General features: G+C 32.8%; 50 protein-coding genes and 1 other RNA gene (1 of these 51 running past the window's edge). 27 read left to right on the top strand and 24 right to left on the bottom strand.

The genetic code is table 11. The features are described from left to right. The 12 genes from DZ60_RS0110720 to hisG all read right to left on the bottom strand — a co-directional run. Positions 1 to 1623: the 5' portion of an OmpA family protein gene (locus DZ60_RS0110720; RefSeq protein ID WP_025742075.1), read on the bottom strand. It extends 438 nt beyond the left edge of the window; only the first 1623 of its 2061 coding nucleotides appear in the window; it begins with the start codon at positions 1621 to 1623; its stop codon lies beyond the left edge, outside the window. Further along, positions 1624 to 2541, bottom strand: a complete 918-nt coding sequence (locus DZ60_RS0110715; protein ID WP_025742074.1) for a PorP/SprF family type IX secretion system membrane protein — start codon at positions 2539 to 2541, stop codon at positions 1624 to 1626. It lies immediately after the preceding gene. Between the two features lie 4 nt (positions 2542 to 2545). Beyond that, complete coding sequence (locus DZ60_RS0110710; RefSeq protein WP_025742073.1) at positions 2546 to 5251, bottom strand: gliding motility-associated C-terminal domain-containing protein; 2706 nt, start codon at positions 5249 to 5251, stop codon at positions 2546 to 2548. Between the two features lie 207 nt (positions 5252 to 5458). Next, on the bottom strand, positions 5459 to 6088 hold the full coding sequence (gene hisIE, locus DZ60_RS0110705; RefSeq protein WP_262482382.1) for a bifunctional phosphoribosyl-AMP cyclohydrolase/phosphoribosyl-ATP diphosphatase HisIE: 630 nt from the start codon (positions 6086 to 6088) through the stop codon (positions 5459 to 5461). A gap of 257 nt (positions 6089 to 6345) precedes the next feature. Continuing rightward, on the bottom strand, positions 6346 to 7101 hold the full coding sequence (gene hisF / locus DZ60_RS0110700; RefSeq protein WP_025742071.1) for an imidazole glycerol phosphate synthase subunit HisF: 756 nt from the start codon (positions 7099 to 7101) through the stop codon (positions 6346 to 6348). After that, positions 7095 to 7613 (bottom strand): DinB family protein, encoded by a 519-nt coding sequence (locus DZ60_RS0110695; RefSeq protein ID WP_025742070.1) that lies wholly within the window; start codon positions 7611 to 7613, stop codon positions 7095 to 7097. The genes hisF and DZ60_RS0110695 overlap by 7 nt, the downstream gene beginning before the upstream one ends. Before the next feature lie 6 nt (positions 7614 to 7619). Continuing rightward, a complete protein-coding gene (gene hisA, locus DZ60_RS0110690) occupies positions 7620 to 8375 on the bottom strand; it encodes a 1-(5-phosphoribosyl)-5-[(5-phosphoribosylamino)methylideneamino]imidazole-4-carboxamide isomerase (RefSeq protein WP_025742069.1) in 756 nt (251 codons plus the stop codon). A gap of 54 nt (positions 8376 to 8429) precedes the next feature. Beyond that, the gene (gene hisH, locus DZ60_RS0110685; protein ID WP_025742068.1) at positions 8430 to 9011 is read right to left on the bottom strand and encodes an imidazole glycerol phosphate synthase subunit HisH; all 582 of its coding nucleotides are present in this window, start codon (positions 9009 to 9011) and stop codon (positions 8430 to 8432) included. Positions 9012 to 9094: 83 nt separating this feature from the next. Then, the gene (gene hisB, locus DZ60_RS0110680; protein ID WP_025742067.1) at positions 9095 to 10231 is read right to left on the bottom strand and encodes a bifunctional histidinol-phosphatase/imidazoleglycerol-phosphate dehydratase HisB; all 1137 of its coding nucleotides are present in this window, start codon (positions 10229 to 10231) and stop codon (positions 9095 to 9097) included. A 111-nt stretch (positions 10232 to 10342) separates the two neighbouring features. Beyond that, the gene (gene hisC / locus DZ60_RS0110675; protein WP_025742066.1) at positions 10343 to 11392 is read right to left on the bottom strand and encodes a histidinol-phosphate transaminase; all 1050 of its coding nucleotides are present in this window, start codon (positions 11390 to 11392) and stop codon (positions 10343 to 10345) included. An 11-nt stretch (positions 11393 to 11403) separates the two neighbouring features. Further along, a complete protein-coding gene (gene hisD, locus DZ60_RS0110670) occupies positions 11404 to 12687 on the bottom strand; it encodes a histidinol dehydrogenase (RefSeq protein ID WP_025742065.1) in 1284 nt (427 codons plus the stop codon). A gap of 22 nt (positions 12688 to 12709) precedes the next feature. Further along, entirely contained in the window at positions 12710 to 13567 is an 858-nt protein-coding gene (gene hisG, locus DZ60_RS0110665; RefSeq protein ID WP_025742064.1) for an ATP phosphoribosyltransferase, read from the bottom strand. Positions 13568 to 13920: 353 nt separating this feature from the next. On the opposite strand from hisG, the gene DZ60_RS0110660 reads away from it, so the two are divergent. The 3 genes from DZ60_RS0110660 (at position 13921) to DZ60_RS0110650 (ending at position 16213) form a co-directional block, all read left to right on the top strand. Next, positions 13921 to 14844 (top strand): OmpA family protein, encoded by a 924-nt coding sequence (locus DZ60_RS0110660; protein WP_025742063.1) that lies wholly within the window; start codon positions 13921 to 13923, stop codon positions 14842 to 14844. Positions 14845 to 14857: 13 nt separating this feature from the next. Further along, positions 14858 to 15400, top strand: coding sequence for a hypothetical protein (locus DZ60_RS0110655; protein WP_025742062.1), 543 nt, complete (start codon positions 14858 to 14860; stop codon positions 15398 to 15400). A gap of 324 nt (positions 15401 to 15724) precedes the next feature. Next, positions 15725 to 16213 (top strand): hypothetical protein, encoded by a 489-nt coding sequence (locus DZ60_RS0110650; protein WP_025742061.1) that lies wholly within the window; start codon positions 15725 to 15727, stop codon positions 16211 to 16213. Between the two features lie 33 nt (positions 16214 to 16246). On the opposite strand, the gene bshA is transcribed toward DZ60_RS0110650, so the two are convergent. Continuing rightward, positions 16247 to 17374 carry an N-acetyl-alpha-D-glucosaminyl L-malate synthase BshA gene (gene bshA / locus DZ60_RS0110645; RefSeq protein ID WP_025742060.1) on the bottom strand — a complete coding sequence of 376 codons (1128 nt, stop codon included), beginning with the start codon at positions 17372 to 17374 and terminating at the stop codon, positions 16247 to 16249. Positions 17375 to 17716: 342 nt separating this feature from the next. Between bshA and DZ60_RS0110640 the strand changes: the two genes are divergently transcribed. Next, on the top strand, positions 17717 to 19006 hold the full coding sequence (locus DZ60_RS0110640) for a hypothetical protein (protein ID WP_025742059.1): 1290 nt from the start codon (positions 17717 to 17719) through the stop codon (positions 19004 to 19006). Between the two features lie 26 nt (positions 19007 to 19032). Here DZ60_RS0110640 and rnpB read toward each other — a convergent pair. After that, positions 19033 to 19348, bottom strand: an RNA gene (gene rnpB / locus DZ60_RS24220) — RNase P RNA component class A. A gap of 128 nt (positions 19349 to 19476) precedes the next feature. Here rnpB and DZ60_RS0110635 point away from each other — a divergent pair. The 4 genes from DZ60_RS0110635 (at position 19477) to DZ60_RS0110625 (ending at position 24077) form a co-directional block, all read left to right on the top strand. Then, the gene (locus DZ60_RS0110635) at positions 19477 to 21264 is read left to right on the top strand and encodes a DNA polymerase III subunit gamma/tau (RefSeq protein ID WP_025742058.1); all 1788 of its coding nucleotides are present in this window, start codon (positions 19477 to 19479) and stop codon (positions 21262 to 21264) included. 839 nt (positions 21265 to 22103) lie between these two features. After that, positions 22104 to 22295 (top strand): hypothetical protein, encoded by a 192-nt coding sequence (locus DZ60_RS24880; protein WP_152537413.1) that lies wholly within the window; start codon positions 22104 to 22106, stop codon positions 22293 to 22295. Positions 22296 to 22581: 286 nt separating this feature from the next. After that, a complete protein-coding gene (gene miaE, locus DZ60_RS0110630) occupies positions 22582 to 23163 on the top strand; it encodes a tRNA-(ms[2]io[6]A)-hydroxylase (protein ID WP_025742057.1) in 582 nt (193 codons plus the stop codon). A 542-nt stretch (positions 23164 to 23705) separates the two neighbouring features. Further along, positions 23706 to 24077, top strand: a complete 372-nt coding sequence (locus tag DZ60_RS0110625) for a hypothetical protein (RefSeq protein WP_025742056.1) — start codon at positions 23706 to 23708, stop codon at positions 24075 to 24077. Between the two features lie 154 nt (positions 24078 to 24231). Here the strand turns inward: DZ60_RS0110625 and DZ60_RS0110620 are convergent, their stop codons facing one another. Both DZ60_RS0110620 and DZ60_RS0110615 read right to left on the bottom strand, forming a co-directional pair. Next, a complete protein-coding gene (locus DZ60_RS0110620) occupies positions 24232 to 24822 on the bottom strand; it encodes an outer membrane beta-barrel protein (protein WP_152537412.1) in 591 nt (196 codons plus the stop codon). Positions 24823 to 24934: 112 nt separating this feature from the next. Further along, on the bottom strand, positions 24935 to 25282 hold the full coding sequence (locus tag DZ60_RS0110615) for a 4Fe-4S dicluster domain-containing protein (protein WP_025742054.1): 348 nt from the start codon (positions 25280 to 25282) through the stop codon (positions 24935 to 24937). 65 nt (positions 25283 to 25347) lie between these two features. Here DZ60_RS0110615 and DZ60_RS0110610 point away from each other — a divergent pair, with 65 nt between their 5' ends. The 6 genes from DZ60_RS0110610 to DZ60_RS0110585 all read left to right on the top strand — a co-directional run bounded on the left by DZ60_RS0110610 (position 25348) and on the right by DZ60_RS0110585 (position 30936). Next, positions 25348 to 26409 (top strand): acyl-CoA reductase, encoded by a 1062-nt coding sequence (locus DZ60_RS0110610; RefSeq protein WP_025742053.1) that lies wholly within the window; start codon positions 25348 to 25350, stop codon positions 26407 to 26409. Positions 26410 to 26626: 217 nt separating this feature from the next. After that, a complete protein-coding gene (gene serC, locus DZ60_RS0110605) occupies positions 26627 to 27694 on the top strand; it encodes a 3-phosphoserine/phosphohydroxythreonine transaminase (RefSeq protein WP_025742052.1) in 1068 nt (355 codons plus the stop codon). A 105-nt stretch (positions 27695 to 27799) separates the two neighbouring features. Then, on the top strand, positions 27800 to 28750 hold the full coding sequence (locus tag DZ60_RS0110600) for a D-2-hydroxyacid dehydrogenase (RefSeq protein WP_025742051.1): 951 nt from the start codon (positions 27800 to 27802) through the stop codon (positions 28748 to 28750). Between the two features lie 177 nt (positions 28751 to 28927). Further along, positions 28928 to 29563 (top strand): DUF937 domain-containing protein, encoded by a 636-nt coding sequence (locus tag DZ60_RS0110595; protein WP_025742050.1) that lies wholly within the window; start codon positions 28928 to 28930, stop codon positions 29561 to 29563. 72 nt (positions 29564 to 29635) lie between these two features. Continuing rightward, positions 29636 to 30058 carry a DUF6146 family protein gene (locus DZ60_RS0110590; RefSeq protein ID WP_025742049.1) on the top strand — a complete coding sequence of 141 codons (423 nt, stop codon included), beginning with the start codon at positions 29636 to 29638 and terminating at the stop codon, positions 30056 to 30058. Positions 30059 to 30417: 359 nt separating this feature from the next. Continuing rightward, entirely contained in the window at positions 30418 to 30936 is a 519-nt protein-coding gene (locus tag DZ60_RS0110585) for a DUF6787 family protein (RefSeq protein WP_025742048.1), read from the top strand. Here DZ60_RS0110585 and DZ60_RS0110580 read toward each other — a convergent pair. From DZ60_RS0110580 to msrA, 3 genes are all read right to left on the bottom strand, one after another. Beyond that, positions 30933 to 31232 (bottom strand): hypothetical protein, encoded by a 300-nt coding sequence (locus tag DZ60_RS0110580; RefSeq protein ID WP_034229418.1) that lies wholly within the window; start codon positions 31230 to 31232, stop codon positions 30933 to 30935. The genes DZ60_RS0110585 and DZ60_RS0110580 overlap by 4 nt on opposite strands. A gap of 62 nt (positions 31233 to 31294) precedes the next feature. Next, positions 31295 to 31891 (bottom strand): GTP cyclohydrolase I FolE, encoded by a 597-nt coding sequence (gene folE, locus DZ60_RS0110575; protein ID WP_025742046.1) that lies wholly within the window; start codon positions 31889 to 31891, stop codon positions 31295 to 31297. An 11-nt stretch (positions 31892 to 31902) separates the two neighbouring features. Further along, positions 31903 to 32460, bottom strand: a complete 558-nt coding sequence (msrA, locus tag DZ60_RS0110570; protein WP_025742045.1) for a peptide-methionine (S)-S-oxide reductase MsrA — start codon at positions 32458 to 32460, stop codon at positions 31903 to 31905. 340 nt (positions 32461 to 32800) lie between these two features. On the opposite strand from msrA, the gene DZ60_RS0110565 reads away from it, so the two are divergent. The 3 genes from DZ60_RS0110565 to DZ60_RS0110555 are packed head-to-tail and all read left to right on the top strand — an operon-like array spanning position 32801 to position 34665. Then, positions 32801 to 33463: an ABC transporter ATP-binding protein gene (locus DZ60_RS0110565; protein WP_025742044.1), complete on the top strand. Its 663-nt coding sequence runs from the start codon at positions 32801 to 32803 to the stop codon at positions 33461 to 33463. A gap of 9 nt (positions 33464 to 33472) precedes the next feature. Then, positions 33473 to 33880 (top strand): GNAT family N-acetyltransferase, encoded by a 408-nt coding sequence (locus DZ60_RS0110560; protein ID WP_025742043.1) that lies wholly within the window; start codon positions 33473 to 33475, stop codon positions 33878 to 33880. An 8-nt stretch (positions 33881 to 33888) separates the two neighbouring features. Continuing rightward, positions 33889 to 34665, top strand: a complete 777-nt coding sequence (locus DZ60_RS0110555) for a TIGR02757 family protein (RefSeq protein ID WP_025742042.1) — start codon at positions 33889 to 33891, stop codon at positions 34663 to 34665. A 151-nt stretch (positions 34666 to 34816) separates the two neighbouring features. Here DZ60_RS0110555 and DZ60_RS0110550 read toward each other — a convergent pair whose 3' ends face one another. Then, positions 34817 to 35134, bottom strand: a complete 318-nt coding sequence (locus tag DZ60_RS0110550) for a hypothetical protein (protein ID WP_025742041.1) — start codon at positions 35132 to 35134, stop codon at positions 34817 to 34819. Positions 35135 to 35474: 340 nt separating this feature from the next. Between DZ60_RS0110550 and DZ60_RS0110545 the strand changes: the two genes are divergently transcribed. Continuing rightward, positions 35475 to 37055, top strand: coding sequence for a PhoX family protein (locus DZ60_RS0110545; RefSeq protein ID WP_025742040.1), 1581 nt, complete (start codon positions 35475 to 35477; stop codon positions 37053 to 37055). Positions 37056 to 37057: 2 nt separating this feature from the next. Continuing rightward, the gene (locus tag DZ60_RS0110540; protein ID WP_025742039.1) at positions 37058 to 38857 is read left to right on the top strand and encodes a cytochrome-c peroxidase; all 1800 of its coding nucleotides are present in this window, start codon (positions 37058 to 37060) and stop codon (positions 38855 to 38857) included. A 123-nt stretch (positions 38858 to 38980) separates the two neighbouring features. Here the strand turns inward: DZ60_RS0110540 and DZ60_RS0110535 are convergent, their stop codons facing one another. Both DZ60_RS0110535 and DZ60_RS0110530 read right to left on the bottom strand, forming a co-directional pair. After that, positions 38981 to 40000, bottom strand: coding sequence for a threonine aldolase family protein (locus DZ60_RS0110535; protein WP_025742038.1), 1020 nt, complete (start codon positions 39998 to 40000; stop codon positions 38981 to 38983). A gap of 46 nt (positions 40001 to 40046) precedes the next feature. Continuing rightward, complete coding sequence (locus DZ60_RS0110530) at positions 40047 to 41264, bottom strand: lanthionine synthetase C family protein (RefSeq protein WP_025742037.1); 1218 nt, start codon at positions 41262 to 41264, stop codon at positions 40047 to 40049. A gap of 277 nt (positions 41265 to 41541) precedes the next feature. Here DZ60_RS0110530 and prfB point away from each other — a divergent pair, with 277 nt between their 5' ends. Both prfB and arsC read left to right on the top strand, forming a co-directional pair. After that, positions 41542 to 42639 carry a peptide chain release factor 2 gene (gene prfB / locus DZ60_RS0110525; RefSeq protein WP_025742036.1) on the top strand — a complete coding sequence of 366 codons (1098 nt, stop codon included), beginning with the start codon at positions 41542 to 41544 and terminating at the stop codon, positions 42637 to 42639. A 98-nt stretch (positions 42640 to 42737) separates the two neighbouring features. After that, complete coding sequence (gene arsC, locus DZ60_RS0110520) at positions 42738 to 43079, top strand: arsenate reductase (glutaredoxin) (protein WP_025742035.1); 342 nt, start codon at positions 42738 to 42740, stop codon at positions 43077 to 43079. A gap of 144 nt (positions 43080 to 43223) precedes the next feature. Here arsC and DZ60_RS0110515 read toward each other — a convergent pair whose 3' ends face one another. Further along, positions 43224 to 43784 (bottom strand): conjugal transfer protein TraO, encoded by a 561-nt coding sequence (locus tag DZ60_RS0110515; protein ID WP_025742034.1) that lies wholly within the window; start codon positions 43782 to 43784, stop codon positions 43224 to 43226. 335 nt (positions 43785 to 44119) lie between these two features. On the opposite strand from DZ60_RS0110515, the gene DZ60_RS0110510 reads away from it, so the two are divergent. Beyond that, entirely contained in the window at positions 44120 to 46588 is a 2469-nt protein-coding gene (locus tag DZ60_RS0110510; protein WP_025742033.1) for a TonB-dependent receptor domain-containing protein, read from the top strand. Between the two features lie 258 nt (positions 46589 to 46846). On the opposite strand, the gene DZ60_RS25450 is transcribed toward DZ60_RS0110510, so the two are convergent. After that, positions 46847 to 47023 (bottom strand): hypothetical protein, encoded by a 177-nt coding sequence (locus DZ60_RS25450; protein ID WP_162831961.1) that lies wholly within the window; start codon positions 47021 to 47023, stop codon positions 46847 to 46849. 190 nt (positions 47024 to 47213) lie between these two features. On the opposite strand from DZ60_RS25450, the gene fumC reads away from it, so the two are divergent. The 5 genes from fumC (at position 47214) to DZ60_RS0110480 (ending at position 57546) form a co-directional block, all read left to right on the top strand. Then, on the top strand, positions 47214 to 48611 hold the full coding sequence (gene fumC, locus DZ60_RS0110500; protein WP_025742032.1) for a class II fumarate hydratase: 1398 nt from the start codon (positions 47214 to 47216) through the stop codon (positions 48609 to 48611). Between the two features lie 749 nt (positions 48612 to 49360). After that, positions 49361 to 51202: a BspA family leucine-rich repeat surface protein gene (locus DZ60_RS24215; RefSeq protein ID WP_081740469.1), complete on the top strand. Its 1842-nt coding sequence runs from the start codon at positions 49361 to 49363 to the stop codon at positions 51200 to 51202. Positions 51203 to 51290: 88 nt separating this feature from the next. Beyond that, positions 51291 to 53126 (top strand): BspA family leucine-rich repeat surface protein, encoded by a 1836-nt coding sequence (locus DZ60_RS24210; protein ID WP_025742030.1) that lies wholly within the window; start codon positions 51291 to 51293, stop codon positions 53124 to 53126. Positions 53127 to 53355: 229 nt separating this feature from the next. Then, positions 53356 to 53778, top strand: a complete 423-nt coding sequence (locus DZ60_RS24205) for a DUF2147 domain-containing protein (RefSeq protein ID WP_025742029.1) — start codon at positions 53356 to 53358, stop codon at positions 53776 to 53778. Between the two features lie 576 nt (positions 53779 to 54354). Continuing rightward, positions 54355 to 57546, top strand: a complete 3192-nt coding sequence (locus DZ60_RS0110480) for an AsmA family protein (protein WP_025742028.1) — start codon at positions 54355 to 54357, stop codon at positions 57544 to 57546. Positions 57547 to 57671 lie beyond the last annotated feature (125 nt).

The raw sequence follows: 57671 nt of genomic DNA, 5'->3' as shown, positions 1-57671 counted from the left end.
TTTTTTGGTACTTGTATTGATTGTCGTAATCTTAGTACTATCTGCAGATTTGTTATTTGTAACGGCTATGCGATCATCGACTTTCTTCTTTTCTAAATAAACAACATACACCTCTTCCTCATTTTCATTTACCAACAAAGGTTTTGTTCTTGTTCTATACCCCTCTGCAGACGCTTTGAAATTATACCTACCAGGAAAAACCTTAAGATCAAAACTCGCTATAGAATCTAACTGGCTCTCGTATACAATTTCGTTATCATTATTAAATAAAACTGCATCTGAATTAGGAATGTACGATTCTGTAGCGTAATCTTTCACTTCAAAACGAGCTCTATATTCCTTTGGAAAAATTTCTCCGATCTGAGAAAAGAAATAAATATCATCACTTTTATCTTTTCTATTTGAAGCAAAAAAACCATCTTTCTCATTATGATACACCAAAGAAAAATCATCATAACTAGAATTAATAGGTACACCAAGATTAATTGGATCAGAAAGCTTTCCTTCTTTTAATTCTGAAACAAAAATATCCATCATACCAAGCCCTAAATGACCATTTGACGAAAAAAACAAGTGTCCTTTTTCTGAAATAAAGGGGAATTGTTCTCTGTTTTCTGTATTAATTTTTGAACCAAGATTTTTAGGTGCTCCGTAGGTGCCATCTTCATTAACATCGGCAACATAAATATCAAAGCCACCATAACCACCTGGCATATTAGAACTAAAATACAACTTTGTTCCATCTGCACTCAAAGACGGGTGTTCAGTAGAATAATTTATATTGTTAAAAGGCAATTTCTCTGGTGCTCCCCATTCACCATCGACTTTACTAGCCTTATATATGTGAATTGGATTATTATTAATACTATCAAATCTGTTTTTCTTTTTTTCAGAATTACTTTTTGATAAATATATTGTATTACCATCTGCAGAAAAACAAAAATTACCTTCATGCAATTTTGAATTAATTGCATTAGAGAATGTTTCTAATTCAGAAATAGGTTTATTGTTTTTATCTACCACTACCTTATATATATCTAAAAAAGGACGGTGTGTCCATTTATAATTTTTGTTAAGAACTCCGTGCGGATACTTATCGGTCACAAAATAAACAGTACTGTCGATTTTAACAGCTCCGAACTCGGATGCATCAGAATTAAAAAGAGTATGTTCGACTCGATAATCATTTTCTTTAAGTCTAAAATTCTCAATAACTCCAACAGCATCTTGTTTATTAAAATCTAACCCATTTCCTTTTTTATACTTTGCCAAATAAATGACAGATTTATCATATTCTCCCAATGCAGATAACACTTGAGCAGCCATAAAATTATATGAGTTATCATATTCTTTATCTCTTTCATAAAACTTACCCGAGGTAAGTCTTTTTAGATACTTGTACGCTTTTCTAAACTGAAATGTATTGTAGTAAGACGTTGAGATATTCTCTAAAATATGCTTAGAGTACCCTTCTTGATTCAGTTCTTGTTCATATTGTACAACAGCATTAATATAATCCCCTTTTTCAAAAAAACGATCTGCTCTACTTTTTTTCTGTGCAAAAGCGAATTGACTAATCAATAATGTTATTGCAAATACTATAAATATTTTAGTCTTTATCATCTAGAAAAATCTTGGTGAAGCGTATTTATTACTTAGGTTAAGTAAATCAAAATTAAACAGCATTACAACTTCATGGCTACCATTATTATAACCGCTAAGCTCACTAACACTAAAATCATAGGAGTACCCAATCTTAAGATTTGGAGTTATATTAAAACCTGCCAAAGCTATAAAAGAGTCTGCATATCTATAAGAAACCCCTAACTCGAACCTATCATATATCAATGAGTTAACAGACAAATCAAATGTCAAGGGAGAATCCACAACTTGCTTTATTACCATTGATGGTTTTAAACGTACTTCATCTAAAAAATCAAACACATACCCTGCAATGGCATATAAATGTGTCTTTGTTTGTGCAACCCCTATACCGTCTATTTCTGTCTCACTTGGCAATAAGTTAGGCGAAGAAATTCCTGCATAAAAATCACTAGTATACAAATATAAACCCGCCCCAACATTTAATTGGGTTGTCGACGTATTATCTGCAAATGCGGGATCAGATGCTACATCAGATGAAGAGGAATCTAGTCTAAAACTATTAATACCCGTTTTTATACCAAATGAAATATTGGTTTGATCAGAAATTTTTGCTGCATATGCAAAATCAACATTAACATAATCATTATTAACAGCAATTGCATCCCCTATTTGATCATTAACATAGTTAAGACTTATTTCAATTTTTTCACTCAACGGGATGTTTGCAAATACATTTGCTGTCTGAGGAGATCCCTCAATACCAGTCCATTGTTTTCTATAGAGCAAACCAGTAGAGATCAACCCTTGTTGACCCGTAACATAACCAGGGTTAACAGTACTCATATTATACATATATTGTGAGTATTGAGGCTCTTGCTGGGCATGAATTATCGTGCAGAATACTACAGAAATTAAAAAAAATAACTTGAAATTCATTGATTTATCGGCTTAGGTAAAAACTTCCTTGTATTGGTAGGTTATTCTCAAAGTTCGGATTAAAAATATAGAAATAAGTACCCGAAGGAAGATCGTCTCCAAGTCTCAAGGACACATTACTCTCTCCTCTAAACTCCTCTGTATTAATATTTGCATCATATACAAGACTACCATATCTATTGTATATTTTAAGGTCAAAATCCGGGAATGCTTCTGGAATATTAAAAAGATCGTCAATCTGTAGTGCAAAACTATCGTTCTGATTATCTCCATTTGGTGAAACACCATCCTGAAAATCCATTGTACACAAATCCCCATTAGAAAACCGCTCTCCGGTATTCAATATCTTAATCAAAACTTCAACCCGTTCTGATTCGCAATTATTAGCATCGACTGATGCTATGTAATAAATCTGATTATTAAGTAGTATCGGGTTATCAATTATTGGGTTTTCACTTTCTAATTGATCATACCAATTATAATTTAACACATCTACTTCTATATCTTCTAATCGCTTTGCATCAAGGATACAAAATTCTTGTTCTGGCAAGACAGGCGAAGGTATATCAACAATCTGAACAGCAACTAACAAAGAAGATTCATCACAAGGCAGTGCATTTGACACTACATACCTGAAAGTATAAATTTCATTAGTCAATGTTTCAAATTCTAAAACTCCTTCTTCATTTAAAGCGCCAGTATCATCAGTATCCTCAAAAAAACCTGTTCTTACTGTGTCTCTATCTAGAAGTGAATACAAGTTCACACGACCATCTATTTTACAAAAAGTCTCATTTACATCTTCCCCTATTTCTATCGGGTCGACAATGCTTACGGTTACTGTGGCATCATCAATAGAAGTACAACCAGAATTACCAGGAACAGTATACGTATAGGTTCCTGAACCAATTATCGGCAAAAGCTCATCTGTTGCATCAAAAACTCCTAAATGATCCGTTGATTCATATGCAAAAGGACCTGTCCATAAACCTGTAGTGTCTGGATCACCTCCCAAAAGATCAAAAAGAGTTACTGTTAAATCATCAGAACATAATGTAACACTTGCATCTTCTCCAGCATAAACCTCCTTATTAATAGTAAAAGTCAAATCTGCACTATCGACACAACCATTTACCGTACTAGTTGAATACGTAAAAGTAAAGGTCTGCTCTGTATCACTATCAGGAAAAATAAATACATTATCAATTATAGCACCCCCAGAATCTGTCCACACACCCGTGGTTGCAATAGGAAATGCACCATTTGGCAATAACAAACTCCTAAGATCTACCTGACCATCTATTTCACATAAATTAATCCCCTCTGTATCTATTCCTGCAGAATCAAAACCAACAACCTCAATTGTTACAAGCCCTGTTTCTACTGCACACGGATGTTCGCAATAGAAAAAATCACCTGGAGAATCAAACGGATTACATAATATCTCACCTTCCTGACAGTTAATTTTGGGACTTACAGCATACTCAAAAACATATGTACCTGGGATTTGATAGAAAGTATTTATTGCTCCCAAATGGAAATCATCAGGAATTACATTAGGAGGTATCGGATAATAGCTTTCGAGAGTTTGTAGACCCAGATCAGAAGGCCCGCTAACCAATCGCCAGTTCACATATTTTTCATCAGTATATACAAAATCAGTTATTCCTTCTGTAGTAAACTCAAGCAAGCTAAATAAATTGAAATCCCCTGGAGATTCATTCGCGCAAATAATTGGTGGTGCAACTGTCTGACTAAATGGTCTTAACTGTTCATAAAAAGAAATATTAACACTTGTAGTATCATTTAAGCAAACTCCTGACCTTTGTTCGACCGAATAGAAAAACTCAAACGACTCACAACCAAACCTAAGATTATTTCCACCATCAATAACATTATCATATAATTCTTTTATATTGATATTTGAGTCAGAGGCATTTGACAATTGCCCTGTTGGATCAAGTTCATATAACCAAATCCCCTCACTATCTTCTCCTTGTAAATATAAATCATCTCGTAAATCTATATCTGTATCATAAAGTCCCGCTTGTATATCATTTTCACAAATATCAGTTCCTGATCCACCTCCCGCAGATACTTGTCTAACCATCGCTATTCTTACCGTAGTTTCTCTACTAGCATCACAAGGGCCTAATCCAGGAACAGTATAGGTAAACTCAAACACTTCCTGATCTACTCTAGGAAGTCCTTCCTGATATGGGATACTTGCATAAAATGTAGATTCTAATCCATCTTTTTCTTCTCCGAATCCCAGAAAATTAGGGCTTGAACCGTTATAGCTCCATGTACCATTTTGATGAGGGGGTGGTATTTGATCATCTTGCAGAAATGCCGTAAACAAATCAAAACCTTCTGCATCACATCCTGACGCATTCACATTAAGAGTACCTGTTCTCGGCAATGCCACTCCCGAAAATGCACCAAGGTTTAGTGTGGCCGTCCTAACTGGGTCTGTACCACAAACAGCAGTATTTAATAATTCAAAACTATAATCATTAGCTGTGGCTATGGTAGTTGAATTTTGCAATGCCCACAAAGACATGTCTCCTGTACTTTCGTCAAAAGCAATGGCATAGTTTGGTGCAATTTCCCAAACCCCATCGGCAACCGTAGTCCCTGTAAGGTCATAAATATTAATAATCCCATCTGGGTTACCACTAACATCACCGTCGCCATCAACAGTTTCCATATAGCACTCATTAATATCAATATGACCTAGATTACATTGAGAGTGTGTTAGTTGACAAAAAAATAAAAGAACCGGTAAAAAGAGTAATTTTATGTCTATATGTTTCAAAATTGGTTTATTTAAAGGAGCAAATATAGAATATTTTGTTAATAAATCAATGTTTTGTCGATGAAATCAGCTTTTAACCGATAGTTTAGATAAACATTATTAAGTTCTTGACTTTAAAACTCCTACAATATCTTCTAATTTAAAACCTTTTGCCTGTAATAGAATTAGGTAATGAAATAAAAGATCAGCACTTTCATTCAAAAACAACTCATCATTATCGTCTTTTGCCTCTATTACAACTTCTACAGCTTCTTCCCCCACTTTTTGAGCAATCTTATTAATACCTTTCCTGAATAGAGAAGCTACATAAGATTTTTCATCAACTTGATTTTCTTTTCTGTTGGTTATAACAGTTTCTAATTCTGACAAAAAACCAAAAGTTGTTTTATTATCCTCGTCCCAGCATGTATCCGAACCTTTATGACATGTAGGACCTACAGGATTAACAGTAACCAGAAGGGTATCTTGGTCGCAATCATTCTTGATATCTACAAGATTCAAAAAATTACCACTTTCTTCTCCCTTGGTCCAAATTCTATTTTTCGTTCTACTAAAAAAAGTAACTTTCTTAGTTTCTAAAGTTTTTGAATATGCTTCTTCATTCATGTACCCTAACATAAGTACATTCTTTGTGGATACATCCTGAATTATTGCAGGGACCAATCCGTCACTATTCTTATTAAAATCTATTTTCATATTTACTTTATAATTTTGTTTAGATCCACTTATAAATCTATTTTTTCAATTTATTACCTCGTTTCCTTTAGCAACGTAAAAAAGTACTATTTTTTAGAGTTTGAATATCTCTAATTACATTATTTTAAGATTAAACCTTCTAAGAGGAAAATAAACTAAATTATCATTTATTGTTAGTGTTATTTTAGTACAAAATGTTACCTATACATCTTCGATTTCAAAAAATTACAATTGAATTTCATTAAAAAATCAATATATGTTAAGTTCTCATCACTACTTTATGTCTTAATTTATAATCGTACAAGAATATCATTATTTCTCAACTCTTGCTTTAATGCCTTAATTTCGATCTCCTTAAAATGAAATACACTCGCCGCAAGTGCTGCGTCAGATTGCCCATCTCTGAAAGTATCGACAAAATGCTGAATATTACCTGCACCACCAGAAGCAATTATAGGAATAGTAAGCGTTGTACTTAGCCTGTTAAGTGCCTCATTAGCAAAACCATCCTTAGTACCATCATGATCCATTGAAGTAAAAAGAATTTCTCCTGCACCACGTTCTTCAACTTCCTTAGCCCAATCAAACAAATTGAGTTCTGTAGGCACCTTTCCGCCTACCAAATGAACTATCCATTCACCATCAATTTGTTTAGCGTCGATTGCAACCGTAATACACTGAGAACCAAATTTACCCGCCAAATCATTAATCAATTGAGGGTTTTTGACAGCCGACGAATTTACAGAAACTTTATCAGCTCCATTTTGCAAGAGAATATCTACATCTTCGATTGATGATATGCCACCCCCGACTGTAAAAGGAATATTTACTTTTTCTGCCACATTAAGTACTAAATTAGCAAGTGTTTTGCGACGCTCTTCTGTCGCTGAGATATCAAGAAACACTAACTCATCAGCTCCAGCTTCTGAATAGATTTGCGCCAATTCTACGGGATCACCTGCATCTCTTAGGTCAACAAAATTAACTCCCTTTACTGTTCTACCATTTTTGATATCCAAACACGGTATAATCCTTTTTGTTAACATTCTTTATTTTTTTTATTCAAATTTATCCCATCATAAAAACCTAGACTTTTATGATTTTTTAATTGCTTCGTCCAAAATGCGATTTGCCCCGTATGATAGGAATAATGCTCTGTAACATGAATTGCTATTCCTATACCTGAAAAGGTAAACCCTTGCACCTCTCTCTTTCTTAATAGTTCTGAGGCTGCACAACTTTTCAAAACTCTTTTTGCCGTTTCAACCGTATCAATGAGTTTGTCTAATAAATCTTTTTTAGAAAACCCTTCTGTAGCATCAAACTCTTGATCACGTACTCTTGTATCTTCTGAATTTCCTAGTGAAGAGATTGCATATTGTCGTATATTTCCACAAAGATGCAGTACCAAATTACCAACACTATTAGATAAATCATTACTTCGCTTCCAAATATCATCATCCGACAAATGGTCAAAACTTAGTGTAACCATGCGAGTACTCTCATCTAATCGATATATAATCTGTTCTATAAATTCTTCGACAATCTCCTTTTCCATTTCTAATTATTTTTCGAGAATGTACTTTTCTAATTGCTTAAGACTAATTCTGTTTTCATAAATAGCCTTACCTATAATAGTGCCTTCACAACCTATTTCGGCTAGTTTAGGCAATTCATCAAATGTTGAAATACCACCTGAAGCTATTAATTTTATCTCTCGTGTTATATTATTGTCGTCTGCAATAACTTTGCCTTGCGCAATTATTTTCTTATATAAATCGAATGAAGGCCCCTGTAACATCCCATCTTTACTAATATCTGTACAAATGACATAAGAAATTCCTTTTTCCAAATACTCTTTTATAAATGGAATCAATTCTTTATCACTCTCTTCTTGCCAGCCACTAACAGCAATTTTCTCATTATTTGCATCTGCTCCCAAAATAATCTTGTCAGCTCCAAAATTCTGTAACCATGAACCGAATGTATCTGGATCTTTAACAGCAATACTACCTCCTGTAATTTGATGGGCTCCATTATCAAAAGCAATTTTAAGATCTTCATCTGTTTTAAGACCTCCTCCAAAATCAATTTTCAGACTTGTCTTAGATGCTATTTGATCTAAAACCTTATGGTTTACAATATGTTTTGATTTTGCACCATCTAAGTCTACCAAATGTAAATATTCGATACCATGTGCTTCGAACTGTTTTGCTACTTCTAAAGGACTCTCATTGTATATTTTCTTTGTATCATAATCTCCTTTAGACAGTCTAACACACTTACCATCTATGATATCTATTGCTGGTATTATTCTCATTACTTCTCTTTGTATTGTATAATTAGTGTCATTTAATATACTTGGGTATATTTTTTATATTTCTAAAAAGTTCCTTAGAATTCGTTCCCCAGTTAGACTACTCTTTTCTGGGTGAAATTGTGTGCCATAAAAATTATCTTTATGCAAAGCAGTGGTATATTGCAGTCCATAGGTAGATGTCGCAATAGTATCTTTTGTTATGGGAGCATAAAAACTATGCACTAGATAGATATACTCATTTTGAGTCACTCCTTCAAAAAGTGGTGAATCAAGTCCTTCGATTTGGTTCCATCCTATTTGTGGTACTTTTACACCATGATTAAAACGTACAACATTGACATCAAAAATACCTAAACCTTTGGTATCGCCTTCTTCTGTATAGTTACACATAAGTTGCATGCCTAGGCATATTCCTAAAACCGGTTGTTTAAGTTTAGGAATTAACATATCTAACCCCGAATTTTTAAGTTTTTTCATCGCACTACTCGCCTCTCCTACTCCAGGAAATATTACTTTGTCAGCATTTTTAATTTCTTCTGGATCATCGCTTAAAACCGCTTCATACCCTAATCTTTGAATAGCAAATTTTATTGATTGGATATTACCTGCACCATAATTAACAATTACTATTTTCATAATTTCATCATTCTGGTTCAGAACTAAATATCTAGAATCGAACCTTATATTTTGTATTTATTTCAAAAATCGAAAAGAAAAAGTTAAAGCATTCCTTTTGTGCTTGGCAAAATCATTTTCTCAGGATCTCGTTTTACCGCTACTTTTATCGCCTTTGCGAATGCTTTAAATATTGCTTCAATTTTATGATGTTCATTGTCTCCTTCTGCCTTTACATTAAGATTTGCTTTGGCCCCATCTGTAAAAGATTTAAAGAAATGGAGAAACATTTCTGTAGGCATTTTCCCTATCATTTCTCTTTTAAATTCTGCCTCCCAAACTAACCAATTACGACCACCAAAATCAATTGCTACTTGGGCAAGGCAGTCATCCATTGGCAAACAGAACCCATAACGTTCTATTCCTAATTTACCTCCTAATGCTTCACTAAACACTTCTCCTAATGCAATTGCAGTATCCTCTATCGTATGATGTTCATCTACCTCAAGGTCGCCTTTCACACTTATTTCTAAATCCATTTGTCCGTGACGAGAAATTTGATCTAGCATATGATCAAAAAAGTCTATCCCCGTATTTATAGTACTCTTACCTGTTCCATCTAGATTAAGTTTAATATAAATATCCGTTTCATTTGTTTTTCTAGAGATTTCAGCAACACGATCTTCTAATTTTAAGAACTCATAAATTTTCTGCCAATCATTATTTTCTAGTGCTATATACGTATCAAGTTCATCTCTTTTTATTGTTATCTCATCTGTTCCCAAATTAGTATCATCATTAATAAAGATGCCCTTAGCTCCCAAATTTTTTGCTAGCTCCATATCTGTTAAACGATCACCTATTACAAAAGAATTAGCTAAATCATATTCTTCAGAAAAATATCCTGTTAATAATCCTGTTCCGGGTTTTCTTGTGTCAGCATTCTCATGAGGAAAGGTTCTATCAAGAAATACCTTATCAAAAACAACACCTTCGTTTTCGAAAGATTTTAGAATAAAATTATGAACAGGCCAAAAAGTGTCTTCTGGAAAAACATCTGTACCCAGACCATCTTGATTAGTAATCATAACTAATTCGTAATCTAGTTCTTGTGCTATTTTCCCTAAATATGTGAATGCTTTCGGGTAAAAAATCATTTTCTCGAATGCATCTATTTGTTCGTCAACCGTTTCTTTAATAATCGTTCCATCACGATCTATGAATAATACTTTCTTTTTCATCTTATTATTTACTCTCGATAGTACGAGAATTTTTAATTAAACTCTTTGTATTAGCACTACTTAATTAATAATAAATCCACAATCAATAAACTAAGCAACACTAAAAAAAGACTACAATTTCTTCAATGTTTCTATCAATACTTTATTCTCTTCTTTGGTACCTATAGTAAAACGCAAGGTATTCTCACATAATGGTTGTGTACCTCTATTACGAATAACAATACCTTTTTCTAACAACTCTCGATATCGTAGATCTGCATTATCTACTTTTACCAAAATAAAATTAGCATCGCTTGGATATACTTTTAATACAAAAGGAATATCTTTTAATACAGCTGCCAAAAGATTTCTTTCCAAAAGTATATCTGACACTTCTTTTGTTACTTGATCATTATTTAACACTCTAGTCAATGCCCTCTTTTGCGTTAGTTCATTAACGTTATAAGGCGGTTTTATTCTATTAAGAATCTCTATAATCTCTTTTGAGGCATAGCATAACCCTAATCGAATACCTGCTAATCCATACGCCTTGGACAACGTTTGTGTAATAATCAAATTTGGAAACTCATCTAGTCTTTTTATCCAGCTTTCTTTATCAGAAAAGTCTATATATGCTTCATCAATTACCACCAATCCCTTGAAATTTTCTAAAATAGTCACAATGCGATCTTCAGAAAAAGAGTTTCCGGTTGGATTATTAGGAGAACATAAAAAGATAATTTTAGTATTACCATCAGTACTCTCAAGAATTTTAGAAACATCAGGTTCAAAAGTATGATCTAAAAAAACTTGACGTTCTTCTACGTTATTTATATTAGCTAGTACCTTGTACATGCCATAGGTCGGAGGCAATGTTATAATATTATCTACTTTGGGTTCGCAAAAAGCTCTAAAAAGTAAATCCAGAACTTCATCACTTCCGTTCCCTAATAAGATTTGATTTAACAGCACCTCTTTTTGCTGCACTAAAACTGCTTTAAGAGAACGTTGTTGTGGATCTGGATATCTATTGACTCCGTTATCAAACGGGTTTTCATTTGCATCGAGAAAAATCATTTTTGACCCATCAGAAACATACTCATCTCTAGCAGAAGAATAGGGTGTTAAACTTCTTACATTCTCACGAACCAAATTATTAAAATCGAAGGTTAAATTATTCATTTTCTTTGCACTTATTTTAAACTCTCCAATCGCAAGGTCACAGCATTCTTATGAGCCTGAAGACCCTCTGCTTCTGCCATCAACTCTATTGCCGGTCCTATATTTTGAATCCCTTTCTTTGAAATTTTCTGAAATGTCATTGATTTCATAAAACTATCTAAATTAACCCCACTATATTGCTTTGCATATCCATTTGTAGGTAGTGTATGGTTTGTTCCTGATGCGTAGTCTCCTGCACTCTCTGGAGTATAATCTCCAATAAACACAGAACCCGCATTCGCAATATTATCTATATAAAAATCTTCATCTTGGGCACAAACAATAAAATGTTCGGGACCATATTCATTGATCAATTCTATAGCCTGATCACTATTTTCTACATAAATTAATTTCGAATTCGCAATTGCTGCTTCTGCAATTTTTTTTCTAGGTAAGATGGTTAGTTGTTTTTCTACTTCTTTTTCTACTGCATCCAACATTGATTTAGAAGTTGACACCAAAATCACCTGACTATCAACCCCATGCTCTGCCTGACTCAATAAATCTGAAGCCACAAAAGATGGGTTAGCACTATCATCAGTAACTACTAATAATTCACTTGGACCTGCTGGCATATCAATAGAAACCCCAAACTTAGTTGCTAATTGTTTTGCCACAGTAACAAACTGATTACCGGGACCAAATATTTTATACACTTGAGGTATCGATTTTGTACCGAACGTCATTCCTGCAATTGCCTGAATCCCTCCCACTTTACAGATAGTGGTCACCCCACATAAATCTGCAGCATACAAAATAGCTGGATTGATCTTACCCTCATTATCAGGAGGAGAACACAACACTATTTCTTTACAACCTGCTAAATTTGCAGGAACAGTTAACATCAAAATTGTAGAAAATAAAGGTGCTGTTCCACCTGGTATATACAACCCAATTTTTTGAATCGGTCTTTTCTCTTGCCAACACCTAACTCCATCAACTGTTTCTACCGAAACTTTATCTGTCTTTTGCGCTGCATGAAATGATTCAATATTTTGTTTTGCCAACATAATGGCTTGTTTAAGGTCTTCGTTTATTGAAGTAACAGCTTCATTTATCTCCTCTTTAGTTACTAAAATATCTACCAAATTGACCTTATCAAACTTCTCAGTATACTTCTTTACAGCTATATCACCGCTAGCGCTAACTTCGTTAAAAATATTCAATACGATTTGTTCGATATCTGCCACGGTTTGAGTTGGTCTTCTTAAAACCTCTGACCACTCACCTTTATTCGGATTATATATTTTTTTCATAATTCCTAAATCCTTTCTTCACTTACATAACCATTTTCTCGATTGGGCAAACCAAAATACCTTCAGCTCCTTGTGCTTTTAGCTCATCTAGAATATCCCAAAACCTATTTTTTTCTACTACTGTATGAATAGAGCTCCAACCATCCTGAGCCAACGGAAGTACTGTTGGACTTCGCATTCCTGGCAATATCTTAACTATATTTTCTATTTTGTCATTGGGCGCATTCAGCAAAACGTACTTCGAATTTCTAGCTTTGAGAACAGAATTAATTCTAAATCTCAACTTTTCTAGTAGTTTTTTGTTGTCTTCAGATATTTTTGGTGAAACAGCGAGTACGGCCTCAGAAGTTAGCATTACTTCTACTTCTTTAAGGTTGTTTTTAAATAATGTACTACCACTCGAAACAATATCACAAATAGCATCAGCCAACCCTATATTTGGTGCAATTTCTACAGATCCTGATATTTGGTGTAATTCAGCTGAAATTCCTTTTTTTGACAAATAGTCTTTAACAGTATTAGGGTAAGACGTTGCAATTCTTTTTCCATCAAGATCTTGAATAGAATTATACTCAAAATTCTTGGGTACTGCCAGCGATACTTTGCACTTAGAGAAATTAAGTCGTTCTACGATAGATATGTCTTTACCTTTTTCTATTAACACATTTTCCCCAATAATTGCGATATCAACTACTCCATCTCTTAGATATTGAGGAATGTCTCCGTTACGCAAAAACATTACCTCCATGGGGAAATTACGAGTCTCCGCCTTCAATTGATCCTTTCCGTTATCAATTGATATACCACAATCTTTTAATATTCTGACCGAATCCTCATTGAGACGACCACTTTTCTGAATAGCTATTTTAATTTTTGACATTGTTTCGTTTTATTATGTCTGACCAATTCAAATCCAAGTTATATTGAAATAAAAAAACCCGTCTGAACTGCTCAAACGGGTTTTTATTAGTTATTATATTATGTTATACACATACCAAACCTACCACGCCTGAGCGAATATGTAAGAATGATGATGATGTATTATTATTGTATTCATTTGTTTCTATAATTATTTCGCGAATTTATAAAAAATAATTTTTTCTGAAACGCATTTCAACTTATTTTTTTGCGATTAGTCTTATTTTGACACATAAATAATAGAATTTAAAGCACTTAATAGGTAGATATTAAACATTTTTATAACTTTAAGTTACTAACACTAATCATTATTCTATGAAAAACTTAATCTCATTTCTTATTTTTTTATTATTTGCCTGGTTAGGAATATGGTGGTATTATTCCTGTGATTGGTGTAAAAAAGAGGTCAATAAAGACTCTATTATAGTTCAGGATAAAACAGATCCCGAAGCCGAAGCCTTAGCAAAAAAAGCATATGATGATAGTATCATGGCTGTAAAACTTGCCAACGGATTGTTCGCTAAGGATCATCTAGGTGAGGACGTTTTTAGGTATCCTGACAACTTAAGAATTAATAATGCAGATGGAAACGTGTTTATCCCAGAGGCTATATCTGATTTCAGTACAAAGGTTGCTGAGTATTTAGGAACACATCAGGACCAAGAAATTCTTATTCTTGGCTATGAAAACGCGCCTGAAACTAAAAACCCGGATAGCCTGGGAATCTCTAGAGCTGAGTACATTAAAAATATTCTGGTTAATGCCGGTATCAATGCTGATCGTATTGTAACCAAAAGTACCTTAGAAGAGTATTCATATGACACTGAAGGTATCTATTATGGAGGTATAGGTCTTAAATTTAACATTTTAGACGAATCTAGGTTAGTAGAAGTAGAAAAAAGCATCGCCAATAGAACGCTCTATTCTAATTTCGGAGAAAAAACCTTTAAGCCGGATGCAACTTTATCTAACTACTCTCTTGAGTTAAAAAATTATCTCCAAAAATATCCTGAAAAATCAGTCCGAATTATTGGGCATACTGATGATGTTGGCTCTACCGAATCTAACCTTTGGTATGGGCAAGAAAGAGCTAATAACGTGAAGACCTATTTAATCTCTCAGGGGATTGATAAGACAAGGTTGCAAGCCACATCTCAAGGCGAATCAAATCCAGTAGTTCCTAATACGACTGAAGAAAATAAAGCAAAAAACAGAAGAATAGAAATAAAAGTAAACTAAATAAATAACTATTATGTTAGATTTTTTAAACGAAGTAAATTGGTGGTGTCTATTATTATTACTTGCCCTTGCATTTCTTTTAGGGTGGTTTTTATCAAGATGGGCACTAAAAAATAAATATAAAGCAGAGTTGGATGAATGCGAAAGAAAAAATGCTATTCTAAAAAGTGCAAATTACGAAAAAGCAAATTCTACTTTTTCAAATAAAACCAAAGAAGAGGCATCTAATCCAGATGATCAATCAATTAAAGCCATTAAGACAAGAGAACATGGTGGCGTTCCTGCAACTAATGATGTCAATACGCCAAGTCCCACCCTAAATTTCGAAAGTTTTGGAAAAGCTGATGAATCGCAGAAAGATGACTTAAAACTTATTAGCGGTGTAGGTCCTTTTATAGAAAAGAAGCTTAATAGTATTGGTATTTACACATTTGATCAAATTAGTAAATTCAACAAAGAAGATATTGATACAGTAACAGAACTTATTCAGTTCTTCCCTGGAAGAATTGAACGAGATAACTGGAAAGATCAAGCCGAAAAACTTAAAAATAAATAGTAAATCACACTAACCATTTACTATTTTTATTAGCCTCTGTAATACTATTACAGAGGCTTTTTTTACGATCTGTAAACAATTATAAAATGAACAAAAGACTAACCTTATATATTAAGTAATAGATTCTCAGGATACAGTTAGAAATTTTATTTAAAAGAATTATTCAAATATTATCATGCAAAAAGCATTGCATTTTTTTCAAATTTTGAACTTAGAATATTACCCGCAACTAAGCAATATTAACAAAAATTTAAGAGCCTCACTTACATAACAAAACATTTGTGACGTTATATTCGAGAATTCAATATTAAACCTATTTTTACTATGACAAAACGTATTTTAATTATTGTAATTTTAATTGTTAGCTCTTTTACTACAATGCAGTCCCAAGAAATAGCTAAAAATGCTATAGGATTGAGACTTGGAGATAATGATGGATTTGGCGCAGAAGTTTCTTACCAAAGAGGATTAGGTAATAATAACCGATTAGAATTAGACTTAGGATGGAGAGACTGGGATTATGCAACTGCTATAAAATTAGCAGGGATATACCAATGGGTCTTTAATCTAGATAAAGGATTAAATTGGTATGTTGGACCCGGAGGAGGTGTTGGATTTGTTGATTATGACAATGACTTACCTGGCGATAATAATGGAGATAGTTATTTCTTTATTGGTGGTGATATTGGTATAGAATATGATTTTGATATTCCACTACTTCTTTCTATCGATATTCGACCAGAAATTGGTTTCGGAGATTTTAATGATGATTTAGACCTTGATATAGCATTAGGTATACGTTATCAATTCTAGAAAAGAAAAAATTTTAATACTATAAAATTGTTCCTAGAATATTGCAAGTACTTCTTCGTATAAAGCAATATATCTAGGAACAATTGCATTTACATCGAATTTTTCTGCTTCTAAAAATGCATTCTGTTTAAACATTTCTAAAGTAGTATCATTTTCTAAAATGCGAATAGCATTCTTAGACATTTCATTAATATCACCAACTTCACTTAAATACCCCGAAATACCCTGTGCATTAACTTCGGGTATTCCTCCTGTGTTACTCGATATCACAGGTACCCGATTTACCATAGCCTCTAAGGCTGCGAGCCCAAAACTTTCCTTTTCTGAAGGAAGTAAAAACAAATCAGAAAAACACAATATCTTATCTATCTCATTACTATTCCCCAAAAAGATGACTTTTTCTTTTATTCCTAACTCTCTACATTTTTTTTCGGCTTCTTTGCGTTCAGGCCCCTCTCCTACCATCAGTAATTTTGCTGGCATTGCATCCTGAATATTATAAAAAACATCAATCACATCAGGAATACGTTTTACAGGTCTAAAATTACTAATGTGAGTAATAATTCTTTCGTCAGGTTTTGCCATTAATTCTCGCTGACAATCTGTGAAACTGGTTTTCTGTTGACTTACATCTATAAAATTAGGGACTACATTTATTTCCTTTTTAATGTCAAACAATCTTAGTGTATCATCTTTTAAGCTCTGAGAAACTGAGGTCACAATATCACTTTGATTAATACTAAATGTTACAGCTGGTTTATAAAAAGGGTGATTTCCTACAAGAGTAATATCTGTTCCGTGCAATGTAGTAACCATTGGTATATCAATCCCCTCTTCTGCCAACATTTTCTTAGCCATATAGCCAGCGTAGGCATGAGGTATTGCATAATGAACATGTAGCAAATCTATTTTATATTTTTTTATGGTATTTACCAACTTGCTAGATAATGCTAATTCATATGGTTGATAATGAAAAAGAGCATACTCAGGTACACTTACCTCATGAAAATGAATATTTGGGTTTAACAATCCCAATCTAACAGGTTGTTTATATGTTATAAAATGAACTTGATGATCTAATTTGGCAAGAGCAATTCCTAATTCTGTGGCTACAACCCCACTCCCACCAAAAGTAGGGTAACATACAATAGCAATATTCATGAATACATTATTATTTGGTGACAAGGTACAAGAAAATTGGCATTGTATTTTGTTAAAGGACTTTTAAAAAAACAACATAAACAAAACTTATGAGCCTTAAAACTACAACTAATTTGATGTTCTAAAATGACCAAAAATTAAACTAAGAGCTAAAAATCAATATTTTACACCTATAAATATAACAGATTAACGAATAAAAAAGCCATACATCGAATAAATATTATGAAACCGAAAAATCTACAGTAATTTGTATTTATAATACTAGCTTTACTAATGTCAGTCAATAGGAATTAGTAAACTAAGTACCTCTCGGGAATACGGAACATTTTTAAACTAAAAAAGATGAAAAATAGAGACATCATCATTATCTTCTGTTTTTTTGGTCTGGCACAACTTTTCGCACAACAAAAAGTATATGTCTTAAATCCAGATCATACACAAAACATTATTCAAAACACTTTAGTTTACTCTCCTCAGACATTTAGTGTGCACAAAAAAATGATGCAAAGCACCATTCATAGAAAAGTAAAAAGAAAAACGCCTGAGTATATACTTTTAGAAAATAGTATTAAAAAACTAAAACAAGACAGTATAGCTCTGTATCAGCAATATCAAAAAGCAGTAATAAAAAGTCAACAAACTAATCAGGTTATTGCATATATAAACAGATTTATTAATTCTGACAAACCATATGACGCTAAAGTAAATAAACTTATTGCCGCTCAAGCAATAGCTAATCAATGTGGTATTAGTGATTTAATTTATGCTGACCAGGACATACAGTCTATGAGAGAAAATGATTTTGTATTACTATCTAAGAATATTGATGACCTTACCCAACACCTAAAGAATGTAATTACTCGAATCAAAAAAAACCAGAAAAAACCTACCATAAACTACACAGAATTAACGTTAGAACATATAGACTTAAAAAAACAACTAAGTCATAAAAATAAATACGAATACTATTTAGAAAAAGAAAAAATTGAAAAGAACAGACTAATTCTTGGTGAAGAAATTAACAACATAAAGCTTTCTGGTTTTTTTAAAAAGGAAGATACTTACGAAGTTTTAGTAAAAAATTATGGTTCGTATAAAGTAAATGAATTAATATCCAAGAGCGAAATAATAGCGAACAAGATTCCGAAAGAAACAACTAAAAACCTGAAAGCAAACACTTTAATAACGAATATTAAGACAAAAGAACAATACTATATAGCGTCTAACCTTCTAGAAGTATTAGATTATACTTCTCCTGAAACCCAGATTGCAAAAAATCAAAAGTACCAAAAACCAGATGCAAATATATCTGATGCTTATGCTGTTGAAAATACTACATACTCTATACAAGATTATGAAGTCATGATTTTAAAATGCGAAAAACTCACGCAAAAGCTAAAAAAGCATAACGAAGCTATACAGGAAGGTATCATGACACCAGACCAAACAAAAATTTGGGAAAAAGATATAATTGAGGCGCGCATCTTAAATAATAGAATACGAAAATACTCTGAATTATATGAAAAGAAGAACTACCCGGTTCAAGAATACGTAAATGAAGAAGCCATTAAAAACTATATTAATTTTGATAAAATTCTAAAGTATTCTATGGAGAATATTGCTGACTTTTGAAGCATTAAGAATCCTAGTATTTTATTAAAAAAAGCAGATCATAAGCCGGATTCTGTTTCCTCGTAGAACGAATATCCTTATCATTTATCTAGACTAGTAATTACTCACCAGCTCAAACCGCCTACCCTCCAATATCGGGCGCGCAACCCTCAAGCATTGGTATACATGACGTTGCACCACATAGAGTTTACCTGATTTCACTACAGCATTATCTGTACATTCTTTCTGTTGCACTTGTCCTCATCTTACGATGGACGGGCGTTACCCGCTATGTCTGCGCTATGGTGTCCGGACTTTCCTCCTTATACTAAAATAGTATACGGCGATAAGGTGATCTGCTTTGTGCAAAAGTATTACAATTCTAAAACCTAAAATCTAAAATGTGAGATATTTTTTTATGTTGATAACTCAGGATAAAAAAGAGTTTCTCTAACTTATTATTTCTTGGCAATTTTTAACTTTGCGTCGGTATGGAACATTTTATAGTATCTGCTCGTAAGTACAGACCTCAAACATTCGATGATGTTGTAGGTCAAAGGGCTATTACTAATACTTTGCTTAATGCCATAGACAATCATCATTTGGCACAAGCATTACTGTTCACAGGTCCCAGAGGAGTAGGAAAAACATCTTGCGCCCGTATTTTGGCTAAAAAAATTAATCAAGATGGTAATGAGGATCCTAATGAAGACTTTGCCTTTAATATTTTCGAATTAGATGCCGCTTCTAATAATTCTGTCGATGATATAAGAAGCCTGATTGATCAGGTACGAATCCCTCCTCAAGTTGGGAAATATAAAGTGTATATTATCGATGAAGTCCATATGTTATCTCAAGCTGCCTTTAATGCTTTTTTAAAAACATTAGAAGAACCGCCAAAACATGCAATTTTTATTCTTGCAACCACCGAGAAACATAAAATTATACCTACAATATTATCCCGATGCCAAATATTCGATTTTAAACGAATTACCGTTACAGATGCCAAAAATCATCTTGTAAAGGTTGCATTACAAGAAGGAATTACTGCCGATGAAGAAGCTCTTCATATAATAGCACAAAAGGCAGATGGTGCAATGCGAGACGCCTTATCTATCTTTGACAGAGTCGTAAGTTTTAGCGGAAAAAACCTGACAAGACAAGCCGTTACCGAAAACCTTAATGTATTAGATTATGAAACCTATTTTAAGGCTACAAATTTAATCTTAGAGAATAATATTCCGCAACTGTTATTAGAATTTAATACTATTTTAAGTCAAGGGTTTGACGGACACCATTTTATTGCTGGTCTTGCTTCCCATTTTAGAGATTTATTAGTTTGTAAAACTCCGGATACAATATCTCTTCTAGAGGTTGGCAAGCAAACCAAAAAGAAATATTTTGAGCAATCTCAAAAAGCATCACGTGCTTTTCTCATTAAAGGAATAGAACTCGCAAACGATTGTGACTTAAAATACAAAACAAGTCGCAATCAAAGACTACTTGTCGAATTATGCCTAATGCAACTCGCCTCTATCTTACTACAAGATGGAGAAAAAAAAAATGACCGACCATTCATAATTCCTCCGACATATTTTATTGAAAAAGGAATAACACCAATTAAAATTTCTCCTGAGTCAAAAGAAAATGCAATTAGTAAAATAGAAAAAGAGAAGCAAGTTGAAACTCCTCTACAACCTCAGGAAAAAACAATACCAGTCAATGAAACGTCATCATCTACTATCGCAGAAGACAAAACAGTAACAAAGATAGAAACAGAAACAGAGACAGAGAAAAAAACTATTACCCTAGCTAACCAAAGAAAAACTTCAGGATTATCTCTAAGCAGCATTCGGGCCAAAAAAGAACACCAGGAACGTAAAGAAGAAATCGTGGTGGACCCCAAAAATCTTCCTAAAGAAGCCTTTAATGAAGTACAAATGCAAGAGGCGTGGCTTGAGTATGGGAAAATACAGGATAAAAAAGGAGAACGTATTATCGGATCGATGTTTGCTATGAATACTCCCACACTTCAGGAAGGGAAAATCACTTTAGAACTCCCAAATCAATCTATGAAAGTAGACCTTGAAGCTGCTCAATCTGGATTATTACAATTTCTATATCAAAAACTGCAAAATTATAGTATTGAAATTAACATTACAGTTAATGAAGAAGCTTCTAAAAAATACGCATTTACTCCCCAAGACAAATACAACAAGTTAAAAGAAAAAAACCCTCTTATCGACAAACTTCGATCTTCTTTTGATTTAGATATTTAATTTGAATTCAAAACTTCCTTCAAATTATATAGTTACTCACAGTACAATTCACTATTATTTTAATTTACTACAAACATGCATTGTAACGAAAATGCACCAATAGTCAGTCAACTTTTCTAAAATCTGAACAATATTCTCTAACCATTTTGCTTCTTAAGACACAATGATAATACTAATTTAGTCTGCTTTTTAGTATCTAAAAAAATACCCTAACACCATCTTTTTTTACTCAATCCAGATTAGTTTTTTCACGGAAAACGGTGTATCACATAAACTCTATAAATAATATTTTTACAACAAAAATCACTTTTAACTATCAAATTCATAACAAAAAGTTAAAAAATGCCGGTAAAAATATATTAAACCCAAAAAAAACGCTAAAAACATAAAAAGCATTCTTGCAAGAGTAGACGCAAATTGTGAGTGTCTTTAAATGTTCACTACTAATTCAAATTTTAAAAAAACAATCATGTTAAAAAGCATTTTAAATTTAAATAATGTTCAAACATTATCAAAAGAACAAAAAGAGAACATTACTGGTTCAACGTCATCAAACCAGTGTTGCATGTATTATTCTGGAGTCCTAATTTGTGATGCCGGACGTCGCTTAAGCAATGGATCCTGCCTTTGGTACTAGTATAAATAATCTTAAGGAGCTGTCAATATTTAATTTACTAGCAGCTCCTTAGCCTATTTAACCTCTCGAATATTTACATCCTATAGTCAACATTGAATACAATAAGTATCTATCAATAGATTAAAAAACATTCTTGCAAGAGTAGACACAAATTGTGAGTGTCTTTAAATGTTCACTTAATTCAAACTCAAAAAAAACAATCATGTTAAAAAACATTTTAAGTATTAATAATGTTCAAACATTATCAAAACAACAGAAAGAGGACATCAAAGGTGCTTCGAGCGTAAGACCGACTTGTTCTCAAAATGGTAGTCAGTGTACACAGTCTGACCAATTCGGAATCTATACTGATTACGGTCGATGCATGCGTAGCGGAATATGCCTTTGGTCATAGGTAAGAAACCGTTATAATTATAGAAGCTGTTTACATCAATCTAAACAGCTTCTATTTCACAAACTTTTTATATACTCATAAGTCCACTAAATTCCATCAAAATTATTTGCTAAGACTTACGATGTTAAGATTACTTTTTTCTAAAATCAAATCCAAAAAAGGAGCGCATCAGAGGAGGTAAAAGTCCTCATATTTCTTTCAAAAAATATTCTTCATTTTACAATTACCCCCTTTTTCGAATTGTTTTATCTAATTTTGTAGTAAATTATACTATAACAATTAGACTATGCTCGGCCTAAAACTTCCTACAGACCCAAGATGGGTAAATATCGTTGAAAAAAATATTGAAGAAATTCTTACAGATCATGCCTACTGTGAACAAAAAGCAACCTCTACGGCTATATCACTTATTGTAAGTTTTCCCGAATATACCGATTTGGTTCAGGAAATGACAAAATTAGTAAAAGAAGAAATAAGCCATTTTAAAATGGTTCATGACAAAATTATTGATAGAGGCTATATACTTGGTAGAGATCGAAAAGATGATTATGTTATTAAATTACTTACTTTTTTCCCTAAAGGAGGAAATAGAACAACACAGCTTGTTCATCGACTTTTATATGCAGCTTTAATAGAAGCAAGAAGTTGTGAGCGTTTTAAACTACTTTCTGAAGAGCTAAAGGATAAAGAACTTGCCGAATTTTATAAAAGCCTTATGGTTAGTGAGGCGAACCACTATACGATGTTTTTAAATTTTGCTAGACAATATGGTGATCGTAAAGAAGTCGACAAAAAGTGGCAAGAACTTCTTGTTTTCGAGGCAGAGATCATGAAATCCCTGGGAAATAAGGAAACTATTCATGGATAGCCTGTTGATATTATGACACTTGACATACCATAAAACTCTAAAAGACAAAGAAACTACTAATTTTCAGAGTTATTAAAATTATTTTTAAAAAGATTCAATTATATATTTAAACGTACAATTATAGACTATTCAAATACTTCAATAACATCTGGTAACTAAAATATTAACTCGGTACCCTTTGATAAGCTATATGTAAACGAAGAACTTACCTCCTTAGGATTAAGGAGGTAAGTGTTGGGGAAAACAAAAAAAGTAAGGGAAAAATTGTAATTGGAATACCTGTCAAAGATAAAGAGGTTTATAGCATATGCGGTTACGGTTTTACCTCAAACTTTAGCAGGAATAGTAACACTTAAGAGTTTTTTAACGTATAATTCACTGAAAAACAGCAAATTAAACAACAACAAGATGTCTGTGTTAAAATATTGCAAACAAAAAAAACGAATAAATTTTAAATAAATATCACTAATTAACTTCTCTTAATTGAGGAAAAAATTAAATTTGCAGTCATTAGCATTTAATCATCATATAATTTTACTCTTTTGGAAAATAAAAAAGCAATTAAGTTAATCGACAAAATTCTGGGAGATCTAGAAAAAACTGGCATCAATTCTGATACATTAATTGACGACATCAAAGAATTAAGAACATATGCACTTGAGGAGCAAATCCCTCTTGTTGTAAAAGTACTTAGATACACCTATGAACACATTGAAAAAAATGATTCATTTCTGATTCCAATTCCAGATGATGAGCCGGTTGAAGAAGAGGAGGCATCATTAGATTCTCAAGATAGTGGTGCGAGCGATCCTGTAGAGAGTTTAAAATATATGATTGCACTTACCAAGAAACTTAACAACAGAATGAACATATCGGACCTAAAAGAGTATAGAGATGCTCTAATGGAATACTAAGAAGGTTAGATAAGTATATCCCATCCAAGTGGTATAAAAAGAATGAGGAGGACTATACTAATTTGATATAAAACAGATAAACCCTGATTTGCATCAGGGTTTATCTGTTTTAGTATATTATTGTTAAGAAACTACTAGCTCACAAAACTTAGAATTATCTTCTAGCATCGTATATTCTAAACCGAACACCGACCCTTGCATAAATATCAAAAAACTTACTATTCGTATCTACTATATTATCAACAAAATCATTCATCACTCCTACTTCGGCCATAATATCAAACATTTCTCCAATCATTTGAGAAAAACCAGCTCCATAGACACCACCAATAACTAAATTTTCAAATTCTCCATCTTCGAGTTCTTCTCCTGCTATCTCAAATTTTGTATTTACTCTAAAAGAAGGTCCAACATTAAGAAATGCTCTAAACCTGTCTTTACCACTCCCCATTAGATACCTAAACTTAGGATTAAAACCAACCTGAAGTGTTTCTGCATCCCCTAGACCTTCTATTTCGCTAGTTCGCTGCAGTAGGTCCAAAGAAAAAACAATACTTGTCGCGGCCCTAAAACCCATTACATAACCATAACCCGCATTAACAAAAAAACCTGCTCCGGCTGTAGTTTCAGTATTATCAAGGTTTAGTTTTGAAAAAGTGGCTCCACCGGTGACTTCCCATCGATATTGTCCATATGACGCAAAAGAGATTACTGCAAAAAAGATTAAGAATACTGTTTTTTTCATAATTAGATATTTTAGATTTGAGGTTAAATCGGTATAAGTTACTAAAATTAAAAAAGGACCACAAAAAAACCTGCCATAAGACAGGTTTTTAAAAATATTTTTTAACAAGAAACTATTTATGCATAAAACTTTGTTTCTCTAACAAAAATTCTTCTGTTTCTACCACATCTTCGTCAGGAACACAACAATCTACTGGGCATACCGCCGCACATTGTGGCTCTTCATGAAACCCTTTACATTCTGTACATTTATCCGGAACTATGTAGTATACTTCGTCACTTACAGGTTCTTGTGACTCATCTGCATTCACTTCTTTACCTCCAGGCAGAACTACATCTCCCTCTAAATCCGTACCATCAGAATATCTCCAATCATCTGCACCCTCATAAATTGCTGTATTAGGGCATTCTGGTTCACATGCACCACAATTTATACATTCATCTGTTATTATAATTGCCATAGCTTTTTTTATTCTAAATTTGCACAACAAAAATAACTCCTAAACTAGTGATAAACAAATAAGAGATGCTATTAAATGATCGAGTAACGGCTTTTTGTGAGCTAGGAAAGTTCTTAACCCAATTCAAATCATCTGGTAATAAGAAGGTTAACAACATTATTGGCAATGACGTTTTTTTTGAAGAAATGTCGAACAAAATAACGAGTGCCGTGCACTATAATGGATGGTTTACAGAGGACAATGTTATTTTTGCAATAGAACAATGGGCAAATGCATTGACAGAAAAGAATTTAACAAACTGGCTATCTAGATATAACATTGGCACTGTACAACCAAAAACTATTGGTATTATTATGGCGGGAAATATTCCTTTGGTTGGATTTCATGATTTCTTGTCGACTCTAATTACTGGGCATAAAGTAGTAATAAAACAATCTTCGAGTGATAATAAACTTCTTCCATTTTTGGCAAGTTATTTAATCTCTATAGAACCAAGATTTAAAGAGCGTATCACCTTTACCGAAGATAGATTGCAAAATTTTGACGGTATAATTGCCACAGGAAGTAATAACACTGCAAGATATTTTGAGTATTATTTTGGTAAAGTCCCTAATATAATTCGTAAAAACAGAAATTCTATTGCAATTCTTACTGGTCAAGAAACGGCGTCTCAACTTAAGTTACTGGGTGAAGACATTTTCAGATACTTTGGTTTGGGTTGTAGGAGTGTCTCAAAAATAATGGTGCCAAAAGACTATAATTTCAATTTCTTTTTTGAATCTATTTACCCATATCATTCAATAATCAATAATGCGAAATATGCAAATAACTATGATTACAATAAAGCCGTCTATTTGATGAGTAATTTTAAACTATTTGAAAATGGGTTTTTAATTCTTAAAGAAGATGTAAGCTACAGCTCTCCTATTGGTTCTTTATTTTATGAAACTTATGAAACGCTCGATGAAGTATACAAAAAATTAGAAACCGATACCGAAAAAATACAATGTATCGTAGGTCACAATATACCTACTAAAAGCATTGAGTTCGGGCAATCACAAGAACCACAGCTTTGGGATTATGCTGATGGCATCGATACCATTAATTTTTTAACAAAAATTATTTAAATAATTTATCATTTTGATGATGAATTTGTATCAGATTATTAGCACCTTTGTGATGTTTTTTCTGATATATTAAATTATTTCACAAAAAGACATAAAGAAACATAATTAACAATAATAAACTACTAACGAAACCTAAACGATTATCATTTTGCATTTTTATAACTGTAATCGTTAAAGATTCCAATGTGGATATTAAGAAACAACAAACATTTAGCACATGAAAAAGCACAATTTTAGCGCTGGACCCTGTATTTTGCCGCAAGAAGTATTTAATGAAGCTTCTCAAGCTATTTTAAATTTTAACAACTCCGGTCTTTCCATTATTGAAATCTCCCATCGTAGTAAGGATTTTGTTAATGTAATGGAAGAAGCGTCTAGTTTAGCTTTAGAATTATTAGGCCTTGAAGGCAAAGGATATAAAGCTTTATTCCTTCAAGGAGGAGCAAGCACACAATTTCTTATGGCTGCATATAATTTGTTGCAATCCAAAGCCGGATATATAAATACTGGGAGTTGGAGTAGTAAAGCTATAAAAGAAGCAAAGCTTTTTGGAGAAGTAATTGAAATAGCTTCTTCTAAAGATGCTAATTTTAACTACATCCCCAAAGGGATTAATGTACCAAGCGATCTAGATTATATACACTGCACAAGCAACAATACTATTTTTGGGACACAAATTAAAGACTTTTCTTTTGCAGATAGTGCTCCTTTAGTTTGTGATATGAGTAGTGACATTTTTTCAAGACAACTTGATTTTTCTAAATTTAGCTTGATATATGCTGGAGCTCAAAAAAATATGGGACCTGCAGGAACCACTTTGGTTGTTATCAAAGAAGATATCCTTGGTAAAGTAAACCGTCAAATCCCTTCGATGCTTGATTATTCCATCCACGCTAGTAAAGATAGTATGTTTAACACACCTCCTGTATTTGCAGTATATACTTCTATGCTTACCTTGAGATGGCTTAAAAAGAATGGTGGTATTGAAACTATTGAAGAACTAAATGAGAAAAAAGCAAAGCTTATATATTCTGAAATAGATGTAAACCCATTATTCAAAGGTTTTGCTGTAGAAGAAGATAGGTCTAATATGAATGCCACATTTACATTGGTTAATGAAGATCTGAAAGAAACATTCGACTCTATGTGCAAAGAAGCAGGAATGAATGGTGTAAATGGTCATAGAAGTGTCGGCGGTTACAGAGCAAGTATGTACAACGCAATGACTATTGACAGTGTAGCTGCTCTTGTAGAGGTTATGGATGAACTAGAAAGAAAAGCATAACATCATAAACTATTAGCATTAAATTTTGCTTTTTTAAAAAATTATTGCAAAAAATTGTTAAGACAAACCAACTAAAAAACTTAACGTTAAAAATTAAACTTGGAAATGAAAGTACTAGCAAACGACGGAGTATCACAAAGCGGAATTGATGCCTTACAGAAAGAAGGATTTGAAGTTTTGACAACCACAGTTGCTCAAGACCAATTGGTTGATTATATTAATAACAATGAAATTTCAGTATTACTTGTTCGTAGTGCAACCAAAGTAAGAACTGATATAATTGATAATTGCCCTTCTCTAAAAATTATAGGACGTGGTGGCGTAGGAATGGATAATATCGATGTAGCCTATGCTCGTGAAAAAGGATTACATGTAATTAACACTCCAGCTGCTTCATCAGGATCTGTAGCAGAATTGGTATTCGCACATTTATATGGTAGTGTACGTTTTTTACATGATTCTAATCGTAACATGCCATTAGAAGGTGATAGTAAATTTAAAAACCTGAAAAAAGCCTATGCAGGTGGTACAGAATTAAGAGGAAAAACTCTGGGTGTTATTGGTATTGGACGTATCGGACAAGCGACTGCAAAGATTGCAATTGGTGTAGGAATGAATGTAATTGCTTTTGACCCTTTTATAGAAGAGGTAGATATCCCATTAGAGTTTTTTGACGGACAGTCAGTAAATGTAAAGATAAAGACCGTTTCGAAGGAAGAAGTACTTAAAAATGCAGACTTCTTTACACTTCATGTACCTGCTCAAAAAGAATATGTGATCGGTAAACCTGAAATCGAACAAATGAAAGATGGAGCAGGAATTGTAAATGCAGCTCGAGGTGGTGTAATTGATGAAGTGGCACTAATAGATGCGTTAGAAAAAGGTAAACTAGCGTTTGCAGGACTTGATGTTTTTGAAAGTGAACCAACACCAGCTGTACAAGTATTAATGAACAAAAGAGTTTCACTTACTCCGCATATAGGTGCCGCTACAGGAGAGGCTCAAGATCGTATTGGTCAAGAATTAGCAGATCAAATAATAAGTATTTTGAAATAGAAAATCATATTATTTACATACATAAAAAAGGGTCGTTTTAGATAATAAAATGACCCTTTTTACATTTCATCCTACTAAAACAGAGTTTCATCTATTATATCTCAAAATAAAATCCACATATTTTCTATTCTAGAGATAAAAAATGTAACTTTAAATTCACATATAAAACGATTAACTATGTCTGGAATTTTAGATCTTTTAAATAGCCCAATGGGTAAACAAATTATTAGCGGTGTAAGCTCACAAACGGGTCAATCTGCTGACAAAACAAGCGGATTATTAAGCATGGCAATGCCTGTTTTAATGGGAGCTATGCAACGAAATGCATCTACACCAGAAGGAGCCTCAGGATTATTAAGTGCATTGTCAGGTAATCACAGCGGCGGTATTTTGGATAACCTTGGTGGATTATTTGAAGGTGGTGTAGACCAAAGTGTTACAGATGATGGTGCAGGTATATTAGGTCATATTTTAGGAGGAAAACAAGCCTCAGTAGAAAGTGCTTTAAGTCAAAAATCAGGAATTGATGCTGGATCTGTAGGTAATATCCTTAAGGTTGCTGCCCCTATATTAATGGGTGTTTTAGGTAAACAAGCTTCTCAAAATAACGTGAGTGATGCTAATGGATTAAGCAGTTTACTTGGCGGAATGTTAGGCGGAGGAACAGGTTCTAAACAACAATCGCTGATTGAATCATTCTTAGATTCTGATGGAGACGGAAGTATTATCGATGATGTTGCCGGGATGTTACTTAGTGGTAGCGGTAAAAAAAGCGGACTAGGTGGATTATTAGGTGGCCTCTTCGGAAAATAAGAAAATATTTAAAAAATAGTTAAAGCCGAAGACAGTTCTTCGGCTTTTTTGTATTTTAAAAAAAATACGTTTATGAAAAATTACATCTACATAGTTGTTATACTTTCATTTATAGTAAGCTGTGCATCCACAAACAATATCCCAAACAAAAAAATAACTTCTCATGCAACTTCTTCTGATACAATAAGAATTGCTAATGATAGCCTAGAATATGAAGTAATTATTTTTGAACCAGGCTTTAATTCTTGGTTAGTTACACAGCGACCAAGAGGATATTATGCTGAGCAGTTTCTAGAAATCCGTAATAGACAATATGTAACGGAATATAATCAACGAGTTGGACTACCTCAACAATTTGATCCAAACCTCTATCTACAAGAAATTAATTATCAACGAAATATACGATACGGGTATGAGGTGAACTATCTTCTATACAATTACTTTTTGTTTTTAGAACAGCGCTATAGACAGCGTTTTCTTGCAACCAGAGGATAATAAATTTTGAAGAACAAAATATTTTCATAGGGTATTTATATATCGCCAAAAACGATTAAACAAATCACCTTTTACCCACTAATTATAACCATATAAATAGTCTCCCGTAGTATCATCATTATTAAATTCGTGGTTTAACTATTAGTGCCTTTCATTACACTCCCCCACTCATTTACACCCAAATTTCTAAAAAATATAACGTATTTTAAGAAGTTGAAGATTGAGATAATTAAATAATTTCAACAAAGATCCTTTCTCAATTTCTTATTTTCATTAATTTTACCTCCTAATAAGTCTCAAAATAAAAAAGGAATTGTCAGTATATTTTTTGAAATTCCTATGTTATACAACATAAGTCTATGGAAAGTTTTAAAAACAAATGGGAAATAAAACAAAATTGGCAACTTGTTTTCCCTGCTCTAGGTATCATAGGTTTAGTTATCTCTTCTTACTTAATAGGTAAAAGTATCTCTAAACATTTTTTAATAGAAAATGAAATCATTAATTCTTCTGTATTATTATTTTTAACTTCTCTTTTTACCGTTTTTTTCCTGTTTATCACATTGAAAATTTTCGGAAAATTAGAATCTCGCTGGGAAGTCACCTATCGTTGGGAGTTAATTGCAATATTTATAGTTTTTGCTATAACAGGATCTACATCAGCAAGAATTTCTGATCCTATTATACATTTTATTGGATTATCCCAAGAAACTACCAGCGGATGGTTATATTGGCCTCTACGTATTTTACTAATATTCCCAATTTATCAGGTACTATTAGTTTTTGTCGGATGGCTTTTTGGGCAATTCAAGTTTTTCTGGACTTTTGAAAAAAAAATGTTAAGCAGATTAGGATTTGCTCGTTTTTTTAAAGATTAGGAAATATCTACATCAATAATTTCTTCTACCTTTTCTTTTTTAAATACATGAGTATATAACCACATTATTGTAAATGTTGGTATAACATCCATACCTGGCAGTGCCTCTTCTATTAGAGTAAAAACTCCTGCTGCTTTACCCACGTTACCCTTATACATTCTAGTCATTAGCCATGCAGCCAAAGGAGCCCATACAATGTCAGCGAATTCACCAACTCCAGGAATTATAAAAGTAACCATTCCCAACGCATCAAAGAATAAACTTAATGCAAGTTTTTTGTATTTATCTTTTACCATGTTTATTATTTAGTTTAATAAATTAATATAAAACAAATAGAGCAAAGAGTATTCCAAAAAAATTATCCTAAATCAGAACTGATTAATCTTAAGAATTCTGTTCGTGTTTCAATTTTTTCAAATTGTCCTCTAAAACCAGAAGTAGTAGTCACCGAGTTCTGTTTTTGTACACCGCGCATCATCATACACATATGAGAGGCTTCTATCACAACAGCAACTCCTTTGGGTTTTAGTGTATTGTTGATACACTCTAATATATCATGTGTTAATCGTTCTTGAACCTGTAAACGTCTTGCAAATACGTCAACTATACGTGGTATTTTACTCAACCCGACAATATGACCATTTGGTATATAGGCTATATGAGCTTTACCAAAAAAAGGTAACATATGATGCTCGCACAAAGAGTAAAGCTCAATATCTTTTACAATTACCATATCATCATATTCCTCCTTAAACATCGCGCCTTTGAGTATATCTTCTGGATTCTGATGATATCCTTGAGTTAGAAACTGCATTGCCTTTGCCGCCCTTTCGGGAGTCTTAAGAATACCCTCTCTATTCACATCCTCTCCGAGATCTTCTATAATAGATTCAAATTTGTCTTTTATATCTTCGGTAACTTCAATATTATACTCTTCAAAATTTTTATAAGGCATGGTAATTACTTCTATTTTTCTTTTTTCAATTTATTTTTAAAGATACTATATAATTTAGTAAGTTTTGGATTTATCACAAATTGACAATACCCCTGTTCACTATTCTGGTTGTAATAATTTTGATGATATTCTTCTGCATTATAAAACGGCCCTAATTCTGTAAGCTCTGTGACAATAGGGGCATCAAAAATAGATTCTTTATCCAAATTAATAATAGTTTCTTGGGCAATCTCCCTCTGTGTTTGATTGATATAGAATATAGCACTTCGATACTGTGTTCCACGATCAGCCCCCTGCTGATTTAATGTAGTAGGATCATGAGTGGCAAAAAATATCTGAAGAAGTTCTTCAAAAGTAACCTTAGTACTATCAAATTCAATTTTAATTGCTTCTGCATGACCTGTTCTACCTGTTGTAATTTCTCTATACGCAGGGTTTTTTATGGTTCCTCCTGTATAACCAGAAACCACTTTTTTAACTCCTTCTATTCTCTGAAAAACTGCTTCTGTACACCAGAAACATCCACCAGCAAAAACAGCAAGGTCAAAATTATTCTCTTCTTTAGTCATGAGTATCTTCAAAATTTTAAACGAAAATACACATATTATCCCATTATTTCTTTCAATTCTTATTTTTAGACTCTAGACTATTTCATAACTATTTAGTTGGCAGATAATATTGAACACTCTGTAATTATATTCATCTATTTTAATTAAAGCCAATTTAAACAAAGTACTTTATCAACGATTATTAAAGTAGTTTTTCTAAAAATATAATGCAGTTAAACTATTCTTCTAATGGATACTTTTGGGGATTCTCATGAGATTGATTACTTTCACTTCTTATTAGAATTAACGGATACTGCAGACTATCAATAATCATTTAAAATGGCAGTATAAACCGCAGACAATGATTAAAGCAAATAACATTCATAAAAACTACGGAGAACTTCATGTTCTTAAAGGTGTAGACCTTCATATTAAACAAGGAGAAATAGTTTCTATTGTAGGTGCATCTGGAGCAGGTAAGACGACGCTGCTTCAAATTCTGGGAACATTAGACCGTGTTAATCAAGATCAAAAAGGAAACTTGCTTATCAATGAGACTAATATTAATTCATTATCTCAGAAACAACTTTCTAAGTTTAGAAATGAACAACTAGGTTTTATATTTCAATTTCATCAATTGTTACCCGAATTTACAGCATTAGAAAATGTATGTATCCCATCATACATAAAAAAAACTCCAAAAAATGAGGCTGAAAAAAGAGCGAAAGAGCTTTTGGATTTTCTTGGACTTTCGCATCGAATTAATCATAAACCCAATGAGCTCTCTGGGGGTGAGCAACAACGTGTAGCAGTAGCAAGAGCATTAATCAACAACCCTAAGGTAATTTTTGCAGATGAACCCTCTGGTAACTTAGATAGCGAGGCCGCCGAAAACTTACATCAGCTATTCTTTAAGCTAAGAGACCAATTTGGGCAGACCTTTGTAATTGTTACACATAATAAAGAGTTGGCAGATATGGCCGATCGAAAATTAATAATGGTAGACGGAAAAATTGTAGGTTAAATTATAAAAATGAATATCAAAATTTTAGAAACCAGAGTAATAAATCTCAATGATATTTTACACCTATATAAAACTAATGGATGGAGTTCTGCTAACAAACCTGCAGAACTATATAGGGGACTCATAAATTCCCATTCACTTGTTAGTGCATGGGATGAAAAGAAACTAGTAGGAATCGGCAATGCGATTTCTGATGGACATTTAGTAGTATATTACCCTCACTTATTAATTGACCCCAAATATCAAGGAAAAGGTATAGGACAAAAAATACTCGCTAAAATGCAAGAAAAATACAGTGGTTTTCACATGCAAATGCTTTGTGCGGATGGAAAAGCAATAGATTTTTACAAAAAAAATGGTTTCGAAATTGCGGGAGAAACCAAATCGATGTGGATTTACAAGGGAAACGAACATTAAAATTAATAATGACCAAAAATGTCCCTATAACTGAACTCAAGAGTTTTCTTGATGAAAAAGCAGCATACTATGAACAACCTAAATTCATAGAAACTGACCCCATACAAATACCTCATCTGTATACGGCCAAGGAAGACATTGAGATCGCAGGTTTTCTGACCGCTACAATTTCTTGGGGAAATCGTAAAAGCATTCTGACTAATGCCAACAAGCTTATGGCCTTGCTAGAAAATAGCCCCCATGACTTTGTAATGAATCATACACAAAAAGATCTTGAACATTTTGACAGTTTTGTTCATCGAACATTCAACAGCAAAGATGTAACCTATTTCATAAAGGCTTTACATAACATATATACCAAGTATAATGATCTAGAATCACTTTATACTCCTTTTAATAAAGAAAATAATCTACAGGCAGCCATTCACCATTTCAAAAAAGAGTTCTTTACCCTACCTCATTTAGTAAGAACAGAAAAACATATCAGTGACCCTCTTAAAAATTCTGCTGCCAAGCGTATTAATATGTTTTTGCGATGGATGATAAGAGATGCTAACGCCGGGGTTGACTTTGGGATTTGGACAACACTTTCTCCTAGTCAATTATCTTGCCCTCTAGATGTTCATTCTGGTAATGTTGCACGTAAACTAGGACTTCTTCAAAGAAAACAAAATGATGCTAAGGCACTATCAGAACTGGACCAACAACTAAGGGATCTAGATCCTATTGACCCTGTCAAGTATGATTATGCATTGTTCGGTTTAGGAGTTTTTGAAAAATTTTAATTGGAACATAAACCAAACACTACGTGATGTCTTATAAATCATTCTTAACAATATTAAAACTGCGTTTTGTAAAACAAGGTTATTACTTTTAAAAGAATCTTTTAGGTATCCGAATCTAAAAACAAAATCACTAACCATATCCTACTTCTATCTATTGAATAAAGAAAAAAAGCATAGATAACAAAACCAATAATAAAAGACCTAAAAGTAAATACTTAACAACCTTACTAAAGGAACAATTACTTATATAAATTAACGAAAAGATGATTCCTAGTACAATACCAATATTACCATATAATATAGGAATGATAAAATACAATATCCCATCGATATTATGAGGATGTTCACTCCCAAAGAAAGTAACAACTATAAATGCCAATATAAAGCCCGTTAAGGCATACAAGAGTATAGCACTTAACAAAGATTGTAATATAAAATTAAAATGTTTTCTGGTATATTTATTTGACATTAATTTTTCGATTAATTCTTTGGTCCAAAAATAGTTTGACTCACTATATCACAAATATCTTTTTTTATTTAGAGTATAAAAATACACATATGTTTATTTAGATCGTATTCAATATACCTTTTAAAAACAGAAAACACTCCCTTCTCTAAATATTAAAAAATGAATAATTACTATCCCCATACTCTGCCTTATTTATAATAAATACAAGCAATAATACTTACTTTACATTCGAAACATTTAGATGATGTTTCATTAATAAACATAAAACATCTACATAAAATAATGGCAATTTACTGTGTTTACTTTTGTAACGTAAACTAATTAAACTAAAACAGTAAAAATGAACACACTTAACAAATTATTTTTTGGGCTTTGCATAATCCTTTCGACTGGGGTATTTCTTGCCAGTTGTAATTCGGATGATGCTTTAGACGGACTAGATGGTCAAAATGGTGTTGATGGGGTTGATGGACAAGATGGTTCTGATGGAGAAGATGGTGAGGATGGCGCAGACGGTGCTGATGGAGAGGATGGAGCTGATGGAGTAGATGGTATGGATACTAACATATTTTTAGCATCTTCTAAGACTCCTAACTTTTTGAAAGTAACAACTGAGTTTTCGAATTTAAAAATTAACCCAATTCTATCTTCTGAAGATGTAATTCCTAATTCACCAGATTTTGTATATGGTTCTATGGCGGATGGAGCAGGTTTATTAGCCGAAACGGATGGGACTTTTACATTAATTAATAATATTGAAGCTGACTTCTCTATCGCTAGAATTAAATTAAACAAAGATTTAAGACCAATATATGGAGAGTATATTCTAAATGCAGAAGCAACTGCATATACTGCTCAGTGTTCTGGTTCAATGATTACCCCAGAAGAACATGGTTTTGGACCATTATACCTTTCTGGCGGAGAATGGGGCGGTTCATCACAAGGAGTTTTTGTAACAGATCCATACAAAGACGCAACTAATGCCGGAACAGCAGAAATGTTACCTGCTTTAGGGCAATGGGTAACCGAAAATGCAGTAGCACTAAATCAAAATGCGTATGCAGGAAAGACAGTTGTTTTTATAGGAGATGATCAAGGTGAAGATGATATTCCTTCGGGACAATTAGGAATGTATGTTGGAAACCAAGGAGACTTATCCGGAGGTGCTTTATACGGATTAAAAGTAACCTCAACAGGTATTGATTACGAAGTTGATATGGAAGAAGGTGTTGAGTATGATGCTGAGTTTGTTGAATTGGAAGAAACAGAAATCACTGCACTGGATGCAGAGTGCAAAGCAAAAGGACTTATGGGATTCTCTCGCTTAGAAGATATCGATTGGAGAAGAGGTTCTGCTTCCAATAACAGAGAAGTATATTTTGCAGTAACAGGTCGGGACAAACCAGACTTATATGGAAAAGGAACAATTTCTGGACGTATTTACAAAGTAACTCTAAATGACACAGATCCTACTGGGGCCGCAAAAATTACATGCGTGCTAGATGGTGATGTTGAAGGAGGAACTGCCGAAGAATTTCTTTCACCAGATAATATTTTAGTTACAGAAAACTACGCATATCTTCAAGAAGATCCAGCTATCACGGGTACAGGTAGTAAAGTACACTATGCTAGGTTATATCAATATAATCTAAACTCAGGAGAGTTAAAAGTAGTGGCTGAGTGTGATCAAGTAACTGCTGAGACAAAAGGATATGGATCTGCTTCTAGTAGATGGGAAATTACAGGAATGATTGATGTAACTGATATTGTAAATAATGGTAAAAATACTTTCTTAGTAATGACGCAAAATCATAAATGGGAACCCGCTGACGGAACATCCTATACAGATCCGAAAGCTATTAGTACACCATACAGAAATGAAGGTTCAGTTTTACATATTGTTACAGGATTAGAAAGATAAAAATGACTCAAAAAAACATTAGTCAAGCTAAGACATACCTCTGTGTATGTCTTTTGCTTTTAGTATTAGCTTGCAATAAAAAAGAAGACAAAAACGTATACAAATCAATAAATAACCCTGTAAAAAAGATAGAAAATCTATATACAAGATATTTAACAAATGCCATTAAATATTTAGATAGTATAGAAGGAAAATCAAGAGCAGAACAAAAAAAACATTACGTTTTAGCCAGAAAGAACTTTAAACTATTAGAGCCTATTTTGGCCTATACAGATAAAGGTAATTACAAGTCATTAAATGCACCAAACATCATAATTGTAAAAGGAGAAATAAGCTTTGATACCAAAGTATTAAATCCTATTGGTTTTCAAGTGATAGAAGAGACACTTTATGAAGATACTTTGGATACATTAGCTCTAGAACACACAATACGTGTAACTAGTAGAAGACTAGAACTAATTAAGAAAAACCTACAATTACAATTAAAAGACTATCATACTATATGGTTGCTTAGAGATCAAATTGTAAGGATAGCAACCACAGGAATAACAGGTTTTGATTCTCCAGTTTTGGGGCAGTCTTTATTAGAAAGTAGTTATACTTATGAAACACTTATTGATATTCTAAAAATAAATGAGAATAGGTTCACTTCTAAAGAAGTATTTAATGATTTTATCACAGCAATAAAAAATGCTCAAAAAGCATTAGACCATGATTTTGACACTTTTGATAGATATAGTTTTATTAAAAATCATATCCATCCTCAGTTAGAGAAGTTAGTAGAAGTTCAGAAAGACTGGAAGGTAACTTTTCCCTTTGAAATGGCTTTATCTAATGACCTTACCTCTCTTTTTACAAAAGAAACTATTAATCTCAATTATTTTTCAGATCATTTGGCTGATACTACTCAAATAGAAGCAAAAGTTTCTTTAGGTAAGGCCTTATTTAATGATACTTCATTATCTAAAGATTACAATATGGCCTGTGCAACTTGCCATATTAAAGAGGCTGCGTTTACAGATGAAAAAAAAACATTTGATAAACATCAGACAAGAAATACACCTACTATTACCTACAGTGCGTATCAAAAAGCTTTTTTTATGGATGCAAGAGCGGGTAGCTTAGAAGGACAAATCATCGGAGTTGTAAAAAACCATAATGAGTTCAATATCTCTATGGATTCTATAATCGACCGATTAATGAAAAATGAAAATTACAAAGAAAAAATCACAACTTTATATAAGAATAAGAGGGTTGATTTTAATATTCGTCATGCAATGGCATCCTACATTAGAACTTTAAATACTTTTACTTCTAAGTTTGATAAAAACATAAGAGGAGAAGAACAAACCTTAACTACCGAAGAACAACTTGGTTTTAATCTATTTGCTGGTAAAGCCATGTGCGCCACATGCCATTTTGCTCCCATTTTTAACGGTACAGTTCCTCCTAACTATAAAGACACAGAATTAGAATTTATTGGTGTACCCGAGACAAAAGATACGATCAACCCAAAAATTTCTCCTGATTTAGGACGCTATAGTTTATTTAAAACACCAGAGAGAAAACATTTCTTTAAAACACCAACAGTTCGAAATATAGCAAAAACCGCTCCTTATATGCATAATGGTGTCTACAACACCCTAGAAGAGGTAATGAATTTTTATAACAAAGGCGGTGGAGCAGGATTAGGATTAGAGAATGAATATCAAACATTGCCATTTGATAATCTAGAACTCTCTAAAGAAGAAATTAATGCAATAATTGCATTTATGGAAACACTTACTGATGAAGCGTATTGACTTATGTTAAAAGATTAAGTGGTAGATCATACTTGAGAGTATAATTAAAAATACTATACGGTGTTAAATGATATACACCGTATAGTATTTTTACGTTTTTTAAAGCATCATAGAACTAGAATTTTAAAAAGTGAAAGACATTAATTCTTCTAAAAAATATTCATGCTTTTGTTGGGTATAATCCAAATGTGTTACAAATCTTAATTTTCCTTGTCCCATGCCATAGAAATGTATATCTTTTTTTGCCATTAAAGAAATAAAATTATCTGCATCTTCATCGATCGTAAATATGATAATATTCGTTTCTATTGGTTCTACCTTTTTTACAAATGATAAATCCATAAGTACAGCACCCAGTTCTTTTGCTTTTTTATGATCTTCTTCTAATCTATCGTAATTATGATCAAGGGCGTATATCCCTGCAGCTGCCAAATACCCTACTTGTCGCATCGCACCACCTAATGTCTTTCGCACTCGAATAGCATCGTTCATAATTTCATTATCTCCTACTAATAAGGATCCAACAGGAGCACCTAAACCCTTACTTAGACATACCGAAATTGTATCAAATACTTTACCGTATTCTATAGCTTCTTCATTTTTTGCAACCAGAGCGTTCCATAATCTAGCACCATCTAAATGATATCCCAGATTATGTTCTTGACACACTTGTTTTATATTTTTAATTTCTTCAAAATCATAACAGGCTCCTCCTCCTTTGTTTGTGGTATTTTCTATACACACCAGACTTGTTAGCGCACTATGGTAAAAATCAGGTGGATTTATTGCTGATAACACTTGATCTGCTGTTATCATTCCTCTATGACCAGATAGAAGTTTACACGATACACCACTATTAAAAGAAACTCCTCCCCCTTCGTAGTTGTATACATGAGCATACTGATCAGCTATCAACTGTTCTCCAGGATGCGTATGTAACTTAATAGCCGTTTGATTAGCCATACTACCCGAAGGAAAAAATAAAGCCTGATCTTTACCAAACATGTTGGCAACTTTTTCTTCTAAGGCATTTACAGAAGGGTCTTCTTTATATACATCATCTCCTACTTCTGCCTGCATCATAGCTTCTAACATTTCTTGAGTAGGTCTTGTAATCGTATCACTTCGTAAATCAATTCTCATTTTAATATCTTTATTCATACTATGTATACCTATGTTTAGATATCGTTTAACCTATCATTATGCTTTCATCCCATTTTGAATCAAAAGGAGATAAATATGATAGTATAGATAACCCTATTCCTGCAATTCCTTCTAGTAAACTTGTATCTGGTTTCCATTGTTCCTCATCGTTCACATTCCATACCATATATCCAGCATACCCGTTTTTATGTATATCTATTTGTAAAGATTGTTCTGCCCAAAATATCATAGCTTTTCTAAAATCTTCATCTTTGGTTTTTTTATACAAATAATTATAAATATGAAGAATGCCAAAGGTACCGTGACATAGACCTGCATCGTGTATACCGGCTTCTTTAGGATCTCTTCTTCTTGTAGATTTTTTCAAGATTCTTAGAGCTTCGTCATATATATGTCTATTCTCTAAGACCTCTCCTACTCTCAACAACGATATACCAATACCTAAATCACCATAACACCAAGATAATCTAGAATAACCCTCGTTTACTTCACCTTCGACAACCCAATTCGGAAATGTAGCGCTAAGCGTCTTGTCATTATTTTGATGGGCCAAAATATACCCTGAAGCTTTTATCAAAAGCTCATGAACATCTTTATAAAATACCGTTAACTCACCTAAACGGGCAAGAAAATTAATAATACTGGCAACACCATGTGACAGACTTAAGTTACATCCTTTATCTTTTCCTCCTATTTGTAACGGTGACTCCCACCAAATCTCTTCATCATTTTGTTTTGCTAACGTCTTTAGACTAATTACTAATTCATCTAGATACTTTTTGTATTTATTCTTTAATTTTTGAGAAGAAGAGTTCTTATACCTTTTTAGAAAATAATAACCATAACCAATCGCACCATGCAAGAAATCAAAATTTTCTTTTTTAATATCCTTACGCATAACTTCTAATAAAAAAGAATCTAAATCAGAGGACAAAAAGTCATCATCTAACGCTACAAGCTCTTCCTCCTTAAGGATTTCTAATACCCAACATGCTCCTGCAACTCCTGTACAAAAAGTAGGTAATACATTTCCTGTATTAATTAATTCTACCATTCGCATAAGATTCTCAGCTCCTTGATCAGCAAAGCTATCATCCTCTAAAAACTTAGAATAATAAAACTGAAACAATGCAACCCCCGAGATTCCGGATAATACACCTACATCACTAATTTCTTCACTCTTAGCATTTAGGATCTCACCTATCTCTTTTAATTTATTCTTAAATAAATTCTCTATCTCCATAGTTATAATGCAATATATGAATAACCTGTTTTGTGTAATTTTTGAAAAGCATCCCTTTACATATTTTAGAACGTTCTAAAATATGTAAAGGGATAAATATAACCAGCAATATATTGATCTTATAGCAAAACTTCTCTAAATTCTAAAATTTCTGATCGTGAAGAATATATTAATATTCACACGAAATCACGGTTATGGTTTATGTAAAAAAATAATTCGATACTCCAGATTCCTCTTTTAAGAAAAAGAGTTCTATTTTTGATAAAAATTTCGATATATGATTACTACCGATCAGGTAAAAGATATTGCGAATAGAGTTTCTGCTCTAAAAAAGTATTTGAATATAGAACAAAAGTTAATCGAAATCACTAATGAAGAAGAAAAGACTTTTGCTCCGGATTTTTGGAACAATGCACGAGAGGCAGAAATACTAATGCGGGAGCTCAATGCGCAAAAAAAATGGGTGGCTGATTATAAAAAAGGCGAAACCTTGGTTGATGATCTTGAAATTTTATTTGAATTTCATAAAGAAGGAGATGCATCTGAAGAAGAAGTAATCGAGAAATATGAAGAAGCACTTCTACTCATCGAAGATATGGAATTTAAAAACATGTTAAGTGATGAAGGAGACAACTTAAGTGCTGTGCTTCAGATCACTGCAGGAGCAGGAGGAACAGAGAGTTGTGATTGGGCAAGTATGCTTATGAGAATGTACTTAATGTGGGCAGAGAAAAAAGGATTCAAAATTAAAGAACTTAATTATCAAGATGGCGATGTTGCTGGTATTAAAACGGTGACTTTAGAAATAGAAGGTGATTATGCCTTCGGCTGGCTGAAGGGTGAAAATGGAGTTCATAGATTAGTAAGAATTTCTCCTTTTGATAGTAATGCCAAAAGGCACACCTCTTTTGCCTCAATATATGTATACCCTCTTGCTGATGACAGTATTGAAATTGAAATAAATCCATCAGATTACGAAATCATTACGTCTAGATCCAGTGGTGCAGGAGGACAAAATGTGAATAAAGTTGAAACTAAAGTACAACTTACTCACTTCCCTACTGGTATACAAATATCTTGTTCGGATTCGAGATCTCAGCATGATAATCGTGATAAAGCATTACAAATGCTAAAATCTCAATTATTCGAAATGGAACTTAAAAAACGACAAGCACAAAGAGCAGAGATAGAAGCTTCTAAAATGAAAATAGAATGGGGATCTCAAATTCGAAACTATGTTATGCATCCTTATAAATTAGTAAAAGACGTTAGAACTGCACAAGAAACAGGTAATGTTGATAGTGTTATGGATGGCAATATCGATGCATTCTTAAAAGCCTTCCTTATGATGATGGGACAAAAAAATGAAGATTAATTCTCCTTATAGTCGAATGACTAATACCCAATCCTTTCGCCAAAAATTAAAATGAAGTAAGATTTTGGAAATAAATTTTAAAACTTTATCAAAATAAAATGACAACTATATATCATAACCCCAGATGCAGCAAATCAAGACAATGCTTGGCTATTCTAGAAGAGCACAAAGAAGATCTCAACATTGTCAAATATCTCGATACTCCATTTACCAAAGAACAACTTGAACAAGTTATTGATCTTTTAAAAATAAAACCTATAGACCTTATCCGAAAAAATGAAGCAATTTGGAAAGAAAAATTCAGAAATAAGGATCTAAGCGATACAGACCTAATAGCAGCTATGTGTGAATATCCAAAACTTATAGAACGACCAATTGTAATAAAAAAAAATAAGGCAATCATAGGAAGACCGCCAGAAAAAGTAATTAATATTTTATAATTACATAATTAAATGAATTAAGCTTTTACAAAAAAACCGAATCAGAAGTATCTATACTTCTGATTCGGTTTTTTTTCTTATGATATCTTTTCTGTATCTTCTCTTGTTATCTTCTATTGACAAAGAATACTTTTTATGCTTCTTCTAGTACAAAATCAACTTAACTCCTAATCCCAAGTACGGAGTAAAATCTCCTACTTCACTATTAAAATGATAGGTTTCATTCGCCTTGAAATTAATCGCTACAGTAGGTTTCAAAAATATATCTGCATCTAATCCAAAGTATACCCCAAATACAGCAGTACTTGGCTCAACATTTTCACTCAACACATCTCCATTTTCAAGAACATCGTCTCCTTCATTTATAACCTCATAACCAACTGTTGCTCCTCCTCCTAGTGCTATTGCATATTTTCTATTATTATTACGTAACAAATCATAAAAATATCCTGCATTAAGGGAATAAAGACTCACAGGAATATCGATATCTCCATTTTCTAGGTCAGAAAAACTACCCTGAAGACTAAATTGAAAATAATCAAATTCATTCTTCTTATAATCCACTGTTACCATTCCTGCAAAACCATTTTGCACGTATCCGCCAGTTAGAGAAAATGCCATTTTATGACTTTGCGCATGAACAGAAAATGAAGTTGCAAAGATGATTGCAAGAATTAAGTACGTATTCGCTAATCGTTTTTTCATGAAACCCGTTTTATTACTGTATAATTTTTTGTTAGAAAAGCATAAATTTATCAAAATTTAACGAAGTCTACATAAAAAAATTGCTTTTCGTAGTAAAGTTTCCTTTTAAAATGATATTTCCCCCAAAATAAAAAGTTTCAAAAAATGGGGCGCCTAAAAAAATGAAATCAAAAACACTTAATAATCAAATAGTTACACATTTGTTTCCTTTTCAAAAAATAAAAAAAATAGAATCCTACAATCAAAAATATTTTCAAGCCTTATTTAACAAATCATTAACCGCTTCGCGTAATTGCTTATAATATTTTTGAATCTTGCTACCTTGATACAAACATATGAAGTACCTTATATTTTTTCTTCTTATTCCTATCTTTTTCTCTAATGCACAAAATAAGAATGCTTCAACCGGTTCAATAACTATAAAAGGAATTATCAAAGACAAAGACTTAAACCAACCTTTAGAATATGCAACAATATCATTTTTTAGCAAAAAATTGCAAAAAATAGCTACTGGTGGTATTACTAATTCTAAGGGATATTTTACTGTAGATATTCAACCCGGAGTATACGATGTAATTATTGAATATATTTCGTTTAGAACTAAAACAATTTCCAATCAACGTCTTTTTAAAAATACTGATTTTGGAATACTAAAACTTGAACTAGATACAGAATCACTTAATGACATCGTGGTGATTGCAGAAAAAACTACGGTAGACATTAGACTAGACAAAAAAATATATAATGTTGGTAAAGATCTAACAGTATCAGGAGGAACCGTAAGTGATGTTCTTGACAATGTTCCCTCAGTATCTGTTGATGTAGAGGGAAATGTTGCTTTGAGAGGTAATGATAATGTAACCATTCTAATAAATGGAAAACCCTCTGGACTTGTTGGACTCAATAGTACTGATGCCCTTAGACAATTACCCGCAGAATCTATAGAGCGTGTAGAAGTAATAACCTCTCCGTCTGCTAGATACGATGCCGAAGGTACCGCAGGGATTCTTAATATAATTTTACGCCGAAGCAAATTACAGGGATTAAATGGAGCCATTACCGTAAATACAGGATACCCTCAAACTGCTGGTGTATCTGGTAATCTAAATTATCGGACAGGCGATTTTAATATTTTTACTACCTCTGGATATCAATACAGAGAAAGGCCCGGGAATTCTCTAACAGCGTCTCGTTTTTTTAACATTGAGCAAGATCCTGATATTCTAGATAATTTTATTGATAATCCAGATACATTTCTCAATGAAGAACGAAAATTCGATAGAGTGCGCAATGGATTAAACACGAATATAGGTATAGAATGGTATATTAATAATAGTTCTTCTCTAACTTCCTCTTTTTTATATCGTTTTAGTGATAATCAGAATAACTCTACGAATTTTATCACACAACCAGATCTAAATGGTACAGTTATCAGTAGTAATATTCGCTTTGACCCAGAAGCAGAAGATGATACTACAAAACAATACTCCCTCAATTATAACAAGGATTTTGATGATAATGGTCACAAATTGACTTTTGATTTTCAAATAGAAAATAGTAGCGAAGAAGAAAACTCTAAAATTACACAAGATAACATTTCAACAATCGAATTGGTACAAACTCTTGAAGATCAAAATGAAATTTTGTTACAAACAGATTATGTATTACCTATTCATGAAAACAGTCAATTCGAATTAGGATATAGAGGTAATTTTAATGAATTAGATACAGATTATTTAGTGCAATTAGATAGTAATGGTACTATAACGACTGATACAAATCTATCAAACAATCTAATTTATAAAGAATACATAAATGCCGTATACTCACAGTTCGGAAGTAAAAAGGGAAAACTCACCTATCTTCTTGGGTTGCGTTTAGAAAACTCAAGAATCACAATTGATCAGCAAACTAGTGGCGATTTTAATAAGAAGAAATATACTCAATTATTTCCTACCATTAATTTGAGTTATGAAATTTCTGAAAATCAAAATTTTACTTTAGGATACAATAGAAGGATACGAAGACCTAGATCAAGGTATATTAATCCTTTTCCTTCGAGATCGAGTGCCACCAGTCTTTTTCAGGGAAATCCTGATATAAACCCTAGCTACTCGAACACCTTTGACTTAGGATATCTAAATAAAAGTAAGAAATTCACTTTGAGTTCTTCTATTTATTATAGTAATTCAACTCAGGTATTTACCTTTATCTCCGAAGACACAGGTGATACCGCAATTATTGGTGCCGACGAAAATAATGAAGGTACTATCGTTCCTGTGATCCGAAGAACCCCAGTAAACCTCTCAAATTCTTACAGATATGGATTTGAATTAGCATTAAGCTATAATCCATCAAGAAAATGGAGAATTAATAGTGATTTTAATGCTTTTCAAAATAGCATACGAGGCACCTATGAGGACGAAAACTTTGATGCCGATATTTTTTCATGGTCAGCACGTTTGAACAATAAGGTTTCTTTGCCTGCCAAAATTGATTGGCAAACAAGTATCAACTACAGAGGACCTAATGAAAATGCTCAAACAAAAACCGATGGAATATTCAGTATGAACCTAGCATTTAGTAAAGACTTATTTAATGAAAAAGCATCATTAACATTTAACGTCAATGACGTTTTTAATACAAGAAAAAGACAAAGCATTTCTACAACGGAAACATTCACCTCGTACAGCGAGTATCAGCGTAGGGAACGTAACTTTATTTTGTCATTTACATATAGATTTAATCAAAAGAAGAAAAGGCAAAGACAACAAAGAGATAACGAAGATGATAGTTTTGAATAGTGGTTAATTATGAATAAAACATCTCTAACCAATACGTTTTAGCTGTAACACTTTTTAATACTGCTATATCAAAAACCCTGCGTTCTTGATAAACAACTACAATATAAAATTATTTAAGCTTACTGGTTATTAAACTAAAAATGAAATAACACCTGTAATTACTACAATTAAAAATTTACCGAAAGTAATAAAATCACAAAAAGGAGATCAAATGACCTCCTTTTTGTGATTTTATATAATTGTATGATCAGCTATATACTAAGATTGTTCTTTAGCCTTACGTTTAGCTTCTTTTCTTAATTTAAAATTTTCAATATTCGCACCAATAATCCAATAAGGAACTACAAAAGTTAATAAAAAGATCATTAACCAAAATCCTATGGTAAGAATGGTTAAAAATGCTAAAAAACCTAGATACTGATCAAATTCAAACATATTATTATTCTAATTTTCAATTTTGACAAAGATAATAAGTCTTATGTATTTGTCCTCATAGAAATTTAATTTATTTATAAATTCTATTACGAATATATTCTAAACTTCAAAAAGTGGGTTCTTTATTCAGAAATAGCAAGACAAATGCTTAAATTTGCACTCTTTAAAAAATAAATCATCATACCTAATTATGGACTACAGAATAGAAAAGGATACAATGGGCGAGGTAAAAGTGCCTTCTGATAAGCTTTGGGGAGCTCAAACAGAACGTTCTAGAAATAACTTTAAGATAGGGGCAGCTGCATCTATGCCGTTAGAGATTATTTATGGATTTGCATACCTTAAAAAAGCTGCAGCTTTTACAAACTGCGAGCTAGGAGTTCTTGCAATAGAAAAAAGAGATCTTATTGCAAAAGTATGTGATGAAATTCTTGCAGGAAAGCATGATGATCAATTTCCACTAGTAATCTGGCAAACAGGATCTGGCACGCAAAGTAATATGAACGTTAATGAGGTGATTGCCAATAGAGCGCATCAATTAGCTGGTAAGACTATTGGTGAAGGTGAAAAGACAATACAACCGAATGACGATGTCAACAAGTCTCAATCTTCTAATGATACGTTCCCTACAGGAATGCATATTGCAGCATATAAAAAGATTGTCGAAGTAACAATTCCTGGGATTACTAAACTTAGAGATACATTAAAGAAAAAATCAGAAGATTTTAAAGATGTTGTAAAAATTGGACGCACCCATTTTATGGATGCAACACCTTTAACTATAGGACAAGAATTATCTGGCTATGTCTCTCAATTAGATCATGGACTTAAAGCCTTAGAAAACACATTACCACATCTTGCAGAAATGGCTTTAGGTGGTACTGCAGTAGGAACGGGACTTAATACTCCCAAAGGATATGCCAAGCGTGTATCAGAATTTATTGCTCAATTTACCAGTTTACCATTTATAACGGCAGAAAATAAATTTGAAGCTCTTGCCGCTCATGATGCATTAGTAGAAACTCATGGGGCATTAAAACAACTTGCTGTTTCTCTTAACAAAATAGGAAATGATATTCGCATGCTTGCTTCTGGACCTAGAAGTGGGATTGGAGAACTGATAATTCCGGCAAACGAACCAGGAAGTTCAATCATGCCTGGTAAAGTAAACCCAACACAATGTGAAGCTTTGACAATGGTATGCGCTCAAGTACTTGGTAATGATGTTGCTATCAATGTTGGTGGTATGCAGGGACACTTCGAATTGAATGTATTTAAACCTGTTATGGCCGCTAATCTATTACAAAGTGCACAGTTACTTGGTGATGCATGTGTTTCTTTTGATGAACATTGTGCGCAAGGTATAGAACCCAACCAAAAACGTATTACAGAACTATTAAATAATTCTTTAATGCTTGTTACAGCATTAAATACTAAAATAGGATACTACAAAGCTGCAGAAATAGCGAATACCGCACATCAAAATGGTACAACACTAAAACATGAAGCAGTTTCTTTAGGATTCGTTAGCGAGCAAGAATTTGAAGAATGGGTTAAACCAGAAGATATGGTTGGAGAACTTAAATAATTTCCTCAATAAAATTATATCCACTTACCGTTTAAATCCCTGATATTCTTACTATGTTTTAGTAATATCAGGGATTTCGTTTTTTATATATAACTATAAAGTGTGTACATCTTTGTATTCATATTAAGAGATCTAAATAAAATTGCAAAAAAAACAATATCACCTTAATACTAAAAACAATAAATTAACGTTGTTTTTCAAACCCTTAACACTTTATAGTGTTAATTAAAAAGAAGATCACCTATAAAACTGTTGTACAAATACTTAACATAATATAATCTTTACATATTGTTTAATGAGAGGAAGCTCAATTAACAATTTTAACTTTTTATTAGTATTTTAGTTTTCTATTAAAATACTAATAAATTATGTTTTTGATTTATGATTAAATGACAGTTTTAAATCAAAATAAAAAAGATAAGTTCTAAAAGTATTTTTAAAACTTAATAAATCAAAACCGAACTTATAGGCGGTTATAAAATAATGATTAGGGAAAAATTAACATTTTAAATGGAGTAGGCAAACTAAAATCTATAATCAAACAAAAACAAAATAAAACACTGTAAATCAGATTTTTAAATATAATAAAACAAAAATAACATATTATTAGAACCAAAAAGTTGTCGTAAGACCTAAAATCTTTACTAATAATACCTAACATTCAGATTTTTTTAGAGTTTTTTTTTGTTATTTTAACAAAAAATAAATTCTACTTGTAGAGCTTTGTATATATCAATAAATTAAAAAAAATGAAACACTTCAAATCGCTAAGCATATATTTTGGTATGCTACTTTTATTAATCACTTCTTGTACAAAGGATAATATTTTAGAAGTAGTATCAGATGGAGGAGGTAACGTTTTGAATGTAACCGCAGAAACTACAATTATAGCAAAAGATGCTACGGTACAATTAACAGCAACTCTGGGCTCTTCTGATACACCTGCAGAAAATGTAATTTGGACAACAAGTGATGAATCGCTCGCCTCAATAAGTGAGACTGGCTTAGTAACAGGTATAGAATCTGGGATTGTAGAACTTACGGGTACAATAGACGGAAATGCCAATATAAACGGTAGTATATCCATTGCAGTAACTGGGGCAGATTCTAAAGAAATTACAACCTTTACGATTGCCGAAAGAACGGCTACCATTACAGATGGTCAAATAGCCATCGAAGTTCTGACAGACACAGATATTTCCAAATTAACACCAATTATTGAACATAGTGGACTATTTATTACTCCTGCTAGTGGTATAGAACAAGATTTCTCTGAACCAGTAACATATACTGTTACCGCAGAGAATGGAGATACACAAGAATTTACAGTAAGTATAACTTTTACAGATGCTATGGTTCCTGGTTCAGAATTTATAACAACCTGGACTGGTACAACCGTTGTAATCCCTATACAAGATGCATACCAATATAATTATGGTGTAGATTGGGACAATGATGGTATTGTAGATGAATCAGGAATTACGGGTGAAGCTTCTCACACATACAATGATGAAGGACCTCATACAATTCGTATTAGTGGTACTTTTCCTGCTATAAATCATGAAGATCCGTATGATGATGATGGTGGCTCAGAGGATTTGATAGAACTTAATCAATGGGGAACAGGAAAATGGTTATCATTTGCCAATGCATTTAATAGATGTCCTAATTTAGAAATTTTGGCAACGGATGTCCCTGACCTGTCCGAAGCTATAAGTGTTTACAGAATGTTTTCTTATGCGGAGCTTGCAAATCCTGATGTGAGTAATTGGGATGTCAGTAATATTGAAATTTTGTCCGGAATGTTTATGTATGCAACCGGCGCAAATCCAGATGTAAGTAATTGGGATACCAGTAATGCAACAGACATGTCTCATCTTTTTAGAAATACAACTATTGCTAATCCTGATGTAAGTAATTGGGACACCAGTAACGTTGCCAATATGTATTTTATGTTTTATAATGCAGATGCTGCAAATCCTGACGTAAGTGAGTGGGACACCAGTAACGTTACCGATATGGGATATATGTTTGGTTTAGCAGACATAGCAAATCCTGATGTAAGTGATTGGGATACCAGTAAGGTAACTTCCATGCTATATATGTTTGGTGGAACTGCTGTAGCTAATCCAGATGTAAGTGGATGGGACACTAGTAATGTAACGAATATGTCCTTTATGTTTTATAATGCCTTAGTTGCAGAACCGAATACAACAAATTGGGACACAAGCGAAGTAACTACATTTCGATATACTTTCAGAGGAGCTCCTCTTGCCAATCCTGATACTACTGATTGGGACACCAGTAATGTAACTCGAATGGATTATATGTTTTATGAAGCACTGAGTGCCAATCCAAATACAGATAATTGGGTAATTGGTAATGTAACTACTATGTTCAATATGTTCTTTGGGGTAACACTACCCACAATTAGTTATGACAAAATGTTAATTAACTTTGAGGATCAGGCACGACAAAGTAATGTCTCTTTTCATGGCGGTAACTCTATTTACTGTTCAGGATCAACGGCAAGAGCAAATCTAATAAGTACAACACTATGGACCATTACAGATGGCGGATCATGTTTTTAAATTAATTTTAACTAAATGATGATAATATAAAGAAGAACCAATTACAAATGTTCTCTTTTAGAAAAAATAAAAAATAAAAAATAAAAAAATGAAACAATTCAAGCCACTAAGCATCTACTTTGCTTTGCTAATACTAGTAATGGCATCCTGTAGTGATGATTCAGGAGATAACTCAAATACAGATACAATTGCTATAGAAGTAACCGCAGAAACTACATCAATAGTCAAAGACGCTACATTACAATTAACAGCAACTTTTACTCCTGCAAATACAGCCAATCAAAATGTTATCTGGAGCAGTAGCAATGACGAAAAAGCTACTATTGACGAAACGGGACTTGTGACTGGCATCGCTGCTGGTATTGTAGAACTAACTGCTACTTCTGAGAGTGATTCTAGTATTAGTGGAAAAATGTTCCTTCAAATAACAGGTCCTGATGCGAATGACTTAGTCTCTTTTACTGTAGGAGACCGAACGGCAACTATAGAAAACAATGAAGTAAATATTGAAGTTTTGGTAGGTACAGATATTACAAAATTGATCCCTACTATTGATTATATGGGTGCTTTTATTTCGCCTGCTATTAATACTCCACAAGATTTTAGTGAACCGGTAACCTATACAATTACTGCAGAAAATGGAGATACCCAAGAATTTACGGTTACTATTACTTTTACAGATCAAACGATAGCTGGCACAGAATTTATTACAACCTGGACAGGAACATATGTTTACATACCTATAAACACATCATATGAATACAATTATGCTGTAGATTGGGATAATGATGGTGTTGTCGATGAATCAGGAATAACCACAGCTACCTATCATAGATTTGAAGATGATGGTCCGCACACTATACGTATCACGGGTACATTTCCTGCTCTAAATCATCAAGAAGATGAAGAAGATGAAGAAGATGTAGAAAATTTAATTGAACTTAATCAATGGGGTACCAACAAATGGCTTTCGTTAGCAAATGCTTTTAACTACTGTGTTAATATGGAAATCCTTGCAACAGATCAACCAGATCTTTCTCAGGCAATAAGTACAGAAAAGATGTTTCAACAAGCCGATAAAGCAAATCCTGATGTAAGTAATTGGGATATGAGTAATATCACTAATATGAGTCGCATGTTTTATTATGCAAATATGGCTAATCCTGATGTAAGCAATTGGGATACAAGCAATGTAAGAGATATGTCTAGAATGTTCAGTGGTATCAGCGGTAATCCTGATGTAAGCAATTGGGATACGAGTAAGGTAACCAATATGTACTTCATGTTCTATAATGCAGATAATGCAAACCCGGATGTAAGTAATTGGGACACAAGTAATGTCACCAATATGGGATATATGTTTGGAGCAACTGAGATTGCTAATCCTGATGTAAGTAATTGGGATACAAGTAACGTAACAAGTATGAGGTTTATGTTTGGCGGGACTACTATAGCTAATCCCGACGTAAGTGGATGGGATACAAGCAAGGTAACAGATATGTCATATATGTTCTATAATGCATTAGTTGCAGAGCCAAATACAACTAACTGGGATACAAGCAGTGCAACTCAATTTTATTATATGTTTAGAGGAGCTCCTTTTGCCAATCCTGATACCAGTAATTGGGATACGAGCAATGTAACTACTATGGGTTATATGTTCTATGAAGCAGTTAATGCAAATCCCGATACTGATAATTGGGAAATCAGTAAAGTGACAAATTTTACTGGCATGTTTTCTGGTGTTACCCTACCGACATTAACTTATGATAAAATACTAATTAGTTTTGCAGGACAAGCAAGGCAAAGCGATCTTTCATTTGATGGTGGTAATTCGATATATTGTTCAGGGACAACTGCAAGAGCTAATTTAGTAAGTTCAACTAGTTGGACTATTACAGACGGAGGACAATGTCCTTTATAAGTGAAAAACAATTTTCTTGTTAATCACTCCACTGTGTAAATAACTAAAAAACAAAACAACAACCCTTTATAATTCTAGAATTATAAAGGGTTGTTTTATAAAATATTATTTCTACATTTCTCTTATACCCCAGTTAAAACGTCATTTTTTGAAATAGATTGATACGATTGACACCAATAATTTAAGTTTTTATTAAGATTAATGAATTAAATTCAATAAGTTTATGCTAATGAAGGTTACTATACTTATTGCAATATCATTCCTATTTATTAATGTTTCGGTTACTTCTGACACCTACATCGGAAAATGGGAAATCAAAGGAGGGTCTATTATAGAAATTTACGAACACGAAAATGTATTTTACGGAAAAATACATAAGCGTACTAAAAACCCGCAATCCAATCTTAACGGACTAGACAACAAAAATCCTATTAAAGAACTTCAAAAACGTCCTCTAATTAATATGATTATTTTGGACCAATTAAAATATGAAGATGGTGTGCTTTCTGGTGGAACTATCTATAATGCTGATAGCGGAAAAACATATACCGTAAAAGTATGGATTGATCCAGATAACACTAATGTTTGTTATATACGTGCTTATAAAAGTTTTTTATTCAAGACCTTTGAAGCTTATCGAGTTATTGAATAAATCATGTATCATCTATTTAAACTAGAAATTAGTCATAGATTTGATTCAAACAATCTTATTTTTTGAAAAGACTGTGGAAATTATTTGAATATAGAACGTATCGAATAATGCGCAGAAATTCCTAACGTATAATAACACTATTAACTCTATTATGTTTTGCTAGGTGTAAAGTTATTGATGAATTCAACACAATAGGAATTAAAGCCGAATAGATCTAAAGTACGTCACCACTCATGTACGAAATAGGCGGCTGAAGTGACAAAAGGAACGCATAAACATAAAATAAAAGTCAGTACCAAGCCAAAAGTTCGTGAGTAGCACCACACTACAAAAACACACGATGCTTCCACCCCTGCATCAGAATATATTAAAGTCAAAAGGATTCTCTAAATCAACTGAGTACTTAAATATTTTATCAAGAAGTGACTTTTTGCATTCTAGATCATTAAAACTCTAAAATAGCTAATCAACAATACGGTTACTCCAAAAACTAAATCATACTATAAAATAAGATTTTTCATTCGAATTCGTTACTTTTAGAGTTGCGCACCTTTTCTAACTCTAAAAATTTCTCCTGTGAAAATTAAAAAATTCTGGAAACGAATTTTAGTCCTACTAATTATTGTTCCTCTTTTATTAGTAGGAGGTTTAATACTATACATTCAGAGTAACCAATCCGAAATTATTAAGGAGGAGATTGCAAAACTAAACAAAGAACATAAAGGTCTTATAGGCGTGGGTGAAAGTAAATTATCACTTTTTGCCAACTTTCCGTATATATCCATAAAAGTTAATGATGTAAAAATTTTTGAAACAAAAGAAGACGATGCCCCCATCATAATGGATGTAAAAGATATATACGTAGGTTTTAACCTATGGGATATTATCAATAAAAACTATGACATTCAATCTGTTGTAATCGAGGAAGGCGTTTTTAATATTGTTATTCATGAAAATAACACTACTAATATTCAAAACTCATTGGCAAGCACTTCTGAAACAGAGACACCTTCTACTAATATTCATTTAAAAAAAATTAAATTCAAAAATTTAGATATTCACACTTTAGATGAAGCTACTAATACTGATGTCGAAAAATTTATATACACTGGTATAGGCGGTTTTAGTCAAAAAGATAGTATTATCGCTGGGCACATAGATACTGATTTTGAATTAAATGTGATAAAAGATGGAGATACAACATTCATCCATAAAAAGCATTTTGAAGTTCATACAGATGTAGTATTTAATGAACATACTGGCATTCTCGACATAGAGCCTTCAGGTATTATCATGGAAAATGGTGATTTTGAGTTAGAAGGAACTATAGATACAAAGAATGATGTAGACCTTGACCTTTCTATAAAAGGAACAAAGCCTAATTTTGATATGCTTATAGCTTTTGCTCCAGCGGATGTAATACCCGTATTAGAGAAATATAAAAATGCCGGTGAAATCTATTTTAACGCCAGTATCCGAGGACCAGCAAACAAAGGAAATAGACCGTTTATCAATGCTCATTTTGGAGCTGGGAAAGCCTTTTTAGAAAATACTGAAAGAGCCAAAAAGATTGATAATATGGGATTTAATGGGCATTTTACTAATGGAGAGAATAGAGACGCTAGTACCATGGAGTTTTCTTTAACCGATATGACGGCGTCTTTAGAAAAAGGTGAGTTTGAAGGTTCGATTTTTGTTAAGAATTTTGAATCCCCAGAAGTGGATATGAAAATCAACTCGAATTTCAACCTCAATTTTATAACCGACTTTTTTGAATTAGAGCAAGTTCAGGATGTCTCAGGGCAAGTATCCTTGAAAATGAATTTTCATGATATTATTGATATTGAAAAACCTGAAAAAGCATTACAAAAACTCAATCAATCTTACTTTACAGAATTGATTGTAAAAGACTTGAGTTTAGTGACAGAAGAACTTCCCGCTCCCTTACACGATTTGAATATACATTTAGTGATGAATGGCAAAGAAGCATCTCTTAACAAGTTTGAACTATCTATAGGAAATTCAGATCTATCTATAAATGGTTTTCTATCAGACTTACCTTCTATTGTACATCATACGAACATCCCTGTAGAAGCTCATTTAGACATCACCTCTAAAAACATAGATATCAAAGAATTAACCCGATTTTCAAAACAGGATACTATCCAAAATGGTTTCGATGAGCAAATAAAAGACTTGAGTTTAGGCCTTTCTTTTAAAGCTTCTGCAAAAGATTTTACAGAATCTGAATATTTACCAAAAGGAGAATTTTTTATTGATAGTTTATATGCAGACTTGAAGCATTATCCGCATAAACTTCATGATTTTCATGCCGATGTGTTGATAGATGATAAAGACTTGGAAATAATAGATTTTACAGGGTATATAGATGATAGTGATTTTCATTTTGATGGGCTAATACATGATTATGCTTTTTGGATGAAACCGCAACTGAACGGAGATGTAAATTTAGATATTAACCTCACTTCGAACAAATTAAGATTAGAAGATGTCTTTTCGTATAAGGGCGAAAATTATGTTCCAACAGAATATCGACATGAAACGTTTGATAATTTGGCATTGCATGTTGCATCTAGTATGCATTATAAAGATTCTTCTTTACACTCTATCGATCTGGCTTTAGACAAGTTAAATACAAAAATGAAATTGCATCCGCTTCGCTTTGATAATTTTAGAGGAAACATACATTACGAAGAGGAACACTTGGTAATAAAAGACTTTCATGGTGAAATAGGAACTACTAACTTTAATTTCGATCTAAACTACTATTTGGGAGATGATCCACAAATAAAGAAAAGAGATAATTACCTAGAATTAAAGGCAAATTATATCGACTTTGACGCACTTTTTAATTTTGATTTAAGTCCGCCAAAACCCACAGAAGTTATAACTTCAAAAACCGCAGATGTAAAAGAACATGCAAATGCATTCAATTTGTATGAATTGCCTTTTACAGATATGCAATTTAAGGCAGATATCGCCCACTTTATTTACCACAGAATAGATCTTCAAAATATCAAAGCAGATTTACGAACAACCCCTAATCACTACATTTATATAGACACCTTACATATGGATGCGGCGGGAGGAAATATTAAATTAGGTGGATATTTTAATGGTAGCGATCCAAAACATATCTATATGCGACCGGATTTGGTGATGAATAATGTTGATTTAGATAAATTACTATTCAAATTCGAAAACTTTGGACAAGACCACCTTGTTTCAGAAAACTTACAAGGTAAGCTTACCTCTAGAATTAAAGGTAAAATTAGAGTATACCCAGATATGGTTCCTGATCTGGATCAATCTAATATAGAAATGGAAGTAAAAGTGCTAAATGGAAGATTAAAAAATTACGATCCAATGTTAGCACTTTCAGAGTATATGGGAGACAAAAACCTTCAGAACATTCGGTTTGACACTTTACAAAATAACTTAGCTATAAAGAAAGGGAAGATTCATATTCCTGCTATGACTATCGAATCTACTTTGGGCCATATAGAATTGTCCGGTACGCATGATCATAATCAAAATATTGATTATTATTTACGTATTCCTTGGAAGACTGTAAGAAAAGCTGCTTGGGGAAAATTGTTTGGTAACAAGAAGGAAACGGTGATTAGTGAGGAGCAAGAAGATCAAATTGTAGAAATAGATACTACCAAAAAAACAAAGTATCTTAATTTAAAAATCAAAGGTAGCATAGATAACTATAAAGTATCCTTGGGTAAGAAAAAGAATTAGACGTATTGTGATTATGCGTATAAGTAAAATAAGGCGCTATCCAATATTTTTTGGGTAGTATCTTATATGCCGTGTAAACGAATACCGGCGGGTTTAAGGTAGTATCTCATTAACTGTGTAAGTTA

The organism is Aquimarina pacifica, assembly GCF_000520955.1.
GTDB lineage: Bacteria > Bacteroidota > Bacteroidia > Flavobacteriales > Flavobacteriaceae > Aquimarina > Aquimarina pacifica.
Note: the sequence above shows the minus strand (reverse complement) of the source record. Positions and strands in the feature narration are given on the sequence as shown.

Bases quoted from the DNA above. Each gene is read 5' to 3' on its own strand.
- prfB (WP_025742036.1), top strand. From the start codon at position 41,542: ATGATTACTACCGATCAGGTAAAAGATATTGCGAATAGAGTTTCTGCT.
- DZ60_RS0110635 (WP_025742058.1), top strand. From the start codon at position 19,477: ATGGAACATTTTATAGTATCTGCTCGTAAGTACAGACCTCAAACATTC.
- DZ60_RS0110510 (WP_025742033.1), top strand. From the start codon at position 44,120: ATGAAGTACCTTATATTTTTTCTTCTTATTCCTATCTTTTTCTCTAAT.
- fumC (WP_025742032.1), top strand. From the start codon at position 47,214: ATGGACTACAGAATAGAAAAGGATACAATGGGCGAGGTAAAAGTGCCT.
- DZ60_RS24880 (WP_152537413.1), top strand. From the start codon at position 22,104: ATGTTAAAAAACATTTTAAGTATTAATAATGTTCAAACATTATCAAAA.
- DZ60_RS0110715 (WP_025742074.1), bottom strand. From the start codon at position 2,541: ATGAATTTCAAGTTATTTTTTTTAATTTCTGTAGTATTCTGCACGATA.
- hisB (WP_025742067.1), bottom strand. From the start codon at position 10,231: ATGAAAAAGAAAGTATTATTCATAGATCGTGATGGAACGATTATTAAA.
- DZ60_RS25450 (WP_162831961.1), bottom strand. From the start codon at position 47,023: ATGTTTGAATTTGATCAGTATCTAGGTTTTTTAGCATTTTTAACCATT.
- DZ60_RS0110560 (WP_025742043.1), top strand. From the start codon at position 33,473: ATGAATATCAAAATTTTAGAAACCAGAGTAATAAATCTCAATGATATT.
- DZ60_RS24215 (WP_081740469.1), top strand. From the start codon at position 49,361: ATGAAACACTTCAAATCGCTAAGCATATATTTTGGTATGCTACTTTTA.
- DZ60_RS0110565 (WP_025742044.1), top strand. From the start codon at position 32,801: ATGATTAAAGCAAATAACATTCATAAAAACTACGGAGAACTTCATGTT.
- DZ60_RS0110530 (WP_025742037.1), bottom strand. From the start codon at position 41,264: ATGGAGATAGAGAATTTATTTAAGAATAAATTAAAAGAGATAGGTGAG.
- miaE (WP_025742057.1), top strand. From the start codon at position 22,582: ATGCTCGGCCTAAAACTTCCTACAGACCCAAGATGGGTAAATATCGTT.
- hisD (WP_025742065.1), bottom strand. From the start codon at position 12,687: ATGAAAAAAATATATAATCCGAATAAAGGTGAGTGGTCAGAGGTTTTA.
- serC (WP_025742052.1), top strand. From the start codon at position 26,627: ATGAAAAAGCACAATTTTAGCGCTGGACCCTGTATTTTGCCGCAAGAA.
- DZ60_RS24210 (WP_025742030.1), top strand. From the start codon at position 51,291: ATGAAACAATTCAAGCCACTAAGCATCTACTTTGCTTTGCTAATACTA.
- DZ60_RS0110555 (WP_025742042.1), top strand. From the start codon at position 33,889: ATGACCAAAAATGTCCCTATAACTGAACTCAAGAGTTTTCTTGATGAA.
- DZ60_RS0110655 (WP_025742062.1), top strand. From the start codon at position 14,858: ATGTTAGATTTTTTAAACGAAGTAAATTGGTGGTGTCTATTATTATTA.
- hisA (WP_025742069.1), bottom strand. From the start codon at position 8,375: ATGAGAATAATACCAGCAATAGATATCATAGATGGTAAGTGTGTTAGA.
- hisC (WP_025742066.1), bottom strand. From the start codon at position 11,392: ATGAATAATTTAACCTTCGATTTTAATAATTTGGTTCGTGAGAATGTA.
- DZ60_RS0110535 (WP_025742038.1), bottom strand. From the start codon at position 40,000: ATGAGAATTGATTTACGAAGTGATACGATTACAAGACCTACTCAAGAA.
- DZ60_RS0110620 (WP_152537412.1), bottom strand. From the start codon at position 24,822: ATGAAAAAAACAGTATTCTTAATCTTTTTTGCAGTAATCTCTTTTGCG.
- DZ60_RS0110545 (WP_025742040.1), top strand. From the start codon at position 35,475: ATGAACACACTTAACAAATTATTTTTTGGGCTTTGCATAATCCTTTCG.
- msrA (WP_025742045.1), bottom strand. From the start codon at position 32,460: ATGACTAAAGAAGAGAATAATTTTGACCTTGCTGTTTTTGCTGGTGGA.
- hisH (WP_025742068.1), bottom strand. From the start codon at position 9,011: ATGAAAATAGTAATTGTTAATTATGGTGCAGGTAATATCCAATCAATA.
- DZ60_RS0110550 (WP_025742041.1), bottom strand. From the start codon at position 35,134: ATGTCAAATAAATATACCAGAAAACATTTTAATTTTATATTACAATCT.
- DZ60_RS0110650 (WP_025742061.1), top strand. From the start codon at position 15,725: ATGACAAAACGTATTTTAATTATTGTAATTTTAATTGTTAGCTCTTTT.
- DZ60_RS0110515 (WP_025742034.1), bottom strand. From the start codon at position 43,784: ATGAAAAAACGATTAGCGAATACGTACTTAATTCTTGCAATCATCTTT.
- DZ60_RS0110595 (WP_025742050.1), top strand. From the start codon at position 28,928: ATGTCTGGAATTTTAGATCTTTTAAATAGCCCAATGGGTAAACAAATT.
- DZ60_RS0110695 (WP_025742070.1), bottom strand. From the start codon at position 7,613: ATGGAAAAGGAGATTGTCGAAGAATTTATAGAACAGATTATATATCGA.
- DZ60_RS0110580 (WP_034229418.1), bottom strand. From the start codon at position 31,232: ATGGTAAAAGATAAATACAAAAAACTTGCATTAAGTTTATTCTTTGAT.
- DZ60_RS24205 (WP_025742029.1), top strand. From the start codon at position 53,356: ATGAAGGTTACTATACTTATTGCAATATCATTCCTATTTATTAATGTT.
- folE (WP_025742046.1), bottom strand. From the start codon at position 31,891: ATGCCTTATAAAAATTTTGAAGAGTATAATATTGAAGTTACCGAAGAT.
- DZ60_RS0110585 (WP_025742048.1), top strand. From the start codon at position 30,418: ATGGAAAGTTTTAAAAACAAATGGGAAATAAAACAAAATTGGCAACTT.
- hisF (WP_025742071.1), bottom strand. From the start codon at position 7,101: ATGTTAACAAAAAGGATTATACCGTGTTTGGATATCAAAAATGGTAGA.
- DZ60_RS0110615 (WP_025742054.1), bottom strand. From the start codon at position 25,282: ATGGCAATTATAATAACAGATGAATGTATAAATTGTGGTGCATGTGAA.
- DZ60_RS0110590 (WP_025742049.1), top strand. From the start codon at position 29,636: ATGAAAAATTACATCTACATAGTTGTTATACTTTCATTTATAGTAAGC.
- DZ60_RS0110640 (WP_025742059.1), top strand. From the start codon at position 17,717: ATGAAAAATAGAGACATCATCATTATCTTCTGTTTTTTTGGTCTGGCA.
- DZ60_RS0110600 (WP_025742051.1), top strand. From the start codon at position 27,800: ATGAAAGTACTAGCAAACGACGGAGTATCACAAAGCGGAATTGATGCC.
- hisG (WP_025742064.1), bottom strand. From the start codon at position 13,567: ATGTCAAAAATTAAAATAGCTATTCAGAAAAGTGGTCGTCTCAATGAG.
- DZ60_RS0110660 (WP_025742063.1), top strand. From the start codon at position 13,921: ATGAAAAACTTAATCTCATTTCTTATTTTTTTATTATTTGCCTGGTTA.
- arsC (WP_025742035.1), top strand. From the start codon at position 42,738: ATGACAACTATATATCATAACCCCAGATGCAGCAAATCAAGACAATGC.
- bshA (WP_025742060.1), bottom strand. From the start codon at position 17,374: ATGAATATTGCTATTGTATGTTACCCTACTTTTGGTGGGAGTGGGGTT.
- DZ60_RS0110610 (WP_025742053.1), top strand. From the start codon at position 25,348: ATGCTATTAAATGATCGAGTAACGGCTTTTTGTGAGCTAGGAAAGTTC.
- DZ60_RS0110710 (WP_025742073.1), bottom strand. From the start codon at position 5,251: ATGGAAACTGTTGATGGCGACGGTGATGTTAGTGGTAACCCAGATGGG.
- DZ60_RS0110540 (WP_025742039.1), top strand. From the start codon at position 37,058: ATGACTCAAAAAAACATTAGTCAAGCTAAGACATACCTCTGTGTATGT.